Source organism: Roseivivax isoporae LMG 25204, assembly GCF_000521865.1.
GTDB classification, from domain to species: domain Bacteria; phylum Pseudomonadota; class Alphaproteobacteria; order Rhodobacterales; family Rhodobacteraceae; genus Roseivivax; species Roseivivax isoporae.
This window is the reverse complement of the sequence record NZ_JAME01000018.1, coordinates 1-54537: the sequence shown is the minus strand read 5'-3', so window position 1 is coordinate 54537 and position 54537 is coordinate 1. Positions and strand designations below refer to the sequence as shown.

The 54537-nt window shown below is 70.0% G+C and carries 56 protein-coding genes and 1 tRNA gene (1 of these 57 only partly in view); 34 read left to right on the top strand and 23 right to left on the bottom strand.

The window, feature by feature from the left end:
• Both RISW2_RS12675 and RISW2_RS12670 read left to right on the top strand, forming a co-directional pair.
• Positions 1–171, top strand: the 3' portion of a protein-coding gene (locus RISW2_RS12675; protein WP_043771754.1) for an ABC transporter permease. The gene continues 660 nt to the left of window position 1, outside the view; only the last 171 of its 831 coding nucleotides appear in the window; its start codon lies beyond the left edge, outside the window; its stop codon occupies positions 169–171.
• A gap of 11 nt (positions 172–182) precedes the next feature.
• The gene (locus tag RISW2_RS12670) at positions 183–800 is read left to right on the top strand and encodes a COG3650 family protein (protein ID WP_043771752.1); all 618 of its coding nucleotides are present in this window, start codon (positions 183–185) and stop codon (positions 798–800) included.
• 16 nt (positions 801–816) lie between these two features.
• On the opposite strand, the gene RISW2_RS12665 is transcribed toward RISW2_RS12670, so the two are convergent.
• On the bottom strand, positions 817–1413 hold the full coding sequence (locus RISW2_RS12665; protein ID WP_043771750.1) for an alpha-ketoglutarate-dependent dioxygenase AlkB family protein: 597 nt from the start codon (positions 1411–1413) through the stop codon (positions 817–819).
• 254 nt (positions 1414–1667) lie between these two features.
• Here RISW2_RS12665 and dnaK point away from each other — a divergent pair, with 254 nt between their 5' ends.
• The 5 genes from dnaK to RISW2_RS12640 all read left to right on the top strand — a co-directional run bounded on the left by dnaK (position 1668) and on the right by RISW2_RS12640 (position 8799).
• Complete coding sequence (gene dnaK, locus RISW2_RS12660) at positions 1668–3590, top strand: molecular chaperone DnaK (protein WP_043771748.1); 1923 nt, start codon at positions 1668–1670, stop codon at positions 3588–3590.
• Positions 3591–3673: 83 nt separating this feature from the next.
• Positions 3674–4825 carry a molecular chaperone DnaJ gene (gene dnaJ / locus RISW2_RS12655; protein ID WP_043771745.1) on the top strand — a complete coding sequence of 384 codons (1152 nt, stop codon included), beginning with the start codon at positions 3674–3676 and terminating at the stop codon, positions 4823–4825.
• A 168-nt stretch (positions 4826–4993) separates the two neighbouring features.
• Positions 4994–7024 carry an NADPH-dependent 2,4-dienoyl-CoA reductase gene (locus tag RISW2_RS12650; RefSeq protein WP_043771742.1) on the top strand — a complete coding sequence of 677 codons (2031 nt, stop codon included), beginning with the start codon at positions 4994–4996 and terminating at the stop codon, positions 7022–7024.
• 103 nt (positions 7025–7127) lie between these two features.
• The gene (locus RISW2_RS12645; RefSeq protein WP_043771739.1) at positions 7128–7688 is read left to right on the top strand and encodes a type 1 glutamine amidotransferase domain-containing protein; all 561 of its coding nucleotides are present in this window, start codon (positions 7128–7130) and stop codon (positions 7686–7688) included.
• A gap of 205 nt (positions 7689–7893) precedes the next feature.
• Positions 7894–8799, top strand: coding sequence for a LysR family transcriptional regulator (locus tag RISW2_RS12640; protein WP_043771737.1), 906 nt, complete (start codon positions 7894–7896; stop codon positions 8797–8799).
• A gap of 75 nt (positions 8800–8874) precedes the next feature.
• Here the strand turns inward: RISW2_RS12640 and RISW2_RS12635 are convergent, their stop codons facing one another.
• The 3 genes from RISW2_RS12635 to RISW2_RS12625 all read right to left on the bottom strand — a co-directional run bounded on the left by RISW2_RS12635 (position 8875) and on the right by RISW2_RS12625 (position 11154).
• The gene (locus RISW2_RS12635) at positions 8875–9276 is read right to left on the bottom strand and encodes a hypothetical protein (RefSeq protein WP_043771734.1); all 402 of its coding nucleotides are present in this window, start codon (positions 9274–9276) and stop codon (positions 8875–8877) included.
• Between the two features lie 63 nt (positions 9277–9339).
• A complete protein-coding gene (gene rlmN / locus RISW2_RS12630) occupies positions 9340–10521 on the bottom strand; it encodes a dual-specificity RNA methyltransferase RlmN (RefSeq protein ID WP_043771732.1) in 1182 nt (393 codons plus the stop codon).
• A gap of 102 nt (positions 10522–10623) precedes the next feature.
• The gene (locus RISW2_RS12625) at positions 10624–11154 is read right to left on the bottom strand and encodes an invasion associated locus B family protein (RefSeq protein ID WP_051492009.1); all 531 of its coding nucleotides are present in this window, start codon (positions 11152–11154) and stop codon (positions 10624–10626) included.
• A gap of 170 nt (positions 11155–11324) precedes the next feature.
• Between RISW2_RS12625 and RISW2_RS12620 the strand changes: the two genes are divergently transcribed.
• Positions 11325–12359, top strand: a complete 1035-nt coding sequence (locus RISW2_RS12620) for an asparaginase (protein ID WP_051492008.1) — start codon at positions 11325–11327, stop codon at positions 12357–12359.
• Here RISW2_RS12620 and serB read toward each other — a convergent pair.
• Positions 12332–13201 carry a phosphoserine phosphatase SerB gene (serB, locus tag RISW2_RS12615; RefSeq protein WP_043771728.1) on the bottom strand — a complete coding sequence of 290 codons (870 nt, stop codon included), beginning with the start codon at positions 13199–13201 and terminating at the stop codon, positions 12332–12334. The two genes, RISW2_RS12620 and serB, sit on opposite strands and share 28 nt — an antisense overlap.
• 164 nt (positions 13202–13365) lie before the next feature.
• Here serB and RISW2_RS12610 point away from each other — a divergent pair, with 164 nt between their 5' ends.
• From RISW2_RS12610 to RISW2_RS12580, 7 genes are all read left to right on the top strand, one after another.
• Positions 13366–14550 (top strand): phosphoserine transaminase, encoded by a 1185-nt coding sequence (locus RISW2_RS12610; RefSeq protein ID WP_425277791.1) that lies wholly within the window; start codon positions 13366–13368, stop codon positions 14548–14550.
• A 119-nt stretch (positions 14551–14669) separates the two neighbouring features.
• The gene (gene serA / locus RISW2_RS12605; RefSeq protein WP_043771726.1) at positions 14670–16265 is read left to right on the top strand and encodes a phosphoglycerate dehydrogenase; all 1596 of its coding nucleotides are present in this window, start codon (positions 14670–14672) and stop codon (positions 16263–16265) included.
• A 118-nt stretch (positions 16266–16383) separates the two neighbouring features.
• The gene (locus RISW2_RS12600) at positions 16384–17589 is read left to right on the top strand and encodes a Zn-dependent hydrolase (RefSeq protein WP_043771724.1); all 1206 of its coding nucleotides are present in this window, start codon (positions 16384–16386) and stop codon (positions 17587–17589) included.
• A 112-nt stretch (positions 17590–17701) separates the two neighbouring features.
• The gene (locus tag RISW2_RS12595) at positions 17702–18151 is read left to right on the top strand and encodes a DUF2383 domain-containing protein (protein WP_043771722.1); all 450 of its coding nucleotides are present in this window, start codon (positions 17702–17704) and stop codon (positions 18149–18151) included.
• Between the two features lie 190 nt (positions 18152–18341).
• Entirely contained in the window at positions 18342–20318 is a 1977-nt protein-coding gene (locus RISW2_RS12590) for an AMP-binding protein (protein ID WP_084615380.1), read from the top strand.
• Positions 20319–20385: 67 nt separating this feature from the next.
• Entirely contained in the window at positions 20386–21198 is an 813-nt protein-coding gene (locus RISW2_RS12585) for an ABC transporter ATP-binding protein (RefSeq protein WP_043771720.1), read from the top strand.
• Between the two features lie 202 nt (positions 21199–21400).
• A complete protein-coding gene (locus RISW2_RS12580; protein WP_043771718.1) occupies positions 21401–22354 on the top strand; it encodes a branched-chain amino acid ABC transporter permease in 954 nt (317 codons plus the stop codon).
• A gap of 55 nt (positions 22355–22409) precedes the next feature.
• Here RISW2_RS12580 and RISW2_RS12575 read toward each other — a convergent pair whose 3' ends face one another.
• Positions 22410–22601, bottom strand: a complete 192-nt coding sequence (locus tag RISW2_RS12575; RefSeq protein ID WP_043771716.1) for a hypothetical protein — start codon at positions 22599–22601, stop codon at positions 22410–22412.
• A 129-nt stretch (positions 22602–22730) separates the two neighbouring features.
• Here RISW2_RS12575 and RISW2_RS12570 point away from each other — a divergent pair, with 129 nt between their 5' ends.
• The 5 genes from RISW2_RS12570 to RISW2_RS12550 all read left to right on the top strand — a co-directional run bounded on the left by RISW2_RS12570 (position 22731) and on the right by RISW2_RS12550 (position 29162).
• Positions 22731–23807: a branched-chain amino acid ABC transporter permease gene (locus RISW2_RS12570; RefSeq protein WP_043771715.1), complete on the top strand. Its 1077-nt coding sequence runs from the start codon at positions 22731–22733 to the stop codon at positions 23805–23807.
• A 48-nt stretch (positions 23808–23855) separates the two neighbouring features.
• Complete coding sequence (locus tag RISW2_RS12565) at positions 23856–25154, top strand: ABC transporter substrate-binding protein (protein WP_043771713.1); 1299 nt, start codon at positions 23856–23858, stop codon at positions 25152–25154.
• A 106-nt stretch (positions 25155–25260) separates the two neighbouring features.
• Positions 25261–26079, top strand: a complete 819-nt coding sequence (locus tag RISW2_RS12560) for an ABC transporter ATP-binding protein (RefSeq protein WP_043771711.1) — start codon at positions 25261–25263, stop codon at positions 26077–26079.
• A gap of 114 nt (positions 26080–26193) precedes the next feature.
• Positions 26194–27414 carry a phenylacetate--CoA ligase family protein gene (locus RISW2_RS12555; RefSeq protein ID WP_043771709.1) on the top strand — a complete coding sequence of 407 codons (1221 nt, stop codon included), beginning with the start codon at positions 26194–26196 and terminating at the stop codon, positions 27412–27414.
• A 44-nt stretch (positions 27415–27458) separates the two neighbouring features.
• Positions 27459–29162 (top strand): peptidoglycan-binding domain-containing protein, encoded by a 1704-nt coding sequence (locus tag RISW2_RS12550; RefSeq protein WP_043771707.1) that lies wholly within the window; start codon positions 27459–27461, stop codon positions 29160–29162.
• Positions 29163–29172: 10 nt separating this feature from the next.
• On the opposite strand, the gene tdh is transcribed toward RISW2_RS12550, so the two are convergent.
• From tdh to RISW2_RS12535, 3 genes are all read right to left on the bottom strand, one after another.
• Positions 29173–30198, bottom strand: a complete 1026-nt coding sequence (tdh, locus tag RISW2_RS12545) for an L-threonine 3-dehydrogenase (protein WP_043771838.1) — start codon at positions 30196–30198, stop codon at positions 29173–29175.
• A gap of 14 nt (positions 30199–30212) precedes the next feature.
• Entirely contained in the window at positions 30213–31406 is a 1194-nt protein-coding gene (locus tag RISW2_RS12540) for a glycine C-acetyltransferase (RefSeq protein ID WP_043771704.1), read from the bottom strand.
• A gap of 84 nt (positions 31407–31490) precedes the next feature.
• Positions 31491–32072 carry a helix-turn-helix domain-containing protein gene (locus RISW2_RS12535; protein WP_051492006.1) on the bottom strand — a complete coding sequence of 194 codons (582 nt, stop codon included), beginning with the start codon at positions 32070–32072 and terminating at the stop codon, positions 31491–31493.
• Between the two features lie 191 nt (positions 32073–32263).
• Between RISW2_RS12535 and RISW2_RS12530 the strand changes: the two genes are divergently transcribed.
• From RISW2_RS12530 to RISW2_RS12510, 5 genes are read left to right on the top strand one after another with little or no spacing between them, the layout of a single operon-like run.
• Positions 32264–32755, top strand: a complete 492-nt coding sequence (locus RISW2_RS12530; protein WP_211238699.1) for an OsmC family protein — start codon at positions 32264–32266, stop codon at positions 32753–32755.
• Positions 32756–32807: 52 nt separating this feature from the next.
• On the top strand, positions 32808–33872 hold the full coding sequence (locus RISW2_RS12525; RefSeq protein ID WP_043771699.1) for a C4-dicarboxylate TRAP transporter substrate-binding protein: 1065 nt from the start codon (positions 32808–32810) through the stop codon (positions 33870–33872).
• 47 nt (positions 33873–33919) lie between these two features.
• Positions 33920–34453 (top strand): TRAP transporter small permease subunit, encoded by a 534-nt coding sequence (locus RISW2_RS12520; protein WP_051492005.1) that lies wholly within the window; start codon positions 33920–33922, stop codon positions 34451–34453.
• Positions 34450–35820, top strand: a complete 1371-nt coding sequence (locus RISW2_RS12515; protein WP_043771696.1) for a TRAP transporter large permease — start codon at positions 34450–34452, stop codon at positions 35818–35820. Before RISW2_RS12520 ends, RISW2_RS12515 begins: the two co-directional genes overlap by 4 nt.
• A 43-nt stretch (positions 35821–35863) precedes the next feature.
• On the top strand, positions 35864–36943 hold the full coding sequence (locus RISW2_RS12510; protein ID WP_051492004.1) for a LacI family DNA-binding transcriptional regulator: 1080 nt from the start codon (positions 35864–35866) through the stop codon (positions 36941–36943).
• A 66-nt stretch (positions 36944–37009) separates the two neighbouring features.
• Here the strand turns inward: RISW2_RS12510 and ykgO are convergent, their stop codons facing one another.
• Both ykgO and RISW2_RS12500 read right to left on the bottom strand, forming a co-directional pair.
• Complete coding sequence (gene ykgO, locus RISW2_RS12505; RefSeq protein ID WP_008562923.1) at positions 37010–37135, bottom strand: type B 50S ribosomal protein L36; 126 nt, start codon at positions 37133–37135, stop codon at positions 37010–37012.
• 105 nt (positions 37136–37240) lie between these two features.
• Positions 37241–37315 (bottom strand) — tRNA-Val (locus RISW2_RS12500).
• Positions 37316–37474: 159 nt separating this feature from the next.
• Between RISW2_RS12500 and RISW2_RS12495 the strand changes: the two genes are divergently transcribed.
• Positions 37475–38338: an N-formylglutamate amidohydrolase gene (locus RISW2_RS12495; RefSeq protein ID WP_043771688.1), complete on the top strand. Its 864-nt coding sequence runs from the start codon at positions 37475–37477 to the stop codon at positions 38336–38338.
• Between the two features lie 3 nt (positions 38339–38341).
• On the opposite strand, the gene lpxK is transcribed toward RISW2_RS12495, so the two are convergent.
• The 3 genes from lpxK to RISW2_RS12480 are packed head-to-tail and all read right to left on the bottom strand — an operon-like array spanning position 38342 to position 40777.
• Entirely contained in the window at positions 38342–39331 is a 990-nt protein-coding gene (lpxK, locus tag RISW2_RS12490) for a tetraacyldisaccharide 4'-kinase (protein ID WP_043771685.1), read from the bottom strand.
• Entirely contained in the window at positions 39328–40533 is a 1206-nt protein-coding gene (locus tag RISW2_RS12485) for a 3-deoxy-D-manno-octulosonic acid transferase (protein ID WP_043771680.1), read from the bottom strand. Before RISW2_RS12485 ends, lpxK begins: the two co-directional genes overlap by 4 nt.
• A 4-nt stretch (positions 40534–40537) precedes the next feature.
• Positions 40538–40777 (bottom strand): DUF4170 domain-containing protein, encoded by a 240-nt coding sequence (locus RISW2_RS12480; protein WP_043771677.1) that lies wholly within the window; start codon positions 40775–40777, stop codon positions 40538–40540.
• Between the two features lie 239 nt (positions 40778–41016).
• Here RISW2_RS12480 and RISW2_RS12475 point away from each other — a divergent pair, with 239 nt between their 5' ends.
• The gene (locus tag RISW2_RS12475; RefSeq protein WP_043771674.1) at positions 41017–41451 is read left to right on the top strand and encodes a BrnA antitoxin family protein; all 435 of its coding nucleotides are present in this window, start codon (positions 41017–41019) and stop codon (positions 41449–41451) included.
• Between the two features lie 18 nt (positions 41452–41469).
• Here the strand turns inward: RISW2_RS12475 and RISW2_RS24570 are convergent, their stop codons facing one another.
• Positions 41470–41676, bottom strand: coding sequence for a hypothetical protein (locus tag RISW2_RS24570; protein ID WP_156943845.1), 207 nt, complete (start codon positions 41674–41676; stop codon positions 41470–41472).
• Between RISW2_RS24570 and RISW2_RS25055 the strand changes: the two genes are divergently transcribed.
• Positions 41675–42193, top strand: coding sequence for a hypothetical protein (locus tag RISW2_RS25055; RefSeq protein ID WP_162164326.1), 519 nt, complete (start codon positions 41675–41677; stop codon positions 42191–42193). The genes RISW2_RS24570 and RISW2_RS25055 overlap by 2 nt on opposite strands.
• Positions 42162–43616, top strand: a complete 1455-nt coding sequence (locus RISW2_RS24565; RefSeq protein WP_156943844.1) for a P-loop ATPase, Sll1717 family — start codon at positions 42162–42164, stop codon at positions 43614–43616. Before RISW2_RS25055 ends, RISW2_RS24565 begins: the two co-directional genes overlap by 32 nt.
• Positions 43617–43629: 13 nt before the next feature.
• Here the strand turns inward: RISW2_RS24565 and RISW2_RS12470 are convergent, their stop codons facing one another.
• The 5 genes from RISW2_RS12470 to rbfA form a co-directional block, all read right to left on the bottom strand.
• Positions 43630–44373 (bottom strand): inositol monophosphatase family protein, encoded by a 744-nt coding sequence (locus tag RISW2_RS12470; protein WP_043771672.1) that lies wholly within the window; start codon positions 44371–44373, stop codon positions 43630–43632.
• Complete coding sequence (locus tag RISW2_RS12465) at positions 44360–45706, bottom strand: TldD/PmbA family protein (protein ID WP_043771669.1); 1347 nt, start codon at positions 45704–45706, stop codon at positions 44360–44362. The genes RISW2_RS12470 and RISW2_RS12465 overlap by 14 nt, the downstream gene beginning before the upstream one ends.
• 124 nt (positions 45707–45830) lie before the next feature.
• Positions 45831–46919, bottom strand: coding sequence for a hypothetical protein (locus RISW2_RS12460; protein WP_043771666.1), 1089 nt, complete (start codon positions 46917–46919; stop codon positions 45831–45833).
• A 124-nt stretch (positions 46920–47043) separates the two neighbouring features.
• Positions 47044–47793, bottom strand: a complete 750-nt coding sequence (locus RISW2_RS12455) for a phosphodiester glycosidase family protein (RefSeq protein WP_043771663.1) — start codon at positions 47791–47793, stop codon at positions 47044–47046.
• A 7-nt stretch (positions 47794–47800) separates the two neighbouring features.
• Complete coding sequence (gene rbfA, locus RISW2_RS12450; RefSeq protein ID WP_043771660.1) at positions 47801–48196, bottom strand: 30S ribosome-binding factor RbfA; 396 nt, start codon at positions 48194–48196, stop codon at positions 47801–47803.
• An 86-nt stretch (positions 48197–48282) separates the two neighbouring features.
• Here rbfA and dapB point away from each other — a divergent pair, with 86 nt between their 5' ends.
• The gene (dapB, locus tag RISW2_RS12445; RefSeq protein WP_043771654.1) at positions 48283–49092 is read left to right on the top strand and encodes a 4-hydroxy-tetrahydrodipicolinate reductase; all 810 of its coding nucleotides are present in this window, start codon (positions 48283–48285) and stop codon (positions 49090–49092) included.
• Between the two features lie 86 nt (positions 49093–49178).
• The gene (locus RISW2_RS12440; protein WP_043771652.1) at positions 49179–49544 is read left to right on the top strand and encodes a hypothetical protein; all 366 of its coding nucleotides are present in this window, start codon (positions 49179–49181) and stop codon (positions 49542–49544) included.
• 13 nt (positions 49545–49557) lie between these two features.
• Here RISW2_RS12440 and RISW2_RS12435 read toward each other — a convergent pair whose 3' ends face one another.
• On the bottom strand, positions 49558–49752 hold the full coding sequence (locus tag RISW2_RS12435; protein ID WP_043771649.1) for a DUF1674 domain-containing protein: 195 nt from the start codon (positions 49750–49752) through the stop codon (positions 49558–49560).
• A 106-nt stretch (positions 49753–49858) separates the two neighbouring features.
• On the opposite strand from RISW2_RS12435, the gene RISW2_RS12430 reads away from it, so the two are divergent.
• On the top strand, positions 49859–51205 hold the full coding sequence (locus RISW2_RS12430) for an RsmB/NOP family class I SAM-dependent RNA methyltransferase (protein ID WP_084615378.1): 1347 nt from the start codon (positions 49859–49861) through the stop codon (positions 51203–51205).
• Positions 51206–51211: 6 nt separating this feature from the next.
• On the opposite strand, the gene rsmD is transcribed toward RISW2_RS12430, so the two are convergent.
• Positions 51212–51772, bottom strand: coding sequence for a 16S rRNA (guanine(966)-N(2))-methyltransferase RsmD (gene rsmD / locus RISW2_RS12425; RefSeq protein ID WP_043771645.1), 561 nt, complete (start codon positions 51770–51772; stop codon positions 51212–51214).
• 6 nt (positions 51773–51778) lie between these two features.
• Positions 51779–53005 carry an NAD(P)/FAD-dependent oxidoreductase gene (locus RISW2_RS12420; RefSeq protein ID WP_043771643.1) on the bottom strand — a complete coding sequence of 409 codons (1227 nt, stop codon included), beginning with the start codon at positions 53003–53005 and terminating at the stop codon, positions 51779–51781.
• Positions 53006–53095: 90 nt separating this feature from the next.
• On the opposite strand from RISW2_RS12420, the gene RISW2_RS12415 reads away from it, so the two are divergent.
• Positions 53096–53584, top strand: a complete 489-nt coding sequence (locus RISW2_RS12415) for a peroxiredoxin (protein ID WP_043771641.1) — start codon at positions 53096–53098, stop codon at positions 53582–53584.
• An 85-nt stretch (positions 53585–53669) separates the two neighbouring features.
• Positions 53670–54537: hypothetical protein (locus RISW2_RS23540; RefSeq protein ID WP_211238698.1), on the top strand; the 868-nt coding region annotated here is incomplete at its 3' end.

Genomic DNA, 54537 nt, shown 5'->3' with positions numbered 1-54537 from the left:
CTGTTCCACGCCATCGACCAGGCGCGCGGCTATACGTTCGTGAACTACTTTCCGCGAAATTCCACTTGGGAATACGCGCTGTGGTTCGGTATCGTCTTCCTCATGATCGGACTGATGGGCGAATTCTACACGCGCAAGCATGCCTCGGCCTCCTGGGGGGCGCGCCGGTGAGGGCCGTCGCGATGGCGGCCCTGGCCGCAGTCCTCGCGCTGCCGGCGGCCGGCCAGGAGGAGATCGCGCCGCCGGTCACGCTGCCTGCGCTCTTCTCGGTCGCGGGCGTGGCGCCGGGCGACGTCCTCAACATCCGCGCCGAACCCGACGCGGCTGCCGAGAAGATCGGCGAGCTTGCGCCCGATGCCGTGGGCGTCGAGGTCACGGCCCGCACCGCCCCGGACGGCTGGGGGCGCGTCAACACCGGGGAACGCGCGGGCTGGGTGTCGCTCGGCTTTCTGGCCCCGCAGGACGGCGGGGCATTGCCGGAGGTCAGCCGCCTGTCCTGTTTCGGGACCGAACCGTTCTGGTCGCTCGACGCTGATGCCGGCGGGCTCTCGAACCTCTCCGACCCCGAGGGCGAGGCGCTGTTCCTGACCGGTCCGGTGCAGCCGGGCGCGGGGCGATCGGACGTGTTCGGCGTCACGGGCGGCGCGGCGGGCCGCACGCTTGCTCTGGCGATCCGGGCCGCGGAATGCAGCGACGGGATGTCAGACAGGCTCTACGGTCTTTCCGCGACCGTGCTCGTGGGCGGAACCATGCCTCGGACGCTCGCCGGGTGCTGCTCGCTGGACACGGCCGAGCGCTGAGCCGGGGCGGCCGGCCTCAGGTCACGACCCTCAGCGTCAGGTTCAGCCGGCCGCCGCGCGGCAGGAGCGTCGACGATCCGAACCGGATCCGGTCGACTCCGTGATGGCGGAGCCGCGCCGCGCCGCCCATGACCACCACGTCCCCCGAATGCAGCCAGACCGAGCGCGTCGGGCCGCCGCGCTCCTCGTTGCCCATGCGGAAGAGACCGTCGTCGCCCAGGGACACCGACACCACGGGCTGCGACATGTCCGTCTCGTCGCGATCCTGGTGCAGGCCCATCCGGGCGCCCTCGCCGTACCAGTTGATGAGGCAGCATTCGGGATCCCGCGCGCCCGGCGCGACACGCCGCCAGATCGCCAGCACGGCCTCGGGAATGGACGGCCAGGGCGTGCCGGCGGGATGCGTGTCGCTGTAGCGGTAGCCGCGCCGGTCGCTGATCCAGCCGTAGCGGCCCGCGGCCGACATGCGCACCGACATCTTGCGGCCGCGCGGTGTCTCGGGCTGGACGAGCGGCGCCTGCGCGAGCACCGCGCGCAGGTCCTCGACCAGCGCCTCCTGCGCCGGACGGTCCAGCAGGGCGGGATGGATCTCGAACCCGCCGATCTCCAGCATCTCGGTCACGGGAGGCAGGATGACCGGGTTTCGCGGGGCGATGCAACCGGGCACGGGCAGGCCGCTTGACCCGGCGAATTTGCCACAACCGGCGGCAGGCGCTGCTTGCAGGCCAAAAATCCGCTCCCTATATACCCTCCGAACGCGGATCCCGGGCCCTGCCCGCCGGTCCGCGCACCGAAACGGGGCAGGATGCCGGAACGGGTCCGGGGCCTCGAAGTATCGCCTTGAAGACAAGAAGGGATCGAAACGTCATGGGCAAAGTCATCGGTATCGACCTCGGCACCACCAACAGCTGCGTCGCCATCATGGACGGCAGCCAGGCCAAGGTGATCGAGAACTCCGAAGGCGCGCGCACCACGCCGTCGATCGTCGCCTTCACCGACGACGAACGGCTCGTGGGCCAGCCGGCCAAGCGCCAGGCCGTCACCAACCCGACGAACACCATCTTCGGCGTCAAGCGCCTGATCGGCCGTCGGCAGGACGATGCGCACCTCGCCAAGGACAACAAGAACATGCCGTTCGAGATCATCGACGGCGGCAACGGCGACGCCTGGGTCCGCGCCCGGGGCGAGAAGTATTCGCCGTCCCAGATTTCCGCCTTCATCCTCCAGAAGATGAAGGAAACCGCCGAGAGCTATCTCGGCGAGGAGGTCACGCAGGCGGTCATCACCGTGCCCGCGTACTTCAACGACCAGCAGCGTCAGGCCACGAAGGATGCCGGCCGGATCGCCGGCCTCGAGGTGCTGCGCATCATCAACGAGCCGACCGCGGCTGCCTTGGCCTACGGCCTCGACAAGAAGGAAGCGCGGACGATCGCGGTCTACGACCTCGGCGGCGGCACGTTCGACGTGACCATCCTCGAGATCGACGACGGTCTCTTCGAGGTGAAGTCGACCAACGGGGACACGTTCCTCGGTGGCGAGGACTTCGATATGCGGATCGTCAACTACCTCGCCGACGAGTTCAAGAAAGAGAATCAGGTCGACCTGACCAAGGACAAGATGGCCCTTCAGCGCCTCAAGGAGGCCGCCGAGAAGGCCAAGATCGAGCTGTCCTCGTCCAGCCAGACCGAGATCAACCAGCCGTTCATCTCGATGGGCGCCAACGGCCAGCCGCTGCACATGGTCATGAAGCTGACCCGTGCGAAGCTCGAAAGCCTCGTAGGCGACCTCATCAAGAGCTCGCTGAAGCCCTGCCAGGCAGCGCTCAAGGATGCCGGCCTGACCAAGGACGACATCGACGAGGTGGTTCTCGTCGGCGGCCAGACGCGGATGCCGAAGGTCATCGAGGAAGTGACCAAGTTCTTCGGCAAGGAGCCGCACAAGGGCGTGAACCCGGACGAGGTCGTGGCCATGGGCGCGGCGATCCAGGCCGGCGTGCTGCAGGGCGACGTGAAGGACGTGGTCCTTCTGGACGTGACGCCCCTGTCTCTCGGCATCGAGACGCTGGGCGGCGTGTTCACCCGTCTGATCGACCGCAACACGACGATCCCGACCAAGAAGTCGCAAATCTTCTCGACCGCCGAGGACAACCAGAACGCCGTGACCATTCGGGTCTTCCAGGGCGAGCGCGAGATGGCGGCCGACAACAAGATGCTCGGCCAATTCAACCTCGAGAACATCCCGCCGGCCCCGCGCGGCATGCCCCAGATCGAGGTGACCTTCGACATCGACGCCAACGGCATCGTGCACGTCGGCGCCAAGGACAAGGGCACCAACAAGGAACAGAAGATCACGATCCAGGCGTCGGGCGGTCTGTCCGATGACGAGATCGACAAGATGGTCAAGGACGCCGAGGCCAACGCCGAGGCCGACAAGAAGCGTCGCGATCTGGTCGAGGCCCGCAACCAGGCGGAAAGCCTCATCCACTCGACAGAGAAGTCGATCGAGGATCACGGCGACAAGGTCGACCCCTCGACCGTCGAGGCGATCGAACTGGCCATCGCCGCGCTGAAGGACGAGTTGGAAAAGGACGATGCGGACAAGATCCGTGCCGGCATCCAGAACGTCACCGAGGCGTCGATGCGGCTGGGCGAGGCGATCTACAAGGCGCAGCAGGAGGACTCCTCGGAGGACGGCGCGCCGGACGAATCCGGCAGCCGCCAGCGCGGCGACGATGACGACAACATCGTCGATGCGGATTTCGAGGATCTCGACGACAGCAAGCGAGCGTGAGGCCGCAGCCTGCGGAACCTGATGGGGGCCGGTCCGGATGCCGGGCCGGCCTTCCCGCGTTCCGCGAGCCAAGGAGGGCATAGATGTCCAAGCGTGACTACTACGACGTGCTCGGCCTCAAGAAGGGCGCCTCTCCGGAAGAGATCAAGAAAGCCTATCGCCAGAAGGCGAAGGAACTTCACCCGGACCGCAACGCGGACAACCCCGACGCCGAGACCAAGTTCAAGGAAGCCAACGAGGCCTACGAGGTCCTCAAGGACAACGACAAGCGCGCGGCCTACGACCGTTACGGCCACGCGGCCTTCGAGGGCGGCATGGGCGGCGGAGGCCCGCGTCCCGGGGCCGGCGGGTTCGGCGCGCAGGGTGATTTCGCCTCGGCGTTCTCGGACGTGTTCGACGACCTGTTCGGCGACTTCATGGGTGGCGGCCGCGGCGGCCGGAGCCGCGCGGCACGCGGGTCCGACCTGCGCTACAACCTGCGCGTGACCCTTGAGGAAGCCTACAACGGGCTCGGCAAGACGATCACCGTGCCGACCAGCGTCCAGTGCGGGTCGTGCAAGGGCTCGGGCTCGGAAGGCGGCGCGGAGCCCACGACCTGTCCCACCTGTTCGGGCATGGGCAAGGTGCGCGCGACGCAGGGCTTCTTTACCGTCGAACGGACCTGCCCGACCTGTTCCGGGCTGGGCCAGATCATCAAGAATCCCTGCACCACCTGCGGCGGCAATGGCCGCGTGCAGAAGGAACGCGCGCTGTCCGTGAACATCCCGCCGGGCGTCGAGACAGGGACCCGCATCCGCCTTGCCGGAGAGGGCGAGGCCGGGATGCGCGGCGGCCCGCCGGGTGACCTCTACATCTTCGTGGAGGTGACGCGGCACGAGATCTTCGAGCGCGACGGCGTGAACCTGCAGTGCCGGGTGCCGGTGTCGATGACGGCGGCAGCGCTCGGGGGCGACATCGAGGTGCCGACCATCGATGGTGGCCGCTCGCGCGTGAAGATCCCCGCAGGCTCGCAATCCGGGCGCCAGATGCGTCTGCGCGGCAAGGGCATGCCCGCCCTGCGCGGCGGCGGTCACGGCGACATGTTCATCGAACTGGCGGTCGAGACCCCGGTGAACCTGACGCAGAAGCAGAAGGACCTGCTGCGCGAATTCGAGGCGATGTCCGAGGACAACAACCCCGAATCCAAGAGCTTCTTCAAGAGCGTGAAGAGCTTCTGGGACGCGATGAAGGGCTGATCTTGGCCCAGATCCGACCTGACCACGACGCCCCGTGCACGCCGCACGGGGCGTCTGTCTTTCTGTGGCACCGGCCGCCAGGTTGACGCGACACGCTCTGACGTCACGTTGGCGTCGACATGGCCCGCAGGCCGTGAAACCTTGCCCGCGACGCAAGGGAGGACGGCCATGTCAGAGCTTTATCCGCATCTTCTCGCGCCCCTCGACCTTGGGTTCGTGACGCTGAAGAACCGGGTCCTGATGGGCTCCATGCACACCAATCTCGAAGAGACGGGCGACTGGAACCGCGTGGCCGAGTTCTACGCGGCCCGCGCGCGCGGCGGTGCCGCGCTGATGGTGACGGGCGGCATGGCCCCGAACCGCGAGGGTGGCGTGTTTCCCGGCGCGGCCGGGCTCTACATCGCCGAGGACATCGCCAACCACCGCATCGTCACCGACCGCGTGCACGCGGCCGACGGGCGGATCGCCATGCAGATCCTGCACGCGGGCCGCTATGCCTACGGCAAGCATTGCGTCGCCCCGAGCCCGATCAAGTCGCCGATCTCTCCGTTCGTGCCGACCGAGCTCGACGAGGAGGGCATCGAGAAGCAGATCGCCGACATCGTGACCGCTGCCACCCGCGCCCGCGAGGCCGGGTATGACGGGGTCGAGATCATGGGCTCCGAGGGCTATTTCGTCAACCAGTTCCTCGTGACGCACACCAACAGGCGGACCGACCGCTGGGGCGGGTGCTACGAGAACCGGATGCGCCTGCCGGTCGAGATCGTGCGCAGGGTGCGTGCGGCGGTGGGTGCCGATTTCATCGTCATCTACCGCATCTCCATGATCGACCTCGTCCCCGACGGCTCCACACACGACGAGGTGGTGCAGCTTGCGCAGGCGGTCGAGGCGGCGGGGGCCACGATCCTCAACACCGGCATCGGCTGGCACGAGGCGCGGGTGCCGACCATCGCCACCTCGGTTCCTCGGCGGGCATTCGCGTGGGTCACGCAGAAGCTCATGGGTAAGGTCGGCATCCCGGTCATCACCTCGAACCGCATCAACATGCCGGATGTGGCCGAGGCGGTGCTGGCCGAGGGCTGCGCCGACATGGTGTCGATGGCCCGGCCGTGGCTGGCGGACGCGGATTTCGTGACGAAAGCCGCGGCAGGGCAGGCCGACCGGATCGCGCCCTGCATCGCGTGCAACCAGGCGTGCCTCGATCACACCTTCCAGGGCAAGCTGTCGACCTGCCTCGTCAACCCGCGCGCCTGCCATGAAACCGAGCTGGTCGTGGCGCCCGCGGCGTCGCCGCGGCGCATCGCCGTGGTGGGGGCGGGGCCCGCGGGCCTTTCGGCCGCGATCACGGCGGCGGAACGCGGCCACGCGGTCACGCTCTTCGACCGGGCGGAAGAGGTCGGCGGGCAGCTCAACCTCGCCAAGCGCGTTCCGGGCAAGGAGGAGTTCTGGGGGCTCGTCGACTGGTTCCGCACCATGCTCGACGTGCACGGCGTGACCACGCGCCTGGGGACCGAGGCCACGGTCGAGACGCTGTCGGATTTCGACGCGGTGGTGGTCGCGACCGGGGTGCGCCCGCGCGACCCCGGGATCCCGGGCCAGGACGGCCCGAACGTGGCGAGCTACGTGGACGTGCTGACCGGCCGCGTGCGTCCAGGGGACCGCGTGGCCGTGGTGGGCGCGGGCGGCATCGGCTTCGACGTGTCCGAGTTCCTCGTGATGGACGGGCAGAGCCCGACGACGAACCTGCCGGACTGGATGACCGAATGGGGCGTGACCGATCCGGCCGAGGCGCGGTCGGGTCTCGCGCCCGAAGGGCCGCGGCCGCATCCGCCGGCGCGCGCCGTGACCATGCTGCAGCGCAAGGCGGAGAAGCCGGGAAAGCGGCTCGGCAAGACCACCGGCTGGATCCACCGCGCGGGGCTGCAGATGAAGAATGTGCAGCTGAAGGCCGGCATCACCTACGAGCGCATTGATTCCGAGGGTCTGCACATCTCGCACGGACCGGCCCGCGAGCGGCCCGAAACCGTGGCCTGCGACACGATCGTCCTCTGCGCCGGCCAGGTCAGCGAGCGCAGCCTGGCGGACGCTCTCGAGGCCGCGGGGCGCGAGGTGCACGTGATCGGCGGGGCGGATGTCGCGGCGGAGCTCGACGCCAAGCGCGCCATCGACCAGGGCACGCGTCTCGCCGCACGACTTTGAGGCAGATGGCAGGTGGCAGGGAACAGGGCCGGGGCGCAGACGTTCTGCGAGTGACCCCGGCAACGACGCCGGGACATGCTTTTCGAACGAGAGGAGGCACCACATGCCCCGCATCAATGACGCCCGCGTTCTCATCATCGCCACCCACGGATTCGAGCAGTCCGAGCTCGAGGGGCCGCGCGACCAGCTCCGCGACCGTGGCGCCGAGGTCCACGTGGCCTCGCTCGACGGTCAGGAGATCAAGGGCTGGGACGGCGACGACTGGGGCCGCCCGGTCAAGGCCGACATCGCGCTGGGCGATGCGTCGCTCGCGGACTACGACGCGCTCGTGCTGCCGGGTGGCCAGATCAACCCGGACATCCTGCGCACCAAGGACGAGGTCCTGGACGCCGTGCGCGCCTTCCACAAGGCCGGAAAGGTGATCGCCGCGATCTGCCACGCGCCGTGGCTGCTCGTGCAGACCGACATCATCCGGGGCCGCAAGGCGACCTCGTACCACTCGATCAAGACCGACGTGCAGAACGCCGGCGCCGACTGGGTGGACGAGCAGGTGGTTGCCGATCAAGGGATCGTGACCAGCCGGAACCCCGGCGACATCGACGCGTTTGTCGCCAAGATCGTCGAGGAGATCGAAGAGGGTACGCATCAGCGCGACGCGGCCTGATCGCCTCGGCATCCCTCATGTGTTCGGGCCGGACGTGCAAGCGTCCGGCCCTTTCCGTGTGTCGTGCCCTGTCGCACCTGACGCCGCTGTTTCAGCGCCCCAAACATTGCTCGGTATGAACGCGCCATTGTCCGCGCCAAGCCCTGTTTCTGCCCAGATCCGGTGTCACATCTCGGTTTCAAGACGTTTGACGAGGGAGAGTGCAATGGACCGGCTCACGGAAATGGAAGCCTTCGCCACGGTCGTGGACCAGGGCGGCTTCACCGACGCCGCCAAGAAGATGGGCATCTCCAAGTCCGCGGTGTCGAAGCACGTCTCCTCCCTCGAGGCCCGGCTCGGGGCGCGGCTCCTGAACCGCACGACCCGCCGCGTCAGCCCGACCGAAATCGGGCTTGCCTATTACGACCGTGCGCGCCGCGTCCTGAACGACGCAGGCGAGGCCGACGCGCTCGTGACCTCGATGCAATCCGCGCCCTCGGGGCTCCTGCGGATCTCGGTCGCGACGGATTTCGGCGTGAACCACCTGTCGCCGGTCCTGGGTGACTTCCTCGCCGAGTTCCCGGACATCACCGTGAACATGGTACTCAACAACCGCTACGTGGAACTCATCTCCGAAGGGTTCGACATGGCGGTGCGCATCGGTGAGCTCGAGGATTCGACGCTCCGCGCGCGCAAGCTGACCGAGACCACCAAGCGGATGATCGCGTCGCCGGCCTATTTCGAGAAATTCGGCCGCCCCGCCCGCATCGACGACCTGAACGAGCACAAGCTGCTGCATTATTCGAACCAGGCCTCGGGCAATGTCTGGAAGGTCACCGCGCCCTCGGGTGAAAAGCGGCAGATCCGCACCGCCGGCTGGCTGTCGGTGAACGACGGGCAGTCGCTGCTCAACGCGTGCATCGCGGGGCTCGGCATCGCCTACCTGCCCTCGTTCCTCTACGCCGACGCGATGGAGAAGGGGCTCGTGGAGGACGCGATCCCCGACCTGCCGCTCGAGACGCAGGGCATCTACGCCGTCTATCCGCCGGGCCGGTTCACGCAGCCCAAGGTGCGGGCCTTCATCGACTTTCTCGTGCACGTCTTCGGCGACAAGGGGCCGATCGACTGGTAAGGGTTTCCTCGACTGCCTTCCTGGCAGGACCTGCCCCGGGCGCATGCGTCCGGGGTTTTTTCGTGGGCCCTGGCCTCAGGCGCCGATGAGCGATGCGCGGTCGCCGGCGATCCAGCGGATCACGTCGACATAGTCGAAGACGAGCGACACGAGGATCGTGAGGCAGAAGAGCGCGAGCAGCGCGCGCGGCAGGCGGCGGACGCCCGGGGCGCGCAGCTTCGGCGCGAGCCAGATCAGGAGCGGCGTCCAGACGAGGATGTGCGGCAACCCGAGGAGCCGCACCATGCCCACCTGCGCGTAGAAGAGGTTCATCGCCACTGCCAGCACGAAGGACGCGGCCAGCGCGACGTAGCCCGCCATGCGGGTCTCGCGGAAGAGGGCCAGCACCAGCGGCACCACGAACATCACGACGGTGAGCCACAGGACCCAGATCCGGACGATGTCCGGCAGTTCGGCGACAGCTTCGGAAAAGGTCATCGCGTTCCCCCGTGCGGCGCCAGTTCAAGCATGGGTCGCGCGGCCGCGTCAACGTGCTGCGCGTCAGCCGCGTGCCGTCTCCGCCTCGATCTCGCGGCGCGATTTGCGCGCCCGTTCCGTGGCCGATTTCAGCTGGCCGCAGGCGGCCATGATGTCCTCGCCGCGTGGGGTGCGGATGGGCGAGGCATAGCCTGCCTTGTAGACGATGTCCGCGAAGGCCTCGATGCGGCTCCAGTCCGAACGCTCGTAAGGCGCTCCGGGCCATTCGTTGAACGGGATGAGGTTGATCTTGGCCGGGATGCCCGAGATCAGCTTCACCAGCCGGCGCGCGTCCGCGTCGCTGTCGTTCACGCCCTTCAGCATCACGTACTCGAAGGTGATCCGCTCGGAATTCGACAGGCGCGGGTACTCCTTGAGCGCGCCGAGCAGCGTCTCGATGTTCCAGCGCTTGTTGATCGGCACGAGCCGGTCGCGCACCTCGTCGGTGGTCGCGTGGAACGACACCGCCAGCTGGCAGCCGATCTCCTCGGCGCAGCGGGCGATCTCCGGCACGACGCCGCTCGTCGACAGGGTGATCCGCCGACGCGACAGCGCGATGCCCTCGCCGTCCATGGCGATCTTCATCGCGTCGCGCACGTTGTCGAAATTGTAGAGCGGCTCGCCCATGCCCATGAGCACGATGTTCGACAGGAGCCGGGTCTCGACCTTCTTCTCGCCGCGCTTCGGCCATTCGCCGAGGTCGTCGCGCGCCAGCATCACCTGGCCGACGATCTCGTCCGCGGTGAGGTTGCGCACGAGCTTCTGCGTGCCGGTATGGCAGAACGAACAGGTCAGCGTGCAGCCCACCTGGCTCGAGATGCAGAGCGTGCCGCGATCGGCCTCGGGGATGTAGACGACCTCGACCTCGTGGCCGCCGGCGATCCGAACCAGGTACTTGCGCGTCCCGTCGGCCGATACCGACTTCGACACGATCTCTGGCAGCCGGATCACGAAGTTCTCGGACAGGAGCGCACGGTACTCCTTCGCGAGGTTCGTCATCTCGGCGAAGTCGCGCACGCCCCAGTGATAGATCCACTGCCAGACCTGGTTCACCCGCATCTTGAGCTGCTTGTCGGGCGTGCCCGCCGCCGACAGCGCCGCGGACATCTGGTCCCGCGTCATGCCCACGAGGTTCGCGGGCCCCTCCGGCATCTTCCGGGGGATCGTGACGAGGTCTTGGGTGATCGGTGCTGCGTGCTGGGCCATGGCGGATTCGCTCGGCTGGAAGGTGAAGCGTCGCCTATACAGGAAAGACCGCCCCCGCTTCAACAGGGGCGGTCCCGGCAATCTCGTGGCGCCGCGCGGCGATCAGCTGCTGCAGCGGCGCTCCGCGTCCTCGACGGCGGCGGTGAAGCCGAGGAGCGAGAACGTATCCTCGGTCTGGGTCCCGCGCGACGAGCGCGCGGTCACCACGGCGTCGGCGCCGCGCTTCATCGCGGTCACGATGCGGGCGTCGTCCTGCGGCGTCGCGGGCCAGGACCATTCGCCCTCGGTGAACATCTCGAACTCGGTGCCGCCGATGTTGATGTTGACGGTCGAGCCGTCGGCGAAGGGATAGCCGCCCGTGAACGCGACCTGCCCGGTCACCTCGGCCTCCGGCCGGAAGAACACCATCAGCAGGATCTGCCCCCGCGTCACGGCCACGACGCGGCCATCCCTCGTGTTCACCGTTTCCTTCGCCGTGGTCACGGCCCAGCATTCGCGGGGCTCGTTGCCTTCGAACACGGACCAGTCGGTCATGGCGTCGACGCGGTTCGTGCTTTCCTGCTGCGCCGTTGCGGCCACGGCCGACAGCGCCATCGTCGCGCCGATCAGGGCGCCCGCCATACGTGATCTCATGCGTCCAGCCTCCAGACGTCCTTACCTCGATAGGTGCCGGGTTGCGTCCCGTTTCGTGCGCTCTATGCTGCGGAAGCCAAGGGTTTGCAACCGGGCGGGATTTAGCCCGATTTCGCCCGCTGCGAAAACCCCCGTCGGCACGATATCGCCAAACCGTGAGGAAAAGGATCATGTCGACAGCCGCCGTTCCGCTTGTCGAGGTCTGGCGCGGTTCTCTGCTCGAATCCGTGCATTGCGGCCATGTCGCCATCAGTGACGCGCGCGGCGAGGTGGTCGAGGCGTGGGGCGATCCGGACGCGACGATCTTCCCCCGTTCGTCGGCCAAGATGATCCAGGCGCTGCCGCTCGTGGCCTCCGGCGCGGCCGCGAGGGCCGGCCTGTCGGACGCGCAGCTGGCATTGTCCTGCGGCAGCCATCAGGGGGCGCCGGTTCATGTCGACGCCGTGTCGCGCTGGCTCGCGGCGCTGGGCCTGCGCGAGGAGGCGCTGCGCTGCGGACCCGAGGCCAGCCGGGACAAGGCGCTGCGCCTGCAGATGATCCGCGACCAGGAAGCCCCCACGCAGCTGCACAACAACTGCTCGGGCAAGCACGCGGGGTTCCTGACGCTGGCGCGCCATCTCGAGGCCGGGCCCGAATATGTCGACCCGGACCATCCGGTGCAGCGCGCCTGTCTCGAGGCGTTCGAGACGGTCACCGACCGCACGAGCCCGGGTTTCGGGATCGACGGCTGCTCCGCCCCGAACTGGGCGACGCCGCTCGCCGCACTGGCCCGCGCCATGGCGGTCTTTGCCACCGCGCACACTCGGGACGACGTGCTGTCGCAGGCGGCCGCGCGCCTGACCCGGGCCATGCAGGCCCACCCGGTCGAGGTCGCGGGCGAGGGGCGCGCCTGCACGCTGATGATGCGCGCAGCGCGCGAGCGGCTCTCGCTCAAGACCGGGGCCGAGGGCGTGTTCGCGGCGATCTTGCCGGACCGCGGTCTCGGCATCGCTCTCAAGATCGCGGATGGCGCGACGCGGGCCTCGGAATGCGCGATCGCGGCAATCCTCGTGCGGCTCGGCGTGCTCGATGCGGCGCACCCGGATGTGGCGCGGTTCCTGAACGCGGAGCTGACAAACCGCCGCGGGCTCGCCGTCGGCGACGTCCGTCCGGTGACGGGCCTCGCCGCGTCCGCGTCTCAGTCGCTGAAATCTTCGCGCGCGTAGCCCTGCAGGAACAGGAGCGCCGTCAGGTCGCCGTGGTTCACCCGCAGCGACACCTCGGCCTGCACCGACGGTTTTGCGTGCAGCGCCACGCCCATGCCCGCCCGACCGAGCATTCCGAGATCGTTTGCACCGTCACCCACCGCAAGCACCGCGGTCTCGGGGATGCCGAGCCGCGCGGTGATGTCCTCGAGCGCCGCCACCTTTGCCGCGCGTCCCAAGATCGGCCGCGCCACCTCGCCCGTGAGCGTGCCGTCGCGGGCGATGAGCGTGTTGGCGCGGTGCTCGTCGAAGCCCAGCAGCGCCGCGATCCGAGTGGTGAAGGCGGTGAAGCCGCCCGATACCAGCGCGGCATGCGCGCCATGCGCCCGCATGGTCGCAACCAGCGTCCGCCCGCCCGGCATCGGCGTGATGCGCGTCTCGAGCACACGGCCGATGACCGATTCGGGCAGGCCCTTCAGCAGCGCGACCCGTTCGGTCAGCGCGCCCTCGAAGTCGAGCTCGCCGTTCATGGCCCGCGCGGTGATCGCACGCACGCGGTCGCCGACGCCCGCCTCCTCGGCCAGCTCGTCGATGCATTCCTGCCGGATCATTGTGGAATCCATGTCCGCGAGCAGCATCCGCTTGCGCCGGTCGCCCGCCGGCTGGATGGCGAGGTCGGTCGCCTGTCCCTGCAGGTCGCGCCAGACCGCGTCCGCGTTCGACGGCACCTCGGGCATGTCGAACTCCGCGGCCTCGTCCGGCGACAGCCACCGCGCCGCACCGCCGCCCCACGCATCGCGCAGCGCGTGGACGAGGGCGGGGTCGAGGGCGCCCGGCCGGGCGATCAGCGTGGCTGTGAACATGGATCGTGTTTCCGATAGAGGTCGCTGCCGGTCATGGTCGCGGCGTTCGGGGGTCCCCTAGCGACATTTTCGTGCTTGTGGAACCTCCTCCCGGGCCGTAAATCCGGCGGCGGGACACCCCTCCCCAACGAGGGGCGACTATCTGGAAGGTTAGAGACATGACGATGCCCAACGCGGCGCGCACGGATGCGCGCCAGTCCGACGACGTGCGCAAGCCCGATGCACGTCCCGGCAACCCCCGCTTCTCCTCCGGCCCCTGCGCCAAGATTCCCGGCTTCCGCCTCGACATGCTCGAGGGCGCCCCGCTCGGGCGGTCGCACCGTGCCGCGCTCGGCAAGGACAAGCTGAAGGCCGCGATCGACGGCACCCGCGAGATCCTTGGCGTTCCGGACGAGCACCGGATCGGGATCGTGCCGGCGTCGGACACCGGCGCGGTCGAGATGGCGATGTGGTCGCTTCTCGGCGCGCGCAAGGCCACCATGGTCGCGTGGGAAAGCTTCGGCGCGGGCTGGGTCACCGACGCGGTCAAGCAGCTCAAGCTCGACGCCGAGGTGGTGGAAGCCGCCTATGGCCAGCTCCCGGACATGGCCGCGCTCGACTGGAACACCGACGTTGTCTTCACCTGGAACGGCACGACCTCGGGCGTGCGGATGCCCGATGGCGCGGCGATCCCGGCGGACCGCGAGGGCCTGACGATCTGCGATGCCACCTCGGCCGCCTTCGCGCAGGACCTGCCCTGGGACAAGCTCGACGTGGTCACCTTCTCCTGGCAGAAGGTGCTGGGCGGCGAGGCGGCGCACGGCATGCTGATCCTGAGCCCCCGCGCCGTGGAGCGCCTCGAAAGCTACACGCCTGCATGGCCCCTGCCGAAGATCTTCCGCCTGACCAAGGGCGGCAAGCTGAACGAGGGCATCTTCCGCGGCGAGACGATCAACACGCCGTCGATGCTGGCGGTCGAGGATTACCTCGTGGCACTGGACTGGGCGCGGTCGGTGGGCGGTCTCGAGGGCCTGATGGCCCGCGCCGATGCCAATGCGCGCACCGTGTGGGAGTTCTGCGAGACGCGCGACTGGATCGCCAACCTCGCCGAGGTGCCGGCGACGCGGTCGAACACCTCGGTCTGCCTCAAGTTCACCGATCCGCGCATCGCGGACGGCGCGGCCTTTGCCAAGGCGGTCGCGAAGCGGCTCGAGGCAGAGGGCGTGGCGCTCGACGTGGGCGCCTACCGCGACGCGCCCGCGGGCCTGCGCATCTGGTGCGGCGGCACGGTCGAGACCGCGGACGTGGCGGCGCTGATGCCCTGGATCGAGTGGGCGTTCCACGCCGAGCTCGCCGCGCAGGCCGCCTGATCCCCCGGTGATCCCCGCGGGGTCCGGCAGCGCCCGGCCCCCGCGTCGCTCCCTTCCCACGGACATCACGGCGGGCAGTCGCCGCCGCAACCCGTACGTTCCGAAAAGGATTTCCCGACATGGCCCCTAAGGTTCTCATTTCCGACAAGCTGTCCGACGCCGCCGTGCAGATCTTCCGCGACCGAGGCATCGAGGTCGATTTCAAGCCCGACCTCGGGAAGGACAAGGACAAGCTTGCCGAGGTGATCGGCGAATATGACGGCCTCGCCATCCGGTCGGCCACCAAGGTGACGCCGAAGATTCTCGAGGCCGCGACCAACCTCAAGGTGATCGGCCGCGCGGGCATCGGCGTCGACAACATCGACAGGGAAGAGGCGTCGAAGCGCGGCATCATCGTGATGAACACGCCTTTCGGCAACATGATCACCACCGCCGAGCATGCCATCGCCATGATGTTCGCCGTGGCCCGCCAGATCCCCCAGGCGAGCGCGTCGACCCATGCCGGAAAGTGGGAGAAGTCCCGCTTCATGGGCGTGGAACTGACCGGCAAGACGCTGGGCGTGATCGGCGCGGGCAATATCGGCGGCATCGTCTGCGACCGTGCCCGCGGCCTCAAGATGAAGGTCGTGGCCTACGATCCCTATCTGAGCCAGGACAAGGCCGAGAAGATGGGTGTCGAGAAGGTCGAGCTCGAGGACCTTCTCGCGCGCGCCGACTTCATCACGCTGCACGTGCCGCTGACCGACCAGACCCGCAACATCCTGTCGGCCGAGAACCTCGCCAAGACCAAGAAGGGCGTGCGCATCATCAACTGCGCGCGCGGCGGGCTCGTTGACGAGGCGGCGCTGGCGGAGATGCTGAAATCCGGCCACGTGGCCGGCGCGGCCTTCGACGTCTTCGCGGTCGAGCCCGCGACGGAGAACCCGCTCTTCGGCCTGCCGAACGTGGTCTGCACGCCGCATCTGGGCGCCGCGACGACCGAGGCGCAGGAGAACGTGGCGCTGCAGGTGGCCGAGCAGATGGCGAACTACCTGCTGACCGGCGCTGTCGAGAACGCGCTCAACATGCCGTCCGTGACCGCCGAGGAGGCCAAGGTCATGGGGCCGTGGATCAAGCTGTCCGATCATCTCGGCAGCTTCATCGGCCAGATGACGGACGAGCCGGTCAAGGCGATCAACATCCTCTACGACGGCTCGGTGTCCGAGATGAACCTCGCCGCGCTCAACTGCTCGGTCGTCGCGGGCATCATGAAGCGCGCGAATCCCGACGTGAACATGGTCTCGGCCCCGGTGATCGCGAAGGAGCGCGGCATCCGCATCTCGACCACCAACCAGGCGCAGTCGGGCGCGTTCGAGGGCTACATCAAGGTCACCGTGGTCACCGACCAGCGCGAACGCTCCATCGCCGGGACGGTGTTCTCGGACGGCAAGCCGCGCTTCATCCAGATCAAGGGCATCAACATCGATGCCGAGATCGGGCGCCACATGCTCTACACCACGAACGAGGACGTGCCGGGCATCATCGGCACGCTCGGCCAGACCATGGGGTCGAACGGGGTGAATATCGCGAACTTCACCCTCGGCCGGAAGGTCGCCAAGGGCGAGGCGATCGCGCTTCTCTACGTGGACGCGCCGGTGCCCGACGACGTGATCGGCAAGCTCGTGGCGACGGGCATGTTCCAGCAGGTCCGTCCGCTGACCTTCGACGTCGCCTGACCGCTCGCGTGCCCCGGGGCCGATTTGCCCCGGGGCACGCGCACCTGGCGGCCCGCGGTTTGACCTCGGGCCTGCCATGCGCGAGCCTTGGGCGAACCCGTTCAAGGAGCCCGCGCCGATGATCCCCGTCAATCCCGACCGTTTCCTGCAGGACCTGCACGCCTTGCGCGCCATCGGCGCAAGCGGCGTCGGCAAGGGCGTGGTGCGCCCGGCCTTTTCCGAGGCCGACATCGCCGCCCGCGACTGGCTGGCGGGCCGTATGGCGGAGGCGGGGCTCGAGCCCCATTTCGATCCGGTCGGGTCGCTCTTCGGGCTCTCCCCGGGGGCGGAGCGCTCGCTGCTCCTCGGCTCGCACAGCGACAGCCAGCCCGAAGGCGGCTGGCTCGACGGGGCCCTCGGGGTCATTGCCGCGCTCGAGGTCGCGCGTGCCGCGCAGGAGGCGGGCGGCCCGCCTGTGTCGGTCGTCAGCTTCGAGGACGAGGAGGGACGCTTCGGCGTCACCACCGGCAGCGCGATCTGGTCGGGGCATCTGCCCCTCGCGGAGGCGGACGGGCTGACCGATCCTGCGGGTGTGACCTTTGCCGACGCGCGCGCGGCGCTCGGCGACCGGCGCGGCGACTTCGTCGATCCGGCACGGTTCACGGGCTTCCTCGAGATGCATATCGAGCAGGGTCCGACGCTCGACACCGCGGGCGAGGCGCTGGGCGTGGTCGAGGCGATCGTCGGCATCCGCGACATGACGATCACCTTCGCCGGCCAGCAGAACCACGCGGGCACGACGCCCATGGCGCTCCGCCGCGACGCCTTTCAGGCGCTTTCCGCCTTCAACCTCGCGCTGGCCGAGCGGTTCGCGAACGTGGTGACGCCGGCGACGGTCTGGACCATCGGCCATGTGAGCCTGCATCCCAACGCGCATTCCATCGTTCCGGGGCGGGCGAGCTTTTCCATGCAGTGGCGCGACGGCGATGCCGACCGGCTACGGCGGATGGAGGAGATCATCCGCGACATCGCGGCCGAGATCTGCGCCGCGCGCGGCATGACCTGCGAGTTCGGCCCGATGCTGGGTCTCGAGCCCGTGGCGATGGACGAGGGCCTGCGCGCGGCGCTCGCCCGTGCAGCAGAGGCGGAGGCGCCGGGCCGCTGGCGGCACATGCCGTCGGGGGCGCTGCACGACGCCACCAATGCCGCGCGACTCATGCCGGCCGCCATGCTGTTCGTCCCCTCGATCGGCGGGATCAGCCACGATTTCGCCGAGGACACCGCAGAGGCGGACCTGGTGAGCGGCCTGCGCACGCTCGCCCGCGCGGTCGCGGATCTCGACTGAGCCGCCGCCCGCGCCTTGCGCGATCTTCCGCCCGCGCCGGGTGGGGGGCGGGAACGCGCCGCAGGGGCCCGCGTTCGTCCTCGCATCTCGCATGGCTAGAAGGAAAAGGACCATGACGGATACGACCCACACCACGCCCGCCGCGGGCGTCCAGATCGACGCCGTGCAGGACCTGCTGTCGCGCATCGTCGACGCGCGCGCGGGCTTCGACACGATGGTGGAGCGCGCCGAACCCGAGTTCCGCGCCGTCGCTTTGAAATTCCGCGAGACCCACCACCAGCACGCGGAGCGCACGGCAGCGATCATCACCGCGCTGGGCGGAGAGGCCGACACCAGCGGCAGCCTGATGTCCACCGTCAACCGGACCGTCGTGTCGCTGCGCGCGCTCTTCGACGAGATCGACGAGGACGTCATGGACAATGTCCGCGACGGCGAGCGCCACGTGATCGAGGCCTTCGACGAGGCCATCGCGTCCATGGGCAACGACCGCTACCGCGAGGAGCTCGTGGCCATGCGCGGCGAGCTCGACACGCTCCTGCTGGAGACCGCGCACCTCGACTGACGGTTGCGCGACGCGGGCGGCCCCGGGACGCGGGGCCGCCTTTTTTCGCGTCCGCGAGGAAGATGTTGACCGATCTGCCGCGGACTGCACAAATATGCCCTCATAAGACGACACGACCGAAGCACACGGCACGACAGGTTCCGGGAGGAGGCGCCGACACAGGCGTCCGGGACCACAGGGAGGAAACGCTTTGGCGACGCAGATCCCGGGCGGGGAAAATCCCCGCTCGATCCCGGACCTCTTGGTGCGGAATGCCGCGCGGTTCGCCGCGAGACCGGCATACCGCGAAAAGGAATTCGGGATCTGGCAGAGCTGGACTTGGGCAGACGCCGCGCGCGAGGTCGAGGCGCTGGCCCTGGGTCTGCTTGGTCTCGGGATCGCCCGCGGCGATTTCGTCGCCATCGTCGGCCGCAACCGTCCCGCCCTCTACTGGTCGATGATGGCCGTGCAGTCGATGGGTGCGGTGCCGGTTCCGCTCTACCAGGACGCGGTCGGCGAGGAGATGGCCTACGTCCTCGATCATTGCGGCGCGAAGGTGGTGATCGCCGGCGACCAGGAGCAGGTCGACAAGATCCTCGAGATTCGCGACCGCCTGCCGGGGCTGCGCGAGGTCGTCTACCTCGACGCGCGCGGCATGCGGAAATACGATCACGCGCACCTCACGCCTCTGGCGGACCTGCAGGAGGCGGGACGCGCGGCCGGAGAGGACGCGCGCCGGGAGCTTGCGGCGCGGCGCGGCGCGCTCGGCCACGACGACACCTGCGTGATGCTCTACACCTCGGGCACGACCGGCAAGCCCAAGGGGGTGGTCCTCTCCAACCGGAACATCCTCGAGACCGCGCGGGCGTCATCGGAGTTCGACGGCCTGCGCGAGACCGACGAGGTGCTGGCCTACCTGCCGATGGCATGGGTGGGCGATTTCATCTTCTCGATCGGGCAGGCCTGCTGGACGGGGTTCTGCGTGAACTGTCCCGAGAGCCCCGACACCATGATGACGGATCTGCGCGAGATCGCGCCGACCTACTATTTCGCGCCGCCGCGCGTCTTCGAGACGGCGCTGACGCAGATCACCATCCGGATGGAGGATGCGGGCGCGCTGAAGCGTCGGCTGTTCCGGCACTTCATGGACCATGCCCGGCGCGTCGGTCCCGCGATCCTCGACGGCCGGCCCGTGGGCCTTGCCGACCGCCTGCGCTACCGGCTGGGCGAGGCGCTGATCTACGGGCCGTTGAAGAACGCGCTCGGCTTCTCGCGCATCCGCGTGGGCTATACCGCGGGCGAGGCCATCGGGCCCGAGATCTTCGAGTTCTACCGGGCGCTCGGGATCAACCTGAAACAGCTCTACGGCCAGACCGAGGCGTCGGTCTTCATCACCCAGCAGCCCGACGGCGAGGTGCGGTCGGACACGGTGGGCGTGCCCTCGCCCGGCGTCGAGCTGCGCATCGCGGAGAGCGGCGAGGTGTTCTACCGCTCGCCCGGCGTCTTCGTGGAATATTACAAGAACGCCGAGGCGACGCGCGATACCAAGGACGCCGAGGGCTGGGTCGCCACCGGCGATGCGGGCTTCGTCGAGGAGGAGAGCGGGCACCTGCGCATCATCGACCGCGCCAAGGACGTGGGCCGGATGGCCGACGGCGCGCTCTTCGCGCCGAAATACGTCGAGAACAAGCTGAAGTTCTACCCGAGCATCCTCGAGGCGGTGGTGTTCGGCGCGGGCCGCGCGCGCTGCTGCGCCTTCATCAACATCGACCTGACCGCGGTGGGCAACTGGGCGGAACGGTCGGGCATCGCCTACTCGTCCTACCAGGAGCTGGCCGGCCATCCGCGCGTGCTCGAGATGATCCGCGGCCACGTGGAGGAGGTGAATGCCGGCGTCGCGGAGGACGAGATGCTGTCGGGCTGCCAGGTGCACCGCTTCCTCGTGCTGCACAAGGAGCTCGACGCCGATGACGGCGAGCTCACCCGCACGCGCAAGGTCCGCCGCAAGATCATCGCGGAGAAATACGCGGACCTCGTCGAGGCGCTCTATTCCGGGGCGGTCGAGGTGTCGACCGAGACCGAGGTGACCTACGAGGACGGGCGCAAGGGGCGCATCCGGGCGACGCTGGCGCTTTGCGACGCGGCGGTGCGACCCGTGGCGGCCCCGGTGCGGGAGGCCGCGGAATGACGACGGGCGCCGCTCGCGCTGGCGCGCATCGCCCCGCCCGCCGTCCCGTCGGGACCGGGAGACGCGGATGAAGGACAGCTCGGGACATCCCGCCGCGGGCGGTCGCCGGGTCGGCGGGGTGCTGATGGAGATGCGCAACATCACGCTGCGGTTCGGCGGGGTGGTGGCGATCAACGACATCTCGTTCGACATCCGGGAAGGCGAGATCCGCGCGATCATCGGGCCGAACGGGGCGGGCAAGTCGTCGATGCTGAACATCGTGTCGGGCTTCTACGTGCCGAGCGAGGGGCAGGTCCTCTACAGGGGGCGGGAGCGGCCGCCGATGAAGCCCTACGAGGTGGCGCGGACCGGCGTCGCGCGGACCTTCCAGAACATCGCGCTCTTCGAGGGGATGACGGTGCTCGACAACGTCATGACAGGGCGGCTCACCCACATGACGGCCGGCATCGCGGCGCAGGCGCTGTGGTGGGGACGCGCCCGGGCGGAGGAGATGGCGCACCGGGAGGCCGTCGAGAAGATCATCGATTTCATGGAGATACAGTCGATCCGCAAGACCCCCGTCGGGCGTCTGCCCTATGGGCTGAAGAAGCGGGTGGAACTGGCGCGGGCGCTTGCGGCGGAGCCGTCCCTCCTGCTGCTCGACGAGCCCATGGCGGGCATGAACGTGGAGGAGAAGGAGGACATGAGCCGCTTCATCCTCGACGTGAACGACGAGTTCGGCACCACGATCTGCCTGATCGAGCACGACATGGGCGTGGTCATGGACCTGAGCGACCGGGTCGTGGTGATGGATTACGGCCGCAAGATCGGGGACGGCACGCCCGACGAGGTGCGCCGGAACCAGGACGTGATCGACGCCTATCTGGGGGTCCCGCATTGACCCGCGGTGCGCGCGCACGGGCTGGCATGCGTATGGCTCCGGCATGGCCCCGGTCTGGCGCCGGGCCGGGCCCCGCGCGGTGCGGACGCCCCGGCGCGCGGCCGAGGCCCCCGGGTGCGGGGCCGTGGATATTTGAGCCAAGAAGAAGCCCGGAAGGCGGCGCGCGCCGCGGGATGCGCGGCGTCTGGGCGAGGGAGGAGCGATGCTCTACGACTTCACGGTGAAGCCCTTCGCCGACATGGCGGCGGCGCCGGATTTCCTGCTGCAGGTGCTGTGGGAGGGGCTCGTCTCGGGCATTCTCTACGCGCTGATCGCGCTCGGCTTCGTGCTGATCTTCCGGTCCTCGCGCATCTTCAACTTCGCGCAGGGCATCATGGTGGTCTTCGCCGCGCTGACGCTCGTGGGCCTGCACGCCATGGGGCTGCCGGCCTGGATCGCGGTGGCCGCGACCCTCGGGGTGATGTTCGTCCTCGCCGTCGCGGTCGAGCGGGTGGTGCTGCGGCCGCTGGTGGGGCAGCCCGACATCATCCTGTTCATGGCGACGATCGGGATCACGCTGTTCCTGATCGGGCTCGGCGAGATCATCTTCGGCGGCGAGAACAAGGTCATGATCTCGGAGGAGCTGGGCATCCCCACCGGCGACTTCGTCTTCGAGCCGTGGGGCGGTCTCCTGATCCTGCAGCAGCTCGACGTGACGGTGGTGATCGTGGCGGCGCTCCTGGTGGCGGCGCTCCTCGCGTTCCTGACCTTCACCCGCATGGGCCGGGCGATCCGGGCGCTGGGCGACGACCACCAGGCGGCGCTGTCGGTGGGCATCTCGCTGCAGACGATCTGGGTGCTCGTCTGGTTCATCGCGGGCATCATCGCGCTGGTGACCGGCATCGCCTGGGGCGCCCGGGCGGGCGTGTCCTTCGCGCTCGAGGTGATCGCCTACAAGGCGCTGCCGGTGCTGATGCTGGGCGGGCTCGAGAGCATCACCGGCGCCATCGTGGGCGGGCTGATGATCGGCATGCTGGAGAAGCTCTTCGAGATCTACTGGGGGCAGCCGCTGCTCGGCGGCAACACCGAGACATGGTTCGCCTTCGTGCTGGCGCTGGTCGTGCTGCTGTTCCGGCCGCAGGGCCTGTTCGGCGAGCGGATCATCGAGCGGGTATGAGGACCCAAGGGGCGGGCGCCGCGACGGCCAGGCGCGCGGACGGGACGGCCGGCGGTCAGGTCCGCCGGTTCGGCCACCACATGGCGCGCATCACCGCGATCGCGGGCGTGGTCCAGAAATCCAGCACCTCGCGCACGGAATGGTACGAGCCGGGTCTGTGGGTCCGCGGGACGTCGCGGTCGAAGCCGATGTCGGCCTCGGCATCGGCGATGAGGCGGCGGACGCTGGAATCGAATTCGTCATACATGGCTTTGCCTCTTGGCACTGGACCTGAAACAATCTTGCGCGCGTCTGATGAAAATCAAATAAATATTACGCCGGCACGCGGAGAGTCGCAAGCGTGGCGCGCGGTGCGGACAGGCTGAGGAGGACGGCGATGCTCTACCGGACGGCGGGACAGTTCAAGACGAGCTACGCGGCGGACCAGGCACTGTTCCCGGTGCGGCAGGACGCGATCCTGCTGGGCCTCGTGCTGGTCCTGGCCTGGGTGGTCCTGCCGCTGACGGCGAGCGAGTTCGCGTTCCAGACCATGCTGATCCCGGTGCTGATCTACGCCCTCGCGGCGCTCGGGCTCAACGTGCTGACGGGCTATGCGGGGCAGCTGTCGCTCGGCACCGGCGCGTTCATGGGGGTGGGCGCCTATGCCTGCTACAAGCTCGTGACGCTCTTTCCCTGGCTGAACCCGGTGGTGGCGATCCTGATGTCGGGCGCCTTCAGCGCCGGGGTGGGCGTCGCCTTCGGCATCCCCTCCCTGCGCATCAAGGGCTTCTACCTCGCCATCGCGACGCTCGCGGCGCAGTTCTTCCTAGTGTGGCTTTTCGAGAAATGGGCCTGGCTCTACAACTCGAATGCCTCGGGCGCGATCCAGGTCCCGAACCTCGAGATGTTCGGGCTGTGGGTCGCGGGGCCGCAGGCCGCGTCGGTGACGCAGTACTACCTGGTGCTCGGCGTCGTGACGCTGATGACGGTGCTCTGCATCAACCTGACGCGCGGCACGCTCGGGCGGACGTGGAAGGCCACGCGCGACATGGACATCGCGGCCGAGCTCATCGGCATCAACCTCATGCGCTCGAAGCTCACCGCCTTCGCCATCTCGTCCTACATCGTGGGGGTCGCGGGGGCGCTCTACGTGTTCATGTGGAAGGGGGCGGCGGAACCCAACGTCTTCGACATCCCGCTGAGCTTCCAGGTGCTGTTCATCGCCATCATCGGCGGGCTCGGGTCGATCCTCGGCAACTATCTGGGCGCGATCCTGATCGTGGGCCTGCCGGTGGCGCTGAACCTCGTGCCGGGCGCGCTCGGGCTGCCGATCAGCTCGGCCATGGTCGAGCACCTCAACATCATGATCGTGGGGGCGCTGATCCTCTTCTTCCTCATCATCGAGCCGCACGGCCTCGCGCGGCTCTGGGCCCTCATCCGCGAGAAGCTGATCGTCTGGCCGTTTCCCTATTGAGGGCGGCGCTGCGGTCGGAACGACAACCAAGACAGGGAGGACAACGACATGCGACACTGGAAGACATGGGCAGCCGCCGCGGGCGTGGCGCTGGTCGCGGGTTCCGCGGCGGCGCAGGAGCTCTACGCGCCGAACCTCGCCTACCGCACGGGGCCCTTCGCGGCGACCGGCATCCCGCTGATGAACGGGCAGGCGGACTATTTCACCATGCTGAACGAGCGCGACGGCGGCATCGGCGGCATCCGCGTGAACTTCGACGAATGCGAGACCGGCTATTCCACCGAGAAGGGGGTGGAGTGCTACGAGAAGACCAAGGCCAAGGCGATCGTCACCCAGCCCTGGTCCACCGGCATCACGCTGCAGGTGCTGCCGAAGTCGAACGTGGACGAGATCCCGATCCTCGCGCCCGGCTACGGCTTCTCGCCCATGGCGGACGGCAGGGTGTTCCAGTGGGCGTTCAACACGCCCTCGTCCTACTGGGACGGCGCGTCGATGATCCTGCAATATCTCGAGCAGGAGGGCGGCAGCCTCGAGGGCAAGAAGATCGCGTTCCTGCATCTCGACCACCCGTTCGGCAAGGAGCCGCTGCCCTTCCTCGAGGCGAAGGCGGAGGAGATCGGCTTCTCGCTGGTGCCGATCCCGGTCGGGCTGAAGGAGATGCAGAACCAGTCGGCGCAGTGGCTGCAGATCCGCCGCGAGCGCCCGGACTACGTGGTCATGTGGGGCTGGGGCGCGATGAACGCGGGCGCCATCACCGAGGCGGTCAAGACGCGCTTTCCCATGGAGAACTTCGTGGGCGTCTGGTGGGCCAGCCATGACGCGGATCTCCGGCTCGTGGGCGCGGACGGCGCGGGCTACAAGGCGATCTCGTGGTCCTACCCCGTGCTCGACGCTCCGGTCATGCAGGACATCCGCACCCACGTGGTGGAGGCGGGGCTGAGCCAGACCAGCGAGGAGGAGATGCAGGGCGTGTTCTACTCGCGCGGGGTGGTCATCTCGATGATCCTGGCCGAGGGCATCCGCGCGGCGCAGGCGGAGTTCGGCCATGCGGAGATCACGCCGTCGGAGCTGCGCTGGGGGCTCGAGAACCTGAACGTCACCGAGGCGCGGCTGGCCGAGCTCGGCATGACCGGGATGGTGCCGCCGTTCGCGACCTCTTGCGCGGACCATACCGGGCATTCGGGCGGCTGGATGCTGGAATGGGACGGCGAGAAGTTCGTTAAGGCCTCGGAGCTCCTGAAGCCCGAGAGCGCGCTCGTCTCGGAGCTCGAGGCGCGCGAGGCGCAGGCCTATGCGGAGGCGAACGCGCCCTGGCCGGTCAACGAGACCTGCAGCGTGGGCGGCTGAGGCGCCGCCCCGGCGGCGGTCGAGCGGCCGCCGCCGGACATGGATATTTCTGCCAAGAAGAAGCCGCAAGGGGCGGCGCGACGCGGGAGCCTGGGAGGCACGGGACATGGCGGAGACGGCGGGAGAGACGCTGCTCGAGGTCAACAACATCGAGGTGATCTACAACCACGTGATCCTCGTGCTGAAGGGCGTGTCGCTGAAGGTGGCGCGCGGCGGGATCACGGCGCTGCTCGGCGGGAACGGCGCGGGCAAGACGACGACGCTGAAGGCGATCTCGAACCTGCTGCAGTCCGAGCGCGGCGAGGTCACCAAGGGGACGATCCTCTACGAGGGCGAGCGGGTGCAGCATCTCGACCCGGCGGCGCTGGTGCGGCGCGGGGTGATCCAGGTCATGGAGGGGCGGCACTGCTTCGCGCACCTGACCGTGGAAGAGAACCTCCGGACCGGGGCCTACACGCGGCGCGACGGGCGCACGGCGATCGAGGCCGATCTCGAGATGGTCTACGGCTACTTTCCGCGGCTCAAGGAGCGGCGGCGCAGCCAGGCGGGCTACACCTCGGGGGGCGAGCAGCAGATGTGCGCGATCGGGCGGGCGCTCATGTCGCGGCCGAAGACGGTGCTGCTGGACGAGCCGTCCATGGGGCTCGCGCCGCAGCTCGTCGAGCAGATCTTCGAGATCGTGCGGGCGGTCAACGAGAACGAGGGGGTGTCGTTCCTGCTGGCCGAGCAGAACACCAACGTGGCGCTGCGCTATGCCCACCAGGGCTACATCCTCGAATCGGGACGCGTGGTGATGGAGGGCAGCGCGGCCGCGCTGCGCGAGAACGACGACGTGAAGGAGTTCTACCTCGGCATGTCCGAGGAGGGGCGGCGCTCGTTCCGCGACGTGCGCTCCTACCGGCGGCGCAAGCGCTGGCTGAGCTGAGGCGCGCCGCGCCGGGGTTCTGTCGGCGCGGTTATCTGATAGCGTGCCCCCCGGGACGGCCGGTCATGGCATGACCGGTCGGAGGCGGCCAGTGTCGCGACGGAGGAGCACCCCATGAGCAGCTATTTCGACAGGCTCGAGACCCGCAGCGCGGAGGACCGCGCCGCCTGGCTCGCCGAGGCGCTGCCGGCGCAGGTGGCGCGGGCGCAGGCGCTGCCGGGCTATGCCGGCTCGCTGGACGCGATCGACGCGCGGCGGATCGAGGACCGCGCGGCCCTTTCCGGCCTGCCGGTGCTGCGCAAGGCCGCGCTCGGGACGGCGCAGGCGGCCGAGCGCCCCTTCGGCGGCTTCGCGACGCGGCCCGCGGCGCAGTTCGCCCATGTCTTCCAGTCGCCGGGGCCGCTCTACGAGCCGGGCGGGGCGGAGCCCGACTGGTGGCGCATGGGGCGGTTCCTGAACGCCTGCGGGATCGGGCCGGGGGACATCGTGCAGAACTGCTTCGGCTACCACCTGACGCCCGCGGGCACGATCTTCGAATCGGGCGCGCGGGCGGTGGGCGCGGCGGTGCTGCCGGCGGGGACCGGGCAGACAGAGCTGCAGGTGCGCGCGGCGCACGACCTCGGCATCACCGCCTGGGCGGGCACGCCCGACTACCTGAAGGTCATCCTCGAGAAGGCCGACGAGATGGAGGTGCCGCTCGGGATCACCCGGGCGGCGGTCTCGGGCGGCGCGCTGTTCCCGGCGCTGCGGCAGTACTACGCCGATCGCGGCATCGCCTGCCTGCAATGCTACGCCACTGCCGATCTGGGGCTCGTGGCCTACGAGAGCGACGCCATGGAGGGCATGATCGCCGACGAGCACGTGGTGATCGAGATCGTGACGCCGGGCACCGGCACGCCGGTGCCGGACGGGCAGGTGGGCGAGGTGGTCGTGACGACGCTCAATCCCGACTACCCGCTGGTCCGCTTCGCCACCGGCGACCTTTCGGCGGTGCTGCCGGGGGAGAGCCCGTGCGGGCGCACCAACCTGCGCATCCGCGGCTGGATGGGCCGGGCCGACCAGACCACGAAGATCAAGGGCATGTTCGTGCGTCCCGAGCAGGTGGCGCAGTTCGTGGCACGCCACGCCGAGGTCAGCCGGGCGCGTGTCGTGGCGCTGCGCGAGGGCGATGCCGACGTGATGGTGGTGCGGGTCGAGACCGCCGGGGACGATGCCGGCGTCTACGCGGACAGCGTCGCCGAGGTCCTGAAACTGCGCGGCCGGATCGAGATCGTGCCGCCCGGATCCCTGCCGAACGACGGAATAGTCGTCGAGGACGCACGTAAGTACGAGTGACGCGCCCCCGCACCGGGGCGCGAGAGGTGCAGGAAGGAGACCACATGCTGGGCAGACAGATCGCGGGCGCGGCCCTGGGCGCGCTCCTGGTATTCTCCGCGTCCGGGGCCCGTGCGGCCGGCGACGCGCTGATCGTGGGCAACGGCGAATATTCCGTGCTCGACCGGCTGCGCGGGGCGAACCGCGTGCTGGCCGCGGCCGGGCCGCTCGAGGATGCGGGCTACGACGTGGTGCAGCGGGTCGAGGCGGACGCGGAGGGGATGCGGGAGGCGCTCGCCGCCTTCCTCGACGGGATCGACGCCGACACCGACCGCGTGGCGGTGATCCTGTCGGGGCGGTTCGTGCACCACGACGCCGATGCCTACCTGCTGCCGGTGGGGGCGGACGAGGATGCGGGGCCGGGCGCCACGGTGACGGGGGCGCTGCCGCTCTCGGCGGTCATGGGCGCGCTCGCGGCCCATCCCGGGCGGGCGATCCTCCTCCTCGGCGAGGGGGACGCGGAGGATGCGGCGGGCCCGCTTTTGCGCGCGGGCGCGGGGCCGCTCGCCCCGGCGCAGGGCGTGAGCGTGGTCCGCGGCGCGCCGGCGGAGATCGCCGCGCTGGCGCAGGAGGTTATCGGCGCGGAGGGCCCGGCGCTGGTCGCGGCGGCGTTCGGGCGCGGTCTGACGGTATCGGGCTACGCGCCGCGGGACATGACGTTCCCGGTCGGCACGGAGGCGACGCCCCCGGCCATGCCGCAGGAGCCGGACGCGGACGTGCGGGACGAGGCGACCGGCGCCACCTCGACCGAGCGGGCCACCTGGGAATTCGCGCAGGCGGCGGACACCGAGGCCGGCTACGAGCGCTACCTGTCGTCCTATCCCGACGGCGTCTACGCGACCGAGGCGCGGGCGCGGCTCGGCGCGCTGCGGGACGACGACCCCGAGGCGCAGGCCGAGGCGACCGAGGCGGCGCTGGGCCTAGGGCGCGACGCGCGGCGGGACATCCAGCGCGACCTGACGCTTCTCGGCTTCGACACGCGGGGGGTCGACGGCATCTTCGGCCCCGGCACGCGCGGGGCGGTGGCCGACTGGCAGCGGGAGGAGGGCTTCGAGGCGACCGGGTTCCTCGACGCGGCCCAGGTGGGCCGGCTCGACGGGCAGGCGGCGCGCCGGCAGGCGGATCTCGAGGAAGAGGCGCGGGAGCGGCGTGCGGCGCAGGAGGCGCGCGACCGTGCCTACTGGGAGGAGACCGGGGCGGCGGGCGACGAGGCGGGGCTGCGGGCCTATCTCGAGCGCCATCCCGACGGCGTCTTCGCCGAGGAGGCGCAGGAGGACCTCGACGCGATCCTGGCCGAGCGGCGCGCGGCGGCGGCCGAGCGCGACCGCGCCGACTGGGAACGGGCGCGGGCGGAGGACACGGTCGCGGCCTACCGAGCCTATCTCGAGGCGCGGCCCGAGGGCGCGTTCGCGAGCGAGGCGCGCGCCGCCATCGCCGCCCGCGAGGTGCCCTCGGAGGAGCGGCAGGCGCTTGCGCAGGCCGAGGCACAGGAGGCGTCGCTGAACCTCAACGGAACGGCGCGGCGCCTGGCGGAGGACCGGCTGCGCGCGCTGGGCCTGAAGCCCGGCGAGGTCGACGGAACCTTCGACGACAGCACGCGGCGCGCCATCCGGCGTTACCAGGACGCGCGGTCGCTGCGGGTGACGGGCTATCTCGACCAGGCGACGGTGGTGCGCCTCCTGGCCGATTCGCTCCTCGGGTCGCGCTGAGGGGCGTGCGTTAGTCCCAGTCGAGGACGACCTTGCCGCAGGCGCCGTCCTTCATGGCGGCGAAGCCGTCGAGGTAGTCCTCGGCTTTCATGCGGTGGGTGATGACGCCGCTCACGTCGAGGCCGTTCTCGAGCAGGGCGATCATCTTGTACCAGGTCTCGAAGATCTCGCGGCCGTAGATGCCCTTGATCGTCAGGCCCTTGAAGATGATGCGCGCCCAGTCGGTCGGCGCCTCGCGGGCGGGCACGCCGAGCATGGCGATGCGGCCGCCCATGACGAGGTGCTCGACCATCTGGGCGAAGGCCTGCGGCGCGCCGGACATCTCCATGCCGACGTCGAAGCCCTCGCGCAGGCCGAGGGAGCGGGCGACCTCGCCCAGGTCCTCCTCGGCCACGTTCACGGTGCGCACGTCGGCGACGCTCCGGGCGAGCGCGAGGCGGTCGGGGTTGAGGTCGGTGATGACCACTTGGCGCGCGCCCACGTGCCGGGCGACAGCGGCGGCCATGATGCCGATCGGGCCCGCTCCGGTGACGAGCACGTCCTCGCCCACGAGGTCGAAGGACAGCGCGGTGTGCACGGCGTTCCCGAGCGGGTCGAGGATCGCGCCGATCTCGTCGGGGATGTCGTCGGGCAGGGGGATCACGTTGAAGGCCGGCAGGCGCAGGTAGTCGGCGAAGGCGCCCTGTTCGTTCACGCCGATGCCGCGGGTGTCGGGATCGAGGTGGAAGCGGCCCGAGCGGGAGGCGCGGGAGCGGTTCTTGACCAGGTGGCCCTCGCCCGAGACGCGCTGGCCGATCGACAGCCCCTCGACGTCGCGGCCGAGCGCCACGATCTCGCCGGCGAATTCGTGGCCGGTGACGAGGGGGACGGGCACCGTCCTGGCCGCCCATTCGTCCCACGCGTAGATGTGCAGGTCGGTGCCGCAGAGGCCGGTCTTGCGGACGCGGATCAGCACGTCGTCGGGGCCGATTTCCGGCACGGGCCGCGTCTCGAGCCAGAGGCCGGGCTCGGGGCGCGCCTTGACCAGCGCGCGCATCTCGTTCGTCAGGGTCATGCGATCACTCCAAGGTCGCGGCCGGTGTCGGCGAAGGCGTCGCGGGCGCGGTCGAGCTGGTCGTCGGTCAGCGCCGCGTTCATCTGGGTGCGGATGCGGGCCTGCCCCTTGGGCACGACCGGGTAGAAGAAGCCCGAGACGAAGACGCCGCGCCGGGCGAGACCCGTGGCCATCTCCTGCGCGAGGCGTGCCTCGCCCAGCATGACGGGCACGATCGGATGCTCGCCCGGAAGCAGCTCGAAGCCCAGGCCCTCGAGGTCGCGGCGCCAGCGCGCCGCATTGTCGAAGAGCCGGGTGCGCAGGGCGTCGCCCTCGGTCACGATGCGCAGCGCCTCGAGCCCCGCGGCGCAGACCATGGGCGGCAGCGCGTTCGAGAAGAGGTAGGGCCGCGAGCGCTGGCGCAGGAGGTCGATCACCGGCTGCGGACCGGCAGTGTAGCCGCCGATCGCGCCGCCGAGCGCCTTGCCGAGCGTCCCGGTCAGGATGTCGATGCCGTCCGCCGCGCCGCAATGGGCGGGCGTGCCGCGGCCGCCCGCGCCCATGAAGCCGGTGGCGTGGCAATCGTCGACCATGACCAGCGCGTCGTGGGCGCGGGCGAGCGCCGCGATCTCGGCCAGGGGCGCGATGGTGCCGTCCATGGAAAAGACGCCGTCGGTGGCGATCATCACGTGCCGTGCACCGTCGGCGCGGGCCTGTTTCAGCTGGGCCTCGAGCGCGTCCATGTCGCAATTGGCGTAGCGGTAGCGCCGCGCCTTGCAGAGCCGGATGCCGTCGATGATCGAGGCATGGTTGAGCGCGTCCGAGACGATCGCGTCCTCGGGCCCGAGGAGCGGCTCGAAGAGACCGCCATTGGCATCGAAGCAGGCCGCGTAGAGGATCGCGTCGTCGGTGCCGAGGAAGTCCGCGAGCGCACGTTCGAGCTGCCGGTGCAGCGCGTGCGTGCCGCAGATGAAGCGCACGCTGGCCATGCCGTAGCCGTCGGCGTCGAGCGCGGCGCGGGCGGCAGCCACGAGCCGCGGATCGTCGGCGAGGCCGAGATAGTTGTTGGCGCAGAGGTTCACGAAGGCCGCGTCGCCCACGGTGACCTCGGCGCGCTGGGGCGAGGTGATCTCGCGCTCGCGCTTGGTCATGCCGTCGGCCTCGATGCGGGCGAGTTCGTCCTCGAGATGGGTCCTGAACGTCGTGAGCATGGGTCACCTCCTGAACCGCAGATAGCGCGGCCCGGAAGATGTGTCAATATCCCGGAAAAAATCCGCTTTAGCGGATTGTGCCGGTCACCCTTCGAACCGCACGATGAGCAGGATGCGCGCGGGCGTCTCGCCGGCGGCGATGGCGTGGGCCACGTCGGCGGGATAGAGCGCGGTGTCCCCGGGCCCAAGGTCGCGCCCCTCGCCGTCGGCGGTGACCCGGACCGCGCCGTCGAGCGCGATGACCTGCTCGCGGCAGCCGCGGCGGTGCGGGGCGCTGTCCATGCGCGCGCCGGCCTCGAGGCGGATTTCGTAGACCTCGTGCGCATCGACCTGTTCGGGGGGCGAGAGGATGCGCAGCGTGCAGCCGGTCCCGTAATTCTCGATCACCGGGGCCTCGCCCGCCGCGATGACGCGGATCGCCGGGCGGGCCGGCACGGCTTCGTCCACCAGCGCGGCGAACTCGATCTCGAGCGCGCGCGTGAGGTTGAGGAGCGTGGCAACCGTGGGCGAGGACGCGCCGCGTTCGATCTGCGAGAGCATGGAGCGGGACACGCCCGAGAGCCGCGCGAGGTCTGCGAGGGTCAGGCCGCGTTCCTGCCGCAGCGCCTGCAGGCGCCGGCCGAGCCGGGCGTTCACGGCGCTGGGTTTGTGGTCGGCGTCGGGCATCCCGGGCAGGTCCTGCTGGAGCGTCGGTCGACGCCATGGTGGCCGTGCCGCGCGGCGGGGGCAAGCAGGTCGCCCCGAGGCGCGGCCATGTCCGTTCTGGATATCTTCGGCTTTGACACAAACGCCCCCTCCGCCTCTCCTGATCCGCATGAACAAACGTTTGCGCAAGTGCGCGAAAGGGAGGACGGATGATGGCGGACAACAGGCTTTTCGAGGTGGTGTTCGAGTCCGAGGGCGTCTGCGTGGGCAAGCTGCGCAACGAGGTGACGAACACGGCGCACGCGCCGTTCCAGGTGACGCGGATGCTGCCCACCGACGAGGGTCCTTTCCAGGGCGGCGACGACACCTCGCCCACGCCGCTCGAATTCTTCCTGACGGGGCTCGTCGGCTGCCTGATGACGCAGATCCGCGTCTTCGCCAAGCGCGGCCGGATCGACGTGCGCGCGCTGACCGTGAATTGCCGCGCGCACTGGGAAGCCGTGTCCGATCCCGAGGTGCCGTACGCGGCGCGACCGGTCGGGTTCGCCATCGACATCGCGCTCGAGAGCGACGCGCCCGAGGAGAGGGTGCGGGCGCTGGTGGACGGCGCGCGGCGGGGCTGCTTCGTGGAGGCGACGCTCGCCCAGCCCAACGACATCACGCACACCCTGCGCCTGAACGCGGGGGATCCCGTCGCGATCTGACGGACCGACGGCCGTCCCGGCCGGGGCGGCCCAGCATCAAGGGAGGACGACCATGACCAGACCCATCACGCTTGCCGCGAGCCTCTTGGCTTCCGCCGCGTTTGCCCTGCCGGCCACGGCGCAGGAGACGATCGACGTCACCATCGTGTCGGGCTTCTCGCCGTCGGTGGCGGTGGTGAAGCTGCTGCAGGAAAGCTTCATGCCCGGCGTCGACGCGCGCCTGGCCGAGACCGGCGCCTACGAGATCGCGTGGCGCGAGGCGTTCTCGGGCACGCTCGCAAAGCCCGCGGGCGAGCTCGAGGCGATCCAGACGGGACTCGCCGACATGGGCGTGATCCCGACCGCGTTCCATGCGGACAAGCTGCCGGTCTACCAGATCGGCTATGTCACGCCGTTCACCACGACGGACCTCGTGCTGATCCACGAGGTGGTCGACGGGCTGGTCGAGAAATACCCGGCCTTCGACGAGACGTGGGACGCGCTGAACCAGGTGTCGCTGTCGGTAAGCGGCATTCCCGACAATTACATCCTCTGCTCTGCCCGGCCGATCGAGTCGATGGCCGACATCGACGGGCTGAAGGTCGCCGGCGCGGGGCCGAACCTGCGCTGGATCGAGCCTGCGGGCGCGACCGGGGTGACCGGAACGCTCGGCAACTTCTACCAGCTGGTCGAGACCGGGGTCGCGGACGCCATGATGGTCTGGGGCGAGGCGGTGGTGTCGCTCAAGATGTACGAGGTGTGCGGGCACTACTTCAACGCCGAGCTCGGCGGGGTGAACAGCTACGTCATCAACGTGAACCGGCAAGCCTGGGACAGCTATCCCGCGCCGGTCCAGGAGGCCATGGTCGCCGCGGCGCAGGAGTTCGGCGTCGACCTCGGCACCTTCGCGGCCGAGCTCGGGACGCAGGCGCGGGAGACCGTGCTCGAGAACGGCGGAACGGTGGTCGAGATCGATCCGGAAGAGCGCGAGGCCTGGGCCGAGACGCTGCCGAACCTCGCCCAGGAATGGGCCGAGGCGCTGGAGGCGCGAGGCGTGCCGGCGCAGCAGATCCTCGCCGACTACATGCAGGCCATGCGCGAGGCGGAACAGCCCATCGCGCGCCAGTGGGACCAGTGAGCGCGGGGCGCGACGGCGGTGGCGGCGGGGGGGATGCCCCCCGCCCGGTGCCGCCCGACCTTGCCGTGCCGGAGCCCACGCCGGGACTGACGCCGCTCACGACGGCGATGAATACCGCGGGGGCGCTCATCGTGCTGGCCATGGTGGTGGTCGTGAACGTCGACGTGTTCGGCCGCTGGCTGGCCAACGCGCCGCTCGCGGGGACGCTGGAGCTGACCGAGATGGGGGTCGTCGCGGTGGTCTACCTGACGATCGCGCACGCGGTCGCGGGCAGGCGGCTGACGCGGTCGGACGCGCTGCTCGGCCTTCTCGAGCGGGGCGGGCGGCGGCGCGCGACGTCGGGACTGCGGCTCTTCTTCAACCTCGCGGGCGTCTTCGTCTTCGCGGTCATCGCGTGGGGGCAGGTGCCGCGGGTCATCGACGCGTGGACGCGCGGCTACTTCAAGGGGAACGTCGGGATCTTCACCGCGCCCACCTGGCCGCTCGAGGCGGTCATGCTGGTCGGAAGCGTCGCGGCGGGCCTGCAATTCCTCGTGCTGGCCGTGCGGCGGCTGCGCGAGCTCGGGGGGACGGCGCCATGACCGGGCTCGAGATCGGATTCCTGTCGGTCGGCGTGATCGTCGCCTTGATCTACGCGGGGATGCACGTGGCCGTGGCGCTGAGCCTCGTGTCCTTCGCGTCGGTCTGGCTGCAGAACGGCGACCCGTGGCTCGCGGCCAAGCTGCTGACGCTCGCCGCGTCGGACGGGGTGGCGGACCAGACCTTCGCGGTCATCCCGCTCTTCGTGATGATGGGGCTCATCATGTCGGCGTCGGATGTGGGGCGCGACGCCTACGACGTGGGGGACCATTTCCTGCGGCGCATCCGCGGCGGGCTGGGGCTTGCCACCGTCAGTTCCAACGCGGTCTTCGCGGCGGTCACCGGCGTGTCGATCGCCTCGGCCGCGGTGTTCACGCGCGTGGCGGTGCCCGAGATGCTGCGCCTCGGCTATTCGCCGCGCTTCGCGGTGGGCACCGTGGCGGGGTCGTCGGTGCTGGGCATGCTGATCCCGCCCTCGATCCTGCTGATCATCTACGCGATCCTGACGGAGCAATCGATCGGGCAGATGTTCTTTGCCGGCATCGGGCCGGGGATCATCCTGTCCGCGGTCTATTGCGGGGGCATCGTGGCGATGGCCTACCTCGTGCCCGCCTTCGTGTTCGACCAGACCGGGCGGTTCGCGACACCCGACGGCGTCGCCGTCGCGGGCGGCGGGCCGGTCGGGGTCGACCTGCCGCCGTCGCGGCGGAGCGGGCGCGAGATCGTGGCGAAGTCCGCGCCGATCGTGGGCCTGATCGGGATCGTCCTCGGTGGCATCTACGGCGGCATCTTCACGCCCACCGAGGCAGGCGCGGTCGGCACGCTGGCGGCGCTGCTCCTGGCGGTCGTGCGGCGCAAGCTGTCGCTCGGCGCGTTCTGGGGCGTGCTGAAGGAAACCGGGCACCTGACGGCGGCGGTCTGCTTCCTCGTCATCGCGGCGACCATGTACACGCGGTCGCTGGGGCTGGCCGGGGTGCCGATCGAGATCGGGGCGATGGTGCAGACGGCGACCGAGAGCTTCCTCGTCGTGATCCTCGTCTACGTGCTGGTGATCCTGTTCCTCGGGACGATCATCGACAGCGTGTCGATCATCCTGATCATGGTGCCGCTGTTCCTGCCGGTGATGCAGGGCTTCGGGGCAGATCCGATCTGGTTCGGCATCATCACGGTGATCGCCGTCGAGGTGGGACTTTTGACGCCGCCGCTCGGCATGGCGTGCTTCGTCATCAAGGGGTGCCTCCAGGACGAGCGGATCACGCTGGGCGACGTGTTCATGGGAGCGGCGCCGTTCGCGCTCATGATGATTTTCGTGCTCGCCCTGCTGACAGCCTGGCCGGACCTCGTCTACATTGACCGCTGGTTCGGGTGACAGGACGCACCCCGCAAGACAGGCAGGCCGGGACCCGCCGGGCATGAGCGAGCACGACACCCCAGACACGCGCCCGGCGCCCCGCGCCGGGGCCGCCCCGCGGGTGAAGATCGTCGACGTGGCCGAGGCGGCGGGCGTTCATCCCTCGACGGTGTCGCGCGTCCTGCGCGCGGCGCCCGACCGGCGGGTGTCGCCGGCGGTGGCCGACCGCATCCGGGCCACCGCCGACCGCCTGGGCTACCGGCCCGACGCCATCGCCGCGAGCCTGCGCACGCGGTCGACGCGGTCGATCGGCGTGATCGTCCACGACATCACCGACCCGGTCTATCCGCCGATCCTGCGGGGCATCGAATCGCGGCTGCTCGACGCGGGCTTCATGACGGTGACGGGAAATACCGGCTACGATCCGGCGGCCGAGGCGGCGATGTTCGAGCAGATGTCGTCGCGCATGGTCGACGGGGTGATTCTGGGCACGACGCGGCTCGACGACCCGGTGGTGGCGCGCGCGGCGGCGGCGGCGATCCCGCTCGTGTCGGTGCTGCGGCGCGATGCGGCGGGCGCCTGCAGCGCGGTGGTGAACGATTGCGCGGCCGGGATGCGCGCGCTCGTCGATGTCATCGTGGCGCAGGGGCACCGGGACATCGCGGCGATCGCGGCGCCGCAGGGATTGTCCACGGCGCGCGAGCGTCTGGAGAGCCTCAGGGCGAGCCTTGCCGCGCATGGGTGCGACCTGCCGGAGGACCGGATGGCCTTCGTGACGCGGATGGACGTGGCGGAGGGGCGGCGCGCGGCGCTGGAGCTTCTCGACCGACGAACCGCCGCCCCCGGGGTCATCGTCGCGGTGAACGACCTGGTGGCGGTCGGAGCGCTGCAGGCCTGCCGGGCGCGGGGGCTGTCCTGCCCCGCGGACATCTCGGTGACGGGCTACAACGACATTCCGCTCGTCGACATGATCGATCCGCCGCTGACGACGGTCACCATGGACCTGCTCGAGATCGGGGCGCGAAGCGCCGAGTTGCTGCTCGAGCAGCTGGTCGCGCCGGGCATCGCGCCGCGGATCGTGCGGATCGCGCCGGCGCTCAGGGTGCGCGGATCGCTCGGGCCCGCGCCGGTGCGGCACTGAGCGAGACCCACACGCGGAAAGGCCGCCCGAAGGCGGCCGCACATCCCACGCAGACGTCGGTCTGGATCAGCCCTGGCGGGCCTTGAACCGGCGCTGGGTCTTGTTGATGACGTAGACGCGGCCCTTGCGACGCACCACGCGGCAATCGCGGTGGCGGTTCTTGAGCGAGCGGAGCGAATTCTTGACCTTCATCGGGTCTCTCCTCATGGCGCGGCGCGCGAGCCTTTCAGCAGGCCGCGCCCTGGGTGTGTTTCCGGGCGCCCCGGGGCCCAGGACGGCCCGACGGAGCGGTGAAGATGGTGGGCGGTACTGGGATCGAACCAGTGACCCCTACGATGTCAACGTAGTGCTCTACCGCTGAGCTAACCGCCCGTTATTCCCCGCGCTTCCGGCCCCGTCTGCACCCCAGAAAGAAATGGGGCGCGGGAGCCCCGCGCCGGTAGGGGCGTCCTATAAAAGGAGTCGCGGGCGGGATCAAGGGGCTTTTGGCACTGCCGGAAATCGGTCTATGTTGGATGTCGAGGAGTGCGCATGCCGAAGGTCCCTTATCACCTCTTCCGTCCGGAGGCGCCGACCTCCTGCGTTGTCTTCGCCTCGCCGCACAGCGGGCGGGACTATCCCTGGTCGTTCCTGCGCCACACCGTGCTCGACGAGCATTCGATCCGCTCGTCCGAGGACGCCTATGTGGACCGGCTGTTCGACTGCGCGCCGCAATTCGGCGCGGCCTTTCTCAAGGCGGGGGCGCCGCGCGCCTTCGTCGACCTGAACCGCGCGGCGGACGAGCTCGACCCCGCGCTGATCGAGGGGGTGCGGCAGTCCGGGCACAATCCGCGCGTGGCCTCGGGACTGGGCGTCGTGCCGCGGGTCGTGGCGAACGGACGGGCGATCTACCGTGGCAAGTTGCCGCTGTCCGAGGCCGAGCGGCGCATCGAGGGCTACTGGCGGCCCTATCATGCGGCGCTGCGCGGCCTTCTCGACGCGGCGCATGCGGGGTTCGGCGAGGCGGTGCTGATCGACTGCCATTCCATGCCGCACGAGGCGGTGGACGGGGTGGCGCGCGGCGGCGCGCGGCGGCCCGAGATCGTGATCGGCGACCGGTTCGGGGCGTCGGCCTCGGCCCACGTGGTCGACCGGATCGAGCATGCCTTCGCCTCGGCGGGCTTCACGGTGTCGCGCAACACGCCTTTTGCCGGCGCCTACATCACCCAGCATTACGGGCGCCCGGCGCGACGCCAGCACGCGGTGCAGGTGGAGATCGACCGCGCGATCTACATGGACGAAAGCCGCATCCGGCCGAACGCGAACTTCCACGCGTTCCGGCGCGTCCTGCGCGGCATCATCGCCGAGATCGCCGCGATCGGACCCGCGCAGCCGCGGCAGATGGCCGCGGAGTAGGGCTCAGAGAAGCGCGTCGAGCCGGGCGTCGAGGGCCGTCCAGTCGTCGATCCGGAGCCGCACGGGCAATGTCAGCACCTTGTGCCGGAAGGCCTGCGGCACGCGGACCGCGTCCTTTTCCGTGGTGACGAGCTGCGCGTTGGCGCGGCGTGCGTCGGTCTCGAGCCGGGTCAGCAGCGCCGGCGTGAGCGGCTGGTGATCCTCGAGCGCCTCGGCCCGCACGAGGTCGACCCCGAGCCCGCGGAGAGTGGCAAAGACCTTCTCCGGCCGGCCGATCCCCGCGAAGGCGAGGGCGCGCAGCCCCTCCCACGGCATGCCGGTCGGCAGGGGCTCGAGCGCGCCCGTCAGGTGCGGCAGCCCCTCGGGCACCGGCCAGTCCGCGGCGAACCGTGCCTGCGCGGCGGCGTCCCCGATGCTGAGGAGGAGATCGGCGCGGGCGAGCCCCGTCGCCACCGGTTCGCGCAGCGGCCCGGCCGGCAGGCAGCGCCCGTTCCCGAAGCCAGCCCCCGCATCCACGACGACGATGGAGAGGTCCTTGGCGAGCGCGGGGTTCTGGAAGCCGTCGTCGAGGATCACGATGTCCGCGCCCGCCTCTGCGGCCTTCCGCGCGCCGAGCGCCCGGTCGCGTGCCACCCAGACCGGCGCGAAGGCCGCGAGCAGGAGCGGCTCGTCGCCGGTCTGCCCCGCGTCGTGCCGGTTCGGATCCACCCGCACCGGACCAGCGAGGCTGCCGCCATAGCCGCGCGAGACCACGTGCGCGGCCACGCCGCGTGCCGCGAGCCGTTCGAGCAGCGCGATCACCGTGGGCGTCTTGCCGGTGCCGCCGGCCGAGAGGTTGCCCACGCAGATCACCGGGACCGGCGCCCGGCTCCAGGGGCCGCGGGCGAGCCGCCGTGCGGTCAGTCGCGCGGTCAGCGCGCCGAGGGGCGAAAGCGCCCGCGCCCGGAGACCCGGCGCGTCGGGCGGGCGGTCCCAGAAGGCGGGCGCCTTCATGCGGGGGTCCTGCGCGGGGCGGCGTCAAGCAGCGCGGCGATGCGCTCGATGACGGCGTCGGTGGCGCCCGCGCCCTCGGACACGACATCCCAGCCCGCATGCGCCATGGCGGCGGCGCGGTCGGGGGCCACGAGCTGCGACACGGCGCCGGAAAGGCTGTCCACGTCGCGCACGATGCGCGCCGCGCCCACCTCCACGAGCCGGGTATAGGAGGCGAGGTAGCGGCCTACATTCGGGCCGTAGAGGATCGCGGTGCCGAGCGCCGCGGCCTCGAGCGGATCGGTGCCCCCGGTGCCGGCGGAGAGCGATCCGCCGAGGAAGGAAAGCGGTGCGAGGCGGTACCAGAGCCCGAGATCGGCGGGCCCGTCGCAGAGCACGACCTGCGCGTTCTCGTCGGGAAAGTCGCCGTCGGACCAGCGGCAGAGGCGCAGGTCGCTCGCCTCGGCCATGGCGCGCATCTCGGCGGCCGCGGCCTCGGTCTCGGGCACCATGGCGAGCAGCAGGCGGTGGGCGAGGCGGACGGCGCGGGCATGCGCCTCGATCACCGCGCGGGGCTCGCCCTGCTGCAGGCGCGCGGCGAGCCAGACGGGGCGGCCGGCGAGGGCGGTCAGCAGATCCTCGTGCTGGGTCTCGTCGCAGTCGAGGGGCAGCGTGGTCTCGGTCAGGGGGCCGGTGCGCTGCAGGTTGAGCGCGCCGGTCATCACGCGGGGCAGGCGGCGCTCGGCGGCGGCGTCGGGCGTGAAGATCGTGTCGAACAGCGCGAGCGTTCCCGGAACCGGGTCGGGCAGCCAGCGCGGGGCCTGCGCCGCGTGCGCGTCACCGCCGGGATCCGCGTGCAAAAGCGGGATGTTGGCGGTTTTCGCGGACCACAGGAGCGCGGGGTTGAGGGTCGTCGACGCCCAGAGGCAGAGCGCGGGGCGCCAGGCGTCGAGGAACCGCTGGGCGTCGGGCAGGTTCTCGGGCGGCAGCGGCTGGGCGCCGTCCTCCCAGGCGCCGGTGCGCAGCACGGCGATCTCGGGCACCTGCTGGGCGAGGCGCTGGGCGAGGGTCGCGAGCGCGCGCGCGATCGGCACCGAGCCCGCGTGCAGCCAGACGAGCGGCCCCCGGGGCCGCGCGGCGGGACCCGAGAAGGGCGCCGTCCCGGGCGCCCTGCGGCCTGCGAAGGCGAGATACGCGCTGAGCGAAAAGGGCCGACGGGCCAAGGGCTTAGCTGAGCTCCTCGGTGGGCGAGGCGGGGGCTTCCTCGTCGCGCAGCCGGTGCAGGTGGGCGATGAAGTAGCGCATGTGCGCGTTGTCCACGGTCTTCTGCGCCCATTCCTTCCACGCGACGTAGGCGGAGGCGTAGTCGGGGAACATGCCGACGACGTGTATGTCCTTGACATTGCGGAACTTGTTTTCGGAAGGGCTGACGAGCTCGCCTCCGAAGACGAGGTGAAGACGCTGCATGCGGGGCTCCCTGGGCTGTCCTGTCCTCCCCGCGCGGACCCTACAGGAGCGCCGGGCGCGGTCAAGCGCCCCGCGGATCCCCCGGGCCGGTTCGGGTATGGCATGCGTATGGCATCCGCAGGGCGCGGCGCAACGGGCGGACGGGCCGGTTACCGCCCGTTCACCCGGCCCGGGCGAGGCTGCCCGCCACCGCGGACCGCCCTGCCGGCGGGCCGCCCAGCTGGAGGCACGGAACCGACATGCACGAGGACCTCGAACCGCTCGACATCCGGCGGCTGAGCAAGGGGGAGCGCATCCACTACTCCTTTGCCGTCGACGCGCTCGAGATGATCGAGAAGGAGTTCTTTCTCGCCACCTGGACGCGCACCGGGCTGCCGGCCGAATGGCACGAGATCAGCCGCGACGCCGACCACCGCGACGGCCGCACGGTCAAGGTGACGATCCGGCTCGACGCGGACGTGGTGCGGTTCTTCCGCAAGATCGGGCCGGGCTACCAGCCGCGCATGAACAAGGTCCTGCGCGCCTTCATGCACCTCAAGCTCGCCAAGGTGCTGAAGGGCCCCGACGCCACCGACGCCGTCATGCGCCCCGAGAAGGTCGTCGCCGAGGCCCGCCGCCGCCACAACTGGGGGGACACGGCGGACTGGCTGTTGAAGGGGGAGGAGGAGGGATGAGGAAAGTTACCAATGGCGCTATTTCGCTATTAACAAAGCAACTTCCGTTGGCAGTTGCGCTCGAATGTGCAAGCTTGTTGGTAGAATGGAATGATCCTCAAGTGAGAGGAAAATGATGAGGCGATCAATTTGAGGCAGCTGAGTGTCTTCACTTTCTGAATTATTTGCCACACCAGAGGGGCTCGCAATTTCTGCTGCTAGTATTGGCGCAATTGCGGCGATCATGGCTCAGATCCTCGCCGGGCTTATTGGCTTGGTGCGGGATTTTGTAATGGAAACGATTCGGACACAGAGGCGCGCAAATCTCGCTGCGATATACTGTGCCGTTGAATTGGAGGTATTTTGTGACCTCTGTAGAGAAATGCAGGAAAACTCAGAATTGAGCGTGAACGAATATGATGTCATGGATGTTAAGTTCAACACCCAGATGCCGCGACTATATTTAGATTCCAGGATTGAGTGGCAGTTTCTAAATCCACATATTACAGCTTGGATGTTTAGAATAAGTAGGGAGGCGGAGGACGTTGAGCGACGGACAAACCCTAAAGGGCTTCCGCCGCCAGACTATGGAAACGTCGTTGAATATCGCCGCAAACAGTGCGCAGACCTGTACTCTCATGCGCTTGAGGTACTTGAGCTACTGCGGAGGCAATATCGGCTTATGAGGCCAGTGGCAGGGTGGCCACGTAAGGCACAGGGAGATGAGGGAAATGCCGATCTTTACGGACGAAACGATCTATGAGATATTTGGAAGTGTAGATGCAGAAAACGAGAATCCGGATAGGTTGAAGGCATACTTTTTTAGGAACAGGGCATACCATAATCTGAAGGCTGATCTCCCAATACGAATACTAGTGGGGCACAAAGGCGTTGGGAAGAGCGCGCTCCTAAAGATTTGCCACATTGAGGATGCGGAGGAAGGGTTTCTGACGCTGTGGATTCGACCGAACGACGTTTTCTCGGGAATAGACTTGGAGGCTTCCAGTTTTCTGGCTCTCGTCGAAAATTGGAAGGTTGGGCTGAGTACTCTGATCGTAAAGAAATCTTTGGAAGCGGCAGGTCTATTCGAGGAAGCGACTTCAGTGAATCCCATAACAGGCGGTGTCCGTCATTTGCTATCGTCATTGGGGAAGCACTTTAAATCTGCGGAACCCTCCCTGGACGATGAAGGCCGTAAGAAAGTTCATGATTTTCGTTTGGGTCAGAGAGTCCGAATTTACCTAGATGATCTTGACCGCGGTTGGCAGGCGCGCCCTAGTGACATTCAGAATATTTCTGCACTTCTAAACGCCGTTCGAGACATGGCTGGAGAAGATGACAAAATCCAATTTCGGATTGGCTTGCGCACTGACGTTTATCATCTTGTGAGAACTTCCGATGAATCGACGGATAAAATTGAGTCAAACATCATCTGGTTGATTTGGTCCAACCACGAAATTCTTACCGCTATGGCAAAGCGCGTGGCTACCTACTTTGGAGAGGCGGTGGATGAGAAGAAACTTATTTCCATGCGGCAAAAAGATATTGCGATCAAGATGAATAAGGTAATTACTCCAGTTTTTGAGGGTCGGGGGAAGTGGGAGCGGGAAGATACTTACCGGGTGCTAATGACATTAGTTCGGAAGAGGCCTAGAGATCTGGTAAAGCTTTTTTATTATGCGGCCAAGGAGGCGGCAATTGATGACTCACAAATTATCCAGTCGGGGCATCTGCAAAGAGTTTTTGAGAAGTACAGTAACGAACGGCTTCGCGATGTAATTAACGAGTTTAAGACTGAGCTTCCACAGATTGAGGATGTTCTTCTCGGTATGCGCCAAACCGCTAAGGAGCGTGAGGCTGGTGTTGGGCCAGTTTTTGATGATGGACAGATTTATTCAAAACTTCAGGGGGTTATAACAAGTCTTTCCCTTAACTTCACCAATGGAGAGAGAGTGACGGCGCAGAATCTCGCGAGGTTTCTCTACAAATGTGATTTCGTGACTGCCCGTTTCGAGAAAGACGGGTATATAGTGAGGAAACACTTTGAAGAGAATCAGCTTCTGATGAATACGCGAGCGCAGTTTGGGTTCAAGTGGGAGATACATCCAGCCTACCGCTGGGCTCTGGAACCACAAAGCGTAAACACGCTGCTGTCAAAGATCGAATTGTCAATGATTGAAGAATAGTGGTCTGAGCGTTTCACCTCCCAACCCCCGCCCATACCCCGTCCGCCATGGCGCGGTCGGTGACGAAGCGGAGGGGGGCTCCGGTGCCGTCGGTCACGCGGCCTCCGGCCTCGGCGACGATGAGGGCTCCGGCGGCGATGTCCCATTCCCAGGTGTCGCGGAAGGTCCACATGGCGTCGAAGGAGCCGTCGGCCACGAGGCACATGCGGTAGGCGAGCGACGGGCGGTAGGACCGGCGCACGTCGGGCACCCCCTCGGGCCAGAAGCGCGGCGCCATGTTGGGGGCGGTGGCGAGCACCCGCGCGCCCTCGAGCCGCTGGCGCCCCGAGACGCGGATGGGCGCGCCGTTCAGCGCCGCGCCCGCGCCCCTCTCGGCGGTGTAGAGCTTGCCGGTCATGGGCAGGTAGACGACGGCGGCCACGATCGCGTCCCCCTCGGCCACGGCGAGCGAATGGGCCCAGACCTCGCCCCCGTCGATGAAGCTGCGGGTGCCGTCGATCGGGTCGACGATGAAAGTGCGCGGCGCGAAGGCGCGCGTCGGGTCGAGCGCGCTTTCCTCGGAGAGCCAGCCATAGGCGGGACGGGCGGTCTGCAGCACCCCCGAGAGGGTGTCGTTGACCGCGAGGTCGGCATCGGTGACCGGCCCCTGCCCGCCGGGCTTCTCGGTCACGGTGAGGGGGCGGCCCACGTGGCGCGTCGCGGTCTCGGCCGCCGCGTGGGCGGCGCGGACGAGGAGCTCGAGGTCAGTCTCCGGCAAGGGTGAGGCCTTCGACGAGGAGCGAGGGGACGGCGCGCGAGAGCCAGGGGCGGGCGTCGTTCGCGGGCACGATCCGGCGCAGCATGTCGGGCAGGGACCCCGCGAGCGTGACGCCCGAGACCGGGTAGACGGGCACGCCGCCCTCGACCCAGAAGCCCGCGGCGCCGCGGGAATAGTCGCCGGTGTTGGGGTTGATCGTGGCGCCGATCATGGAGGTCACGAGGAGGCCGGTGCCCATCTCGGCGAGGAGCGCGTCGCGGCTGCGCGCCCCCTGGGTGAGCGCGACGTTCCAGTTGACCGGGGCGGGGCCGCCGCCCGGCTGGCGGCTGGCATTGCCGGTGGGCGCGAGGCCGAGCTTGCGCGCGGCGGCGAGGTCGAGGGTGAGCTCGGCCAGGCGGCCCTCGGCGACGATGGCGCGGGGCCTGGTGGCGAGCCCCTCGCCGTCGAAGGGGCGCGAGGCGGGCCCGCGCGGGCGGTGCGGATCCTCGGTGAGCGAGAGCGTGTCGGGCAGGACCTGGTCGCCGAGGCGGTCGCGCAGCCAGGATGCGCCGCGGGCGATGGCGGCGCCGTTCGCGGCGGAGAGGAGATGGCCGACGAGGGAGGCGGCGACGCGCTCGTCGAAGAGGACGGGATAGGCGCCGGTCCTGGGGCGGCGGGGGGACAGGCGCTCGACCGCGCGCTCGGCGGCGCGGCGGCCGATCTCCTCGGGGGCGGAGAGGTCGGCGCCGTGGGTGCGGCTGTCGAAGTCGCTGTCGCGCTCCATGCCGGTGCCCTCGCCCGCGATGGCGACGCAGTGCAGGCCGTGGGAGGTGCGGGCATAGCCGCCCGAGAAGCCGTTGGTGGCGGCGAGGTGCATCCGCGCGGAGGACCAGCCGGCGGCGGCGCTGTCGATCTGGCTGACGCCGGAGACGGCCCGGGCGGCGGCCTCGGCGCGGCGGGCGGCGTCCTCGAGCGCGGCGGGGTCCGGGGCGGGGTCCGGGTCGACGAGGTCGAGCGCGGCGATGTCCCAGCCCTGCGCGAGTTGCACCGCGTCGGCGAGCCCGGCATGCGGATCCTCGGGGGCGACGCGGGCCATGGCGACGGCGCGTTCGGCCATGGTCGCCATGCTCTCGGGCCGCAGGTCGGAGCCCGAGACGGTGGCGACGCGGCGCCCGACGAGCACGCGCAGGCCGATCTCGACCGATTCCGAGCGTTCCGCCTGTTCGAGCGCGCCGCCCCGCACGTCGACGGAAAGCGCGGTCGCCGCGCGGGCGAGCGCGTCGGCCTCGTCGGCGCCAGCCGCGCGGGCGGCGTCGAGGAGCTGCGAGGTCAGGGCGTCGAGATCGTGGGACATGGGCACTTCCGCGCTGTCTGGGCTCCGTCAGGAGGTAGAAGGCGGAGGCGGAAGGTGCAAGTGGCGCGGGGTCCTGCCCGGGGCCGGAAGGGCGGAGCGCCGCGATGGCGCCCCGCCGCCGGGGTCAGTCGCCGCAGGCGTAGCCGAAGGTCACGTGGCCGCGGTCGATGTCGTCGACGGAGACGGTGCAGCCCTCGGTTCCGGCGGGCACGCTTTCGCCCACGCGCACCTGCTGGGGCGAGATGCCGTTCACCGCGACGCGGGCGGTCAGGCCGTCGGCGCTGACACCCGAGACGAAGACGCGCGCGGCGCCATCGCCCAGCATCGCGGTCTCGCCCATGCCGACGCCCTCGGGTTCGGGGATGTCGGCGCCGCACATGGCCGAGATCTGCGCGCCCGACTCGTTCACGCCGTCGAGGCGGACGAGGCAGGGCTCGCCGTCGCCCGCGACGATGCGCTTGGCGTTGGCGGGCAGCACCGCGGGCGCGCCGTTCATGATGAGACGCGCGGTGCCGGTTTCGGTGTCGATGCGCGAGACGAAGACGCGCACCGCGCCGTCGGCGAAGATCGCGGTCATGCCGGGCGAAAGCTCGTCGCCGGTTTCGGGCGCGGGTTCGGGGCTGGGCTCGGCGGCGGCCTCCTCCGTGGCCCCGTCCTCGCCGGAGGCCGCGTCGTCCGAGCTCGCGGCGTCAGAGCCGGACCCCTCCGGGGCCGGCGCGGAGGCATCGCCACCCCCGCCGGACGCGGCGTCGCCGCCCGCACCGCCGCCCGGGCCCATGGCCGAGAGCGCGGTGGAGAGCGAGCCGAGCCCCTCGCCGAGGCCCGAGAGGCTCTCCTGCAGGCCCGCCTGTGCGTCGGCGGCGGCCGAGAGCCCCTCCTGCAGGGCGCCGCGCAGGGTGGCGAGCTCCTCCTCCATGCTGCTGCGCAGGCCCGAGACCTCCTCCTGCAGGGGCGCGAGACCCTCCGCGGGGTCGGGCGCCTCGGAGAGCTGCGTCTCGATGCCCGAGAGGCGTTCGGAGAGACCCGCCAGCGTTTCCTCGAGACCGCCCACGCGGCCCGAGAGCGCCGCGCTTTCCTCGGACGCCGGCGCGACCGCCTCGGCCATGGCGCCGCGGATCTCGGTCAGGTCCGGCGTGCCGCCGCCCGCCACGATGCCGATGACGACGCCGATGACCGCGCCGCCCACGCCCGCGAAAATGAGTTTCTCGTCCAAAGCGATGTCCTCCCCTGAAAAACTGGATGCCGCGAAAAACCGGAGGGGCCGGGCGCGGCGGTCACAGGATAGCCACGGGCTGCGCGGCATGGGAAGGGATTCGGGCCCGCGGAGGGTGCGGTGTTCAGTCCCTGGGCGCCACGACGCCCACGATCGGACCAAGCGTGCGGCCGAAATCCGACCGCCCCTGGGCAGGTGCGTGCAGGCGCGAGATGTTGCCGTCGAGGAACAGCGCCTGGTCGGTTCCGAGCACGTCGCGGAAGAGCGTGCCGAACTCGTGGAAGGTGACCGGGCTTTCGGAGATGGCGAAGATCGCGGTCGTGCCGTCGCCGGTGGTGCCGACGCCGTTGCGGATGTAGCGCGACGTGCTGTCGGTCAGGAACCGCGGATGCAGGTCGCCGTCGATCACCAGCATCGGGCCCGACTGGGTGGCGTAGCGGCAGGCGGGCGCCTCGTCGATGAAGCGCCGCGTCTCTATCACGCGCGCGTTGCCCTCGCCGAAGCAGAAGACGCCGTTCGGCACGAGGCCGAAATTGCCGGGGCCGGGATTCGGCACGATCGAGGCGGCCTTTTCGCCGTCCTCGACATAGAGGCCGACGGGCCGGCGGTCGGAATGGTACATGCCCGCGTTCATGGCGAAGGCGAGCCGCTTGCCGTCCTCGGCCAGGGCAGCGTCGAGCGTGGTGAACTGGCCCCAGGGCGCGCCGTCCGGGCGGTAGAGGAAGAGCCGCAGGTCGTCGGTGGCGAGGTCCACGCGGCAGACCGTGTAGGTCGTGCCGGCGTGGTCGGCGGTGCCGCATTCGAGCGCGTCCGCCGCGGAAGGTCCGAGGAGCGCCGCGAGCGTCGCGGCGGCGAGGGCGGAGAGGCGGCGCATGGGGGCCTCAGTCGTCGAGGTCGCGGCGCACGTTTTCCGACGAGAAGAGGCGGCGCGCCTCGTCCAGCCGGTCGAACGTCTCGTCCACGCGGAAGCGCAGGTCGGGCGCGAACTTGAGCGTCAGCTCCTTGGACACCATGCGGCGCAGCTCGGCCTTGTTGCGGGCGAGGAGCTTAACCACCTCGTCCTGCCCCTTGCCGCCGAGCGGCACGACATAGGCCGTGGCCACCTTGAGGTCGGGCGACACGCGCACCTCGCCCACGGTGATCGAGACGCCCGCGAGGTCGGGGTCGTGCAGATCGCCGCGCATCAGCACGTCCGACAGCGTGCGGCGGATCAGTTCGCCGACGCGGAGCTGGCGCTGGGTCGGGCCGTCGCCCTGGTTGAATCGGTTCCTGCCCATCCCTCCCACTTAGGCGAGGCGCGGTGCTTTGCCAAGCGACGGGTCGCGCTGTAAGGGAAGCCTGCGCGAAAGAGGGAGTGCGGGTCATGGAAGCGGAACCGGGTGTCGTGGTCACGGGAGTGTCCGGCCGCATGGGCCGGATGCTGGTGCAGGAGATCGCCGCGTCGGACCGGCTGCGGCTTGCCGGCGCGCTGGAGCGGCCGGGCCACGACTGGATCGGGCAGGATCTGGGCCTGATGCTGGGCGGGACGGAGAATGGCGTGATCGTCGGGTCGGATCTCGGCGCGGCGCTCGAGGGCGCGGCGGCGGTGGTGGACTTCACCGCGCCGGCGGCGACCATCGCCTTTGCCCGCGCCGCGGGTGCCGCGGGCGCGGTGCACGTGATCGGCACGACCGGATTTTCCGACGCGGAGCTCGACGAGCTCGGGAGCGCCGGCACGGGGTCGGTGCAGATCCGGGCGGGCAACATGAGCCTCGGGGTGAACCTGCTGGTGCAGATCACGCGGCAGGTGGCCGCGGCGCTCGGCCCCGACTGGGACGTGGAGGTGGTCGAGGCACATCACGGCCGCAAGGTCGACGCACCGTCGGGCACCGCGCTCATGCTGGGCGAGGCCGCGGCGGAGGGGCACGGGGTGCGCCTGTCGGACGTGGCCGAGCGCGGGCGCGACGGCATCACCGGCGCGCGCAAGCCGGGTGCCATCGGGTTCTCGGCGATCCGCGGCGGCGACATCGTGGGCGAGCACGACGTGCTGTTCGCCGGGCCGGGCGAGCGGGTGGTGCTGCGCCACATGGCAACCGACCGGGGCATCTTTGCTCGCGGCGCGCTGCGCGCGGTGCTCTGGGGCATCGGGAAGGCGCCCGGGCGCTACGACATGACCGACGTGCTGGGCCTCTGAGCCCGTCACGCTTGCGTGAGCGGTGAACCGGAACCGGGTGCCGCTCCGTATCTCCTCACATGCAACGGCATGAGGAGACCGGACCTGTGAACGGGACGTTTCTTGCTGCGGCCGCCCTCGCGGCGCCGCTGTCGCTGGCCGCGGGCATCGCCGCGGCCGATTTCGCGCCGGTGACGGACCGGGGCGATTTCGTGGACCTCGTGGTGGGAAAGACGCTGACGCGCCCGCTGGTGAGTCTGTCCGTCACCGAGGACGGCGCGATCAGCGGGACCGGCGCGGGCTGGGACGTGACCGGCCAGTGGACATGGCAGGACGGCTATTTCTGCCGGGACCTGAACTGGGGCGGCGACGATCTCGGCTACAATTGCCAGCTGGTGACGGCGGACGGCGACCGGGTTCGGTTCACCTCGGACCGCGGCTCGGGCCAGTCGGCGGGGTTCCGGCTGGACTGACCGGCCGGGCGCCTCAGAAGTCGATGGCGAGGCCCTTGCGTTCCCAGTCGCCGTAGCGGACGGGTTCGGGGCCCTTGCGGCCGCCGAGTTCCACGGGGCGCGGATGCGCGGCCTCGGCCGCCTCCGCGGCGCGGCGGCGTTCCTCGGCCTCGGCCAGCGCGCGCTGGGCGGCGGGGGGCAGGTCGCGGGGGCGTTCTGCGTCGGTCATGGTCGCTTTCCTTCGCTCGACCCCCCTGATATACGCGCGGCGCCCCGCGGGACAAGACGGCGCCGCCCGCCGGGTCCCCGCGCGACCCTCCGGAGTGACCCCGCCCATGCGCCGCCCCCGCCCGTCCGACAAGAGCCCCCGCGCCGCCACGCGCCGCGATCCGCGCGCCGCGCCCGCGCCGCAGGCCCGGGGCGACGGGCCGTCTCCGGCGCGCCGCGCGGCGATCGACCTCCTGGGGCAGGTGCTGGGCGAGGGACGGCTCCTGTCCGAGGCGCTGGCGGGACCGCGTGTCGCGGCGCTTGCGCCCGAGGACCGCGCGGCGGCGCAGCGGCTGGCCACCTCGGTCCTGCGCGAGCTGCCGCGCGCGGACGCGGTGCTGGCCCCGTTCCTGCGCAAGGCGCCGCCGCTCCGGGTGCGCAACGCCCTGCGGCTCGCCACGCTGGAGATCGCCCGCGGCGGCGCGGCGCACGGCGTGGTCAACGACGCGGTGGCAATCGTGGCCGCCTCCAAGAAGACCGAAGGATTCCGCGGCCTCGCCAATGCCGTGCTGCGGCAGGTGGCGGAGGCGGCGCCCGACCTCGACGCCCTGCCGGTGCCGAAGCTGCCGGGCTGGCTGCGCGCGCCGCTGGTGGCCGCCTGGGGCCGGGCGGACGTGGCGGCCATGGAGCGCGCGCACCTGGCCGGCGCGCCGCTCGACCTGAGCGTGAAGGACGACGCCGCGGGCTGGGCCGCGCGGCTCGGCGGCACGGTGCTGCCCGGAGGCAGCGTGCGGCTTGCCACGCAGGGCCAGGTGTCGGCGCTCGAAGGCTACGACGAGGGCGCCTGGTGGGTGCAGGACGCCGCCGCCGCGTGGCCGGTGCGCATGCTGGGCGACGTCGGGGGGCTCGATGTGCTCGACCTCTGCGCGGCGCCCGGGGGCAAGACCCTGCAGCTCGCCGCGGGCGGCGCGCGGGTGACCGCGCTCGACGCGTCGGCCGGGCGCATGGCGCGGCTCGAGGAGAACCTCGCGCGGACGGGCCTCGCCGCCGAGATCGTGGTGGCCGACGCGCTGACCTACGAGGGCGGGCCGTTCGATGCGGTGCTGCTCGATGCGCCCTGTTCGGCCACGGGCACCATCCGGCGGCATCCGGACCTGCCGCATGCACGGCAGGGCGAGGGCATTTCCGAACTGATCGCGCTGCAGGCGCAGATGATCGACGCGGCGCTCGCGCGCGTGGCGCCGGGCGGGCGGCTCGTCTTCTGCACCTGTTCGCTGATCCCCGACGAGGGCGAGGTGCAGGTGGAGGAGGCGCTGGCGCGCCATCCCGGCCTCGTGGTCGAGGACGTGCTGCCCGAGGGCGCGGACCCCGCGTGGCGGAACGCGACCGGGGGGCTCAGGCTCCGGCCCGACCGCTGGGCCGCGGCCGGCGGCATGGACGGATTCTACATGGCCTGCCTGCGTGTGCCGGGCTGAGGCGGGTCAGGCGGGCGCCAGCAGCGTGACATGGGTGTCGCCGTAGCGGCGCTGCTCGAGGAGCGCGAAGCCCTCGGGCGGGGTTTGCGGCGCGTTCTCCTCCCACACGACGAGGGCGTCCGCGGCGATCCAGCCGCCCGCGCGGGCCGTCTCGAGCGCGCGGCCGCCGAGCCCCGCGCCGTAGGGCGGATCGAGGAAGACGAGGTCGGCCGGGCGCCCGGTGGCGGGCGGCAGGCGCGTCGCGTCGCGCGGCAGGATCGCGGTCTCCGCGTCCGCGCCGAGGAGCGTCACGTTGGCGCGCAGCAGCGTCAGCGCGCGCCGGCCGCTTTCCACGAAGGTCACGTGGTCCGCGCCGCGCGACAGCGCCTCGAGCCCGAGCGCGCCGGTCCCGGCGAAGAGGTCGAGCACCTGCGCACCCGCGATCGGGTCGCCGAAGCGGCCGCCCGAGAGCACCGAGAAGAGACTTTCGCGCACGCGGTCGGTGGTGGGGCGCAGATGCGCCGCCGGGTCGCCCTTGCCGAGGGGCGTCAGGGGGCGGCCGCGATGGCGTCCGGCGACGATCCGCATGTCCGCTCAGCCCTTCAGGAGCGCCTTGAGATCGGTGGCCGGGTCGGCCACCGCGCCGGGATCGGGCGTCGCGCCCGCCTCGATCAGCCGCTTGCCCACCATGTAGGCACGGGGATCGTTCATGGCGTCGATGGCGATGAGCCTGCCGTCGCGGAAATACCAGAACGACACCGCGCCCGCGTCCTCGCCCCGGCCGTCGCCACGGGTCACCACGCGGTCGTGGCCCGCCGAGAGGCCCGCGATCTGCAGCTTGCAGGCATACTGGTCGGACCAGAACCACGGCTTCGGCAGGTAGGGCGCGGGGGTGCCCAGCATGTTGTCGGCGACCCGTTCGGCCATGTCGATGGCGTTGCCCACGCTTTCGAGCCGGAGCCGTCCGTCCGCGTGCGGGAAGGACGCGCAGTCGCCCGCCGCCCAGATCGCCGGGTCGGAGGTGCGGCCCGACGCATCGGTGGCGATGCCGTTGTCGATCTCGAGCCCCGCCTGTTCTGCCAGTGCCGTGTCGGGCGCGATGCCCACGCCCACGACGACGAAGTCGACGGGCAGGTCGGTCCCGTCGGCGAGGCGCGCCGTGTGCACCCGGCCCGCGCCGTCGCCCTCGAGCCGGTCGAGGCCCGTGCCCTCGCGGATGTCGACGCCGTGGGCGCGGTGGAGCGCGCGGAAATAGTCGGCCGTCTGGGGTGCCGCGACCCGGCCGAGGATGCGCGGCGCGGCCTCGACCAGCGTGACCGCGAGGCCGCGCTTGGCCGCGACCGCCGCCGCCTCGAGCCCGATATAGCCGCCGCCCACCACGAGCACGCGGGCGCCCGGGCCGAAGCGGTGCGCCATGGCGTCGACGTCGGCGAGGCTGCGCACGGTCACCACGCCGTCGAGATGCCCGCCCATGGCCGCGGGCAGGCGGCGCGGCACCGACCCGGTCGTGAGCGCGAGCGCGTCGTAGCGCAGCGCCTCGCCGCCCACGGTGACCGTGCGCGCCGCGCGGTCGATGGCGGTGGCGGGCGCGCCGGTCCGGAGCGCGATGTCCTGCTCGGCATAGAAGCTCTCGGGGCGCAGGTAGAGCCGCTCGGCGGTCATCTCGCCGAGGAGGTAGGCCTTGGACAGCGGCGGGCGCTGGTAGGGCGGGACGGGCTCGGCGCCGACGAGCGTGAGCCGGCCGGCATAGCCCCTTGCCCGCAGTCGCGCCACCAGCGATGCCCCGGCCTGGCCTGCGCCGATCACCACCACATCGTCCATCGCCGTCTCCGCCACATGTCGATTGCTTTCCGCCGGGAGACCCTACATGTCTGGGCGCGGAAATGGCAATTCATCGAAAGGAACGGCGACATGGCGATTTCGGAAGGCGACAAGCTGCCCGGGGCGACGTTTCTCAGGATCGGCGAGGACGGCCCCGAGACGGTGGACCTCGACGCGCTGGTGAGCGGGCGCCGGGTCGTGATCTTCGGCCTGCCGGGCGCCTATACCGGCACCTGCACCACGGCGCACGTGCCGAGTTTCATCCGCACCAAGGACGCCTTCGACGAGAAGGGCGTGGACGACATCGTCTGCGTGTCGGTGAACGACCCCTTCGTGATGCAGGCCTGGGGCAAGGAGACCGGCGCGCTGGAGGCGGGCATCGTCATGCTGGCCGATGCCGAGTCCGCGTTCACGCAGGCGATCGGCATGGCATTCTCGGCGCCGCCGGTGGGCTTCGTCAACCGCTCGCGCCGCTACGCGATGCTGGTCGAGGACGGCGTCGTGAAGACGCTGCACGTCGAGGAAGGCCCGGGCGTCTGCGAGGTGTCGGGCGGCGAGGCGATGCTCGCGACGCTCTGAGGCCCGGACCGGGAAAAGCCCCCTCCGGCCGGGCGCCGCCCTCTGCTATGCTCGCGCGCGATGCGCGGGACAGGACGGGGGTCGGATGTTCAGCCCGGTGGAGGAGATCGGCGTCACCTGCGACGGCGTCCGGCGGCGGGTGGTGCTGGCGCTGGGCGACCTTGCCCGGATCGACCCGGGCGAGGCGGTCGACCTTCTCGTGATCTCGGCGCTGCCGGGGGATTACATGCCCACGGACGGCTCGCTGGTGGGCCAGCTGGTTCGGCAGGGCGTGTCGGTCGCGGCGCTCGCGCGGGACAAGGCGCGGGACCTGACGGCCACGACGGGCGCGTGGCTGTCGCAGCCGGTCGCGGGCGCAGGGTTCGGGCGGCTCGTCTGTTTCGAGCCCGCGCGGATCGGGCCGCCGCCGCAGGTGGTGGGGCAACTCTTCCGCGCGCTCTTTCCCTTTCTCGAGGACATGCGCGACCAGGTGGTCGCGATGCCGGTGCCGGCCACGGGCGATGCCGGATGGCCGCCCGAGGCGGTGATGCCGCCGCTTCTCGAGGCGGCGGTGGAATGGCTGAGGCTGGGCCTGCCGGTCGCGACGCTGTGGATCGTGGTGCGCGACGGGGCGCAGCTCGCACGGGTGCGCGGCGCCTTCGCGGCCGAGCGCGCGCGGCAGGCGGCGGAGGCATTCCCGGGCGTGGCCGCGCCGTCCCCGGCGCCGATGCCGGAGGCGCCGCGCACCGCGGCCCGTCGCGCGCGGCCCGTGGCGGGGGCGCTCGGCGCGGGGCTCGCCGTCGCGGCGCTGGCGGTGGCGATCGTCCCGGGGGTCTTCACGTCGCCGCCGCTGCCCGACGCGGGGCAGGTCGTGCCGCCGGTGGCGCTGCCCGAGATCGCGCGGTTCGACGGATCGTGGCTCTGGGCGGCGGTGCTGCCGGCGCTCGCCGTCTTGGCGGTCATCGCGTGGCTGC

Bases quoted from the DNA above. Each gene is read 5' to 3' on its own strand.
- RISW2_RS12670 (WP_043771752.1), top strand. From the start codon at position 183: ATGGCGGCCCTGGCCGCAGTCCTCGCGCTGCCGGCGGCCGGCCAGGAG.
- RISW2_RS12665 (WP_043771750.1), bottom strand. From the start codon at position 1,413: ATGCTGGAGATCGGCGGGTTCGAGATCCATCCCGCCCTGCTGGACCGT.
- dnaK (WP_043771748.1), top strand. From the start codon at position 1,668: ATGGGCAAAGTCATCGGTATCGACCTCGGCACCACCAACAGCTGCGTC.
- dnaJ (WP_043771745.1), top strand. From the start codon at position 3,674: ATGTCCAAGCGTGACTACTACGACGTGCTCGGCCTCAAGAAGGGCGCC.
- RISW2_RS12650 (WP_043771742.1), top strand. From the start codon at position 4,994: ATGTCAGAGCTTTATCCGCATCTTCTCGCGCCCCTCGACCTTGGGTTC.
- RISW2_RS12645 (WP_043771739.1), top strand. From the start codon at position 7,128: ATGCCCCGCATCAATGACGCCCGCGTTCTCATCATCGCCACCCACGGA.
- RISW2_RS12640 (WP_043771737.1), top strand. From the start codon at position 7,894: ATGGACCGGCTCACGGAAATGGAAGCCTTCGCCACGGTCGTGGACCAG.
- RISW2_RS12635 (WP_043771734.1), bottom strand. From the start codon at position 9,276: ATGACCTTTTCCGAAGCTGTCGCCGAACTGCCGGACATCGTCCGGATC.
- rlmN (WP_043771732.1), bottom strand. From the start codon at position 10,521: ATGGCCCAGCACGCAGCACCGATCACCCAAGACCTCGTCACGATCCCC.
- RISW2_RS12625 (WP_051492009.1), bottom strand. From the start codon at position 11,154: ATGAGATCACGTATGGCGGGCGCCCTGATCGGCGCGACGATGGCGCTG.
- RISW2_RS12620 (WP_051492008.1), top strand. From the start codon at position 11,325: ATGTCGACAGCCGCCGTTCCGCTTGTCGAGGTCTGGCGCGGTTCTCTG.
- serB (WP_043771728.1), bottom strand. From the start codon at position 13,201: ATGTTCACAGCCACGCTGATCGCCCGGCCGGGCGCCCTCGACCCCGCC.
- RISW2_RS12610 (WP_425277791.1), top strand. From the start codon at position 13,366: ATGCCCAACGCGGCGCGCACGGATGCGCGCCAGTCCGACGACGTGCGC.
- serA (WP_043771726.1), top strand. From the start codon at position 14,670: ATGGCCCCTAAGGTTCTCATTTCCGACAAGCTGTCCGACGCCGCCGTG.
- RISW2_RS12600 (WP_043771724.1), top strand. From the start codon at position 16,384: ATGATCCCCGTCAATCCCGACCGTTTCCTGCAGGACCTGCACGCCTTG.
- RISW2_RS12595 (WP_043771722.1), top strand. From the start codon at position 17,702: ATGACGGATACGACCCACACCACGCCCGCCGCGGGCGTCCAGATCGAC.
- RISW2_RS12585 (WP_043771720.1), top strand. From the start codon at position 20,386: ATGAAGGACAGCTCGGGACATCCCGCCGCGGGCGGTCGCCGGGTCGGC.
- RISW2_RS12580 (WP_043771718.1), top strand. From the start codon at position 21,401: ATGCTCTACGACTTCACGGTGAAGCCCTTCGCCGACATGGCGGCGGCG.
- RISW2_RS12575 (WP_043771716.1), bottom strand. From the start codon at position 22,601: ATGTATGACGAATTCGATTCCAGCGTCCGCCGCCTCATCGCCGATGCC.
- RISW2_RS12570 (WP_043771715.1), top strand. From the start codon at position 22,731: ATGCTCTACCGGACGGCGGGACAGTTCAAGACGAGCTACGCGGCGGAC.
- RISW2_RS12565 (WP_043771713.1), top strand. From the start codon at position 23,856: ATGCGACACTGGAAGACATGGGCAGCCGCCGCGGGCGTGGCGCTGGTC.
- RISW2_RS12560 (WP_043771711.1), top strand. From the start codon at position 25,261: ATGGCGGAGACGGCGGGAGAGACGCTGCTCGAGGTCAACAACATCGAG.
- RISW2_RS12555 (WP_043771709.1), top strand. From the start codon at position 26,194: ATGAGCAGCTATTTCGACAGGCTCGAGACCCGCAGCGCGGAGGACCGC.
- RISW2_RS12550 (WP_043771707.1), top strand. From the start codon at position 27,459: ATGCTGGGCAGACAGATCGCGGGCGCGGCCCTGGGCGCGCTCCTGGTA.
- tdh (WP_043771838.1), bottom strand. From the start codon at position 30,198: ATGCGCGCGCTGGTCAAGGCGCGCCCCGAGCCCGGCCTCTGGCTCGAG.
- RISW2_RS12540 (WP_043771704.1), bottom strand. From the start codon at position 31,406: ATGCTCACGACGTTCAGGACCCATCTCGAGGACGAACTCGCCCGCATC.
- RISW2_RS12535 (WP_051492006.1), bottom strand. From the start codon at position 32,072: ATGCCCGACGCCGACCACAAACCCAGCGCCGTGAACGCCCGGCTCGGC.
- RISW2_RS12530 (WP_211238699.1), top strand. From the start codon at position 32,264: ATGGCGGACAACAGGCTTTTCGAGGTGGTGTTCGAGTCCGAGGGCGTC.
- RISW2_RS12525 (WP_043771699.1), top strand. From the start codon at position 32,808: ATGACCAGACCCATCACGCTTGCCGCGAGCCTCTTGGCTTCCGCCGCG.
- RISW2_RS12515 (WP_043771696.1), top strand. From the start codon at position 34,450: ATGACCGGGCTCGAGATCGGATTCCTGTCGGTCGGCGTGATCGTCGCC.
- RISW2_RS12510 (WP_051492004.1), top strand. From the start codon at position 35,864: ATGAGCGAGCACGACACCCCAGACACGCGCCCGGCGCCCCGCGCCGGG.
- ykgO (WP_008562923.1), bottom strand. From the start codon at position 37,135: ATGAAGGTCAAGAATTCGCTCCGCTCGCTCAAGAACCGCCACCGCGAT.
- RISW2_RS12495 (WP_043771688.1), top strand. From the start codon at position 37,475: ATGCCGAAGGTCCCTTATCACCTCTTCCGTCCGGAGGCGCCGACCTCC.
- lpxK (WP_043771685.1), bottom strand. From the start codon at position 39,331: ATGAAGGCGCCCGCCTTCTGGGACCGCCCGCCCGACGCGCCGGGTCTC.
- RISW2_RS12480 (WP_043771677.1), bottom strand. From the start codon at position 40,777: ATGCAGCGTCTTCACCTCGTCTTCGGAGGCGAGCTCGTCAGCCCTTCC.
- RISW2_RS12475 (WP_043771674.1), top strand. From the start codon at position 41,017: ATGCACGAGGACCTCGAACCGCTCGACATCCGGCGGCTGAGCAAGGGG.
- RISW2_RS25055 (WP_162164326.1), top strand. From the start codon at position 41,675: ATGGCTCAGATCCTCGCCGGGCTTATTGGCTTGGTGCGGGATTTTGTA.
- RISW2_RS24570 (WP_156943845.1), bottom strand. From the start codon at position 41,676: ATGATCGCCGCAATTGCGCCAATACTAGCAGCAGAAATTGCGAGCCCC.
- RISW2_RS24565 (WP_156943844.1), top strand. From the start codon at position 42,162: ATGCCGATCTTTACGGACGAAACGATCTATGAGATATTTGGAAGTGTA.
- RISW2_RS12465 (WP_043771669.1), bottom strand. From the start codon at position 45,706: ATGTCCCACGATCTCGACGCCCTGACCTCGCAGCTCCTCGACGCCGCC.
- RISW2_RS12455 (WP_043771663.1), bottom strand. From the start codon at position 47,793: ATGCGCCGCCTCTCCGCCCTCGCCGCCGCGACGCTCGCGGCGCTCCTC.
- rbfA (WP_043771660.1), bottom strand. From the start codon at position 48,196: ATGGGCAGGAACCGATTCAACCAGGGCGACGGCCCGACCCAGCGCCAG.
- dapB (WP_043771654.1), top strand. From the start codon at position 48,283: ATGGAAGCGGAACCGGGTGTCGTGGTCACGGGAGTGTCCGGCCGCATG.
- RISW2_RS12435 (WP_043771649.1), bottom strand. From the start codon at position 49,752: ATGACCGACGCAGAACGCCCCCGCGACCTGCCCCCCGCCGCCCAGCGC.
- RISW2_RS12430 (WP_084615378.1), top strand. From the start codon at position 49,859: ATGCGCCGCCCCCGCCCGTCCGACAAGAGCCCCCGCGCCGCCACGCGC.
- rsmD (WP_043771645.1), bottom strand. From the start codon at position 51,772: ATGCGGATCGTCGCCGGACGCCATCGCGGCCGCCCCCTGACGCCCCTC.
- RISW2_RS12420 (WP_043771643.1), bottom strand. From the start codon at position 53,005: ATGGACGATGTGGTGGTGATCGGCGCAGGCCAGGCCGGGGCATCGCTG.
- RISW2_RS12415 (WP_043771641.1), top strand. From the start codon at position 53,096: ATGGCGATTTCGGAAGGCGACAAGCTGCCCGGGGCGACGTTTCTCAGG.